General features: G+C 40.9%; 31 protein-coding genes and 2 pseudogenes. 27 read left to right on the top strand and 6 right to left on the bottom strand.

Annotation, left to right across the window (positions count from 1 at the left end; all coding sequences use genetic code 11):
• Nucleotides 1-119: pseudogene (locus RM347_RS29765) on the bottom strand (IS630 family transposase); the annotation flags it as partial.
• Nucleotides 120-540: 421 nt separating this feature from the next.
• Between RM347_RS29765 and RM347_RS29760 the strand changes: the two are divergent.
• The 4 genes from RM347_RS29760 to RM347_RS29745 all read left to right on the top strand — a co-directional run bounded on the left by RM347_RS29760 (nt 541) and on the right by RM347_RS29745 (nt 6,906).
• Nucleotides 541-1,860, top strand: coding sequence for an MFS transporter (locus tag RM347_RS29760; protein WP_322715997.1), 1,320 nt, complete (start codon nt 541-543; stop codon nt 1,858-1,860).
• A 617-nt stretch (nt 1,861-2,477) separates the two neighbouring features.
• The gene (locus RM347_RS29755; protein WP_322715996.1) at nt 2,478-4,319 is read left to right on the top strand and encodes a vanadium-dependent haloperoxidase; all 1,842 of its coding nucleotides are present in this window, start codon (nt 2,478-2,480) and stop codon (nt 4,317-4,319) included.
• Nucleotides 4,320-4,519: 200 nt separating this feature from the next.
• Nucleotides 4,520-5,917 (top strand): tetratricopeptide repeat protein, encoded by a 1,398-nt coding sequence (locus tag RM347_RS29750; RefSeq protein WP_322715995.1) that lies wholly within the window; start codon nt 4,520-4,522, stop codon nt 5,915-5,917.
• A complete protein-coding gene (locus RM347_RS29745) occupies nt 5,914-6,906 on the top strand; it encodes an aldo/keto reductase (RefSeq protein ID WP_322715994.1) in 993 nt (330 codons plus the stop codon). Before RM347_RS29750 ends, RM347_RS29745 begins: the two co-directional genes overlap by 4 nt.
• Nucleotides 6,907-7,063: 157 nt before the next feature.
• Here the strand turns inward: RM347_RS29745 and RM347_RS29740 are convergent, their stop codons facing one another.
• Nucleotides 7,064-8,434: a hypothetical protein gene (locus tag RM347_RS29740; protein WP_322715993.1), complete on the bottom strand. Its 1,371-nt coding sequence runs from the start codon at nt 8,432-8,434 to the stop codon at nt 7,064-7,066.
• 508 nt (nt 8,435-8,942) lie between these two features.
• Between RM347_RS29740 and RM347_RS29735 the strand changes: the two genes are divergently transcribed.
• Nucleotides 8,943-9,536 (top strand): HD domain-containing protein, encoded by a 594-nt coding sequence (locus tag RM347_RS29735; protein ID WP_322715992.1) that lies wholly within the window; start codon nt 8,943-8,945, stop codon nt 9,534-9,536.
• 307 nt (nt 9,537-9,843) lie between these two features.
• Here the strand turns inward: RM347_RS29735 and RM347_RS29730 are convergent, their stop codons facing one another.
• Nucleotides 9,844-11,298, bottom strand: coding sequence for a carotenoid oxygenase family protein (locus RM347_RS29730; protein WP_322715991.1), 1,455 nt, complete (start codon nt 11,296-11,298; stop codon nt 9,844-9,846).
• A 638-nt stretch (nt 11,299-11,936) separates the two neighbouring features.
• Here RM347_RS29730 and RM347_RS29725 point away from each other — a divergent pair.
• The 17 genes and pseudogenes from RM347_RS29725 (at nt 11,937) to RM347_RS29645 (ending at nt 35,288) form a co-directional block, all read left to right on the top strand.
• The gene (locus RM347_RS29725) at nt 11,937-12,125 is read left to right on the top strand and encodes a bacteriocin (protein ID WP_322715990.1); all 189 of its coding nucleotides are present in this window, start codon (nt 11,937-11,939) and stop codon (nt 12,123-12,125) included.
• 679 nt (nt 12,126-12,804) lie between these two features.
• Entirely contained in the window at nt 12,805-13,092 is a 288-nt protein-coding gene (locus RM347_RS29720) for a hypothetical protein (RefSeq protein ID WP_322715989.1), read from the top strand.
• Nucleotides 13,093-13,672: 580 nt separating this feature from the next.
• Nucleotides 13,673-13,942, top strand: coding sequence for a hypothetical protein (locus RM347_RS29715; protein ID WP_428850633.1), 270 nt, complete (start codon nt 13,673-13,675; stop codon nt 13,940-13,942).
• A gap of 58 nt (nt 13,943-14,000) precedes the next feature.
• A complete protein-coding gene (locus tag RM347_RS29710) occupies nt 14,001-14,270 on the top strand; it encodes a hypothetical protein (protein ID WP_322715987.1) in 270 nt (89 codons plus the stop codon).
• A gap of 58 nt (nt 14,271-14,328) precedes the next feature.
• Nucleotides 14,329-14,601 (top strand): hypothetical protein, encoded by a 273-nt coding sequence (locus RM347_RS29705; protein ID WP_322715986.1) that lies wholly within the window; start codon nt 14,329-14,331, stop codon nt 14,599-14,601.
• 510 nt (nt 14,602-15,111) lie between these two features.
• The gene (locus RM347_RS29700; RefSeq protein ID WP_322715985.1) at nt 15,112-15,360 is read left to right on the top strand and encodes a hypothetical protein; all 249 of its coding nucleotides are present in this window, start codon (nt 15,112-15,114) and stop codon (nt 15,358-15,360) included.
• 527 nt (nt 15,361-15,887) lie between these two features.
• Complete coding sequence (locus tag RM347_RS29695) at nt 15,888-17,327, top strand: NHLP bacteriocin system secretion protein (protein ID WP_322715984.1); 1,440 nt, start codon at nt 15,888-15,890, stop codon at nt 17,325-17,327.
• A gap of 238 nt (nt 17,328-17,565) precedes the next feature.
• Nucleotides 17,566-19,848, top strand: a pseudogene (locus tag RM347_RS29690) (NHLP family bacteriocin export ABC transporter peptidase/permease/ATPase subunit); the annotation flags it as partial.
• Nucleotides 19,849-19,938: 90 nt separating this feature from the next.
• Nucleotides 19,939-22,890 (top strand): NHLP bacteriocin export ABC transporter permease/ATPase subunit, encoded by a 2,952-nt coding sequence (locus tag RM347_RS29685; protein ID WP_322715999.1) that lies wholly within the window; start codon nt 19,939-19,941, stop codon nt 22,888-22,890.
• A gap of 343 nt (nt 22,891-23,233) precedes the next feature.
• On the top strand, nt 23,234-24,787 hold the full coding sequence (locus tag RM347_RS29680) for a YcjF family protein (protein WP_322715983.1): 1,554 nt from the start codon (nt 23,234-23,236) through the stop codon (nt 24,785-24,787).
• 665 nt (nt 24,788-25,452) lie between these two features.
• Nucleotides 25,453-28,557 carry a thioester reductase domain-containing protein gene (locus RM347_RS29675; protein WP_322715982.1) on the top strand — a complete coding sequence of 1,035 codons (3,105 nt, stop codon included), beginning with the start codon at nt 25,453-25,455 and terminating at the stop codon, nt 28,555-28,557.
• An 87-nt stretch (nt 28,558-28,644) separates the two neighbouring features.
• On the top strand, nt 28,645-29,127 hold the full coding sequence (locus RM347_RS29670) for a TerB family tellurite resistance protein (protein ID WP_322715981.1): 483 nt from the start codon (nt 28,645-28,647) through the stop codon (nt 29,125-29,127).
• A gap of 172 nt (nt 29,128-29,299) precedes the next feature.
• Complete coding sequence (locus RM347_RS29665) at nt 29,300-29,737, top strand: hypothetical protein (protein ID WP_322715980.1); 438 nt, start codon at nt 29,300-29,302, stop codon at nt 29,735-29,737.
• Between the two features lie 97 nt (nt 29,738-29,834).
• A complete protein-coding gene (locus RM347_RS29660) occupies nt 29,835-30,860 on the top strand; it encodes a methyltransferase (protein WP_322715979.1) in 1,026 nt (341 codons plus the stop codon).
• Between the two features lie 114 nt (nt 30,861-30,974).
• Nucleotides 30,975-32,168 carry a biotin synthase BioB gene (locus tag RM347_RS29655; RefSeq protein ID WP_322715978.1) on the top strand — a complete coding sequence of 398 codons (1,194 nt, stop codon included), beginning with the start codon at nt 30,975-30,977 and terminating at the stop codon, nt 32,166-32,168.
• A gap of 415 nt (nt 32,169-32,583) precedes the next feature.
• Entirely contained in the window at nt 32,584-33,078 is a 495-nt protein-coding gene (locus RM347_RS29650) for a hypothetical protein (protein ID WP_322715977.1), read from the top strand.
• Nucleotides 33,079-33,494: 416 nt separating this feature from the next.
• The gene (locus tag RM347_RS29645; protein ID WP_322715976.1) at nt 33,495-35,288 is read left to right on the top strand and encodes a serine/threonine-protein kinase; all 1,794 of its coding nucleotides are present in this window, start codon (nt 33,495-33,497) and stop codon (nt 35,286-35,288) included.
• A 247-nt stretch (nt 35,289-35,535) separates the two neighbouring features.
• Here the strand turns inward: RM347_RS29645 and RM347_RS29640 are convergent, their stop codons facing one another.
• The 3 genes from RM347_RS29640 to RM347_RS29630 form a co-directional block, all read right to left on the bottom strand.
• Nucleotides 35,536-36,831, bottom strand: coding sequence for a hybrid sensor histidine kinase/response regulator (locus RM347_RS29640; protein WP_322715975.1), 1,296 nt, complete (start codon nt 36,829-36,831; stop codon nt 35,536-35,538).
• Entirely contained in the window at nt 36,828-39,254 is a 2,427-nt protein-coding gene (locus RM347_RS29635) for a hybrid sensor histidine kinase/response regulator (protein ID WP_322715974.1), read from the bottom strand. The genes RM347_RS29640 and RM347_RS29635 overlap by 4 nt, the downstream gene beginning before the upstream one ends.
• Before the next feature lie 236 nt (nt 39,255-39,490).
• Nucleotides 39,491-41,620 carry a tetratricopeptide repeat protein gene (locus tag RM347_RS29630; protein ID WP_322715973.1) on the bottom strand — a complete coding sequence of 710 codons (2,130 nt, stop codon included), beginning with the start codon at nt 41,618-41,620 and terminating at the stop codon, nt 39,491-39,493.
• Between the two features lie 193 nt (nt 41,621-41,813).
• On the opposite strand from RM347_RS29630, the gene RM347_RS29625 reads away from it, so the two are divergent.
• The 5 genes from RM347_RS29625 (at nt 41,814) to RM347_RS29605 (ending at nt 47,594) form a co-directional block, all read left to right on the top strand.
• Complete coding sequence (locus RM347_RS29625) at nt 41,814-42,512, top strand: rhomboid family intramembrane serine protease (protein WP_322715972.1); 699 nt, start codon at nt 41,814-41,816, stop codon at nt 42,510-42,512.
• A 189-nt stretch (nt 42,513-42,701) separates the two neighbouring features.
• Nucleotides 42,702-45,350: a hybrid sensor histidine kinase/response regulator gene (locus RM347_RS29620; protein WP_322715971.1), complete on the top strand. Its 2,649-nt coding sequence runs from the start codon at nt 42,702-42,704 to the stop codon at nt 45,348-45,350.
• A 118-nt stretch (nt 45,351-45,468) separates the two neighbouring features.
• Nucleotides 45,469-45,663 (top strand): hypothetical protein, encoded by a 195-nt coding sequence (locus RM347_RS29615; protein WP_322715970.1) that lies wholly within the window; start codon nt 45,469-45,471, stop codon nt 45,661-45,663.
• Nucleotides 45,664-45,692: 29 nt separating this feature from the next.
• On the top strand, nt 45,693-47,027 hold the full coding sequence (locus tag RM347_RS29610; protein WP_322715998.1) for a GTPase family protein: 1,335 nt from the start codon (nt 45,693-45,695) through the stop codon (nt 47,025-47,027).
• 147 nt (nt 47,028-47,174) lie between these two features.
• Nucleotides 47,175-47,594, top strand: a complete 420-nt coding sequence (locus RM347_RS29605; RefSeq protein ID WP_322715969.1) for a GNAT family N-acetyltransferase — start codon at nt 47,175-47,177, stop codon at nt 47,592-47,594.
• Nucleotides 47,595-48,061 lie beyond the last annotated feature (467 nt).

The following is a 48,061-nucleotide window of genomic DNA, read 5'->3' as shown; positions in this document are numbered from 1 at the left end:
TGCGCTAGTAACCATATAATCTGATACTGGCGACTTTCTATTCCATCTTTAGCTTGTTTGTAAAGCTGCTCTAATTCCGAAATATTTGAATGCTCGACTATACTGATCCGTTTCGGCATAAATCATATTTTTACTCCCTGCTTTTATCGTAAGCGATTATGCGGACATGATATTACCTGAAGTTAATTGAGCATCAATCACCTCAAACCCTTGCTGCTTGGCGGTAGGGGTTGTGGGTATTCAACCAGACATGGTATGATACTTGCTCTAATCATAGTGTCGCTATTTTTTTGTTGCAATAGTAAGTATACAAACTTTCTGTCTAGCTAACATTAAGCGTTTCTAACACTGTCTCAGAGATGGTGATATGCAAGTCTGCTAAAAGTCATCAAAAAAATTAGTAGAGACGTTTGTAGTAAGCGGCTCTAGCCCTTGAAGTTGAGCGATAAATCGCTCACTACGAACCACTAGTTCATATTTTCAAGTTAAGTCTATTTTGATAAAACAGGGCAGCAAAAAATTTTAAACAGGGAAAAACTCATGATACCAAGTAATAGAGAAAACTTTCAAAAAAACAAACTAAAATTTGTTTCTTTTGAACTTCCGCCTGCGCTTAAATCAGTGAATTTTTCTTGTTTCGTTATCGGACAAAGCTTATCTTTTTTTGGGTCTTGGATGACTCAAATCGCTTTGGTATGGCTAGTTTATCAATTAACTAATTCGGCTGTATTAGTGGGTGTAGCTGGATTTACAAATCAAGCTATGGGCTTGATTATTACTCCTTTGGTAGGAGTATGGCTGGATCGCTGGAATCTACGATATGTCCTCTTAACTACTCAGCTAGTATCTATCCTGCTATCTTCTATACTAACTTTTCTAACTATTAGTGGTAACATTAACGTTGCATGGATTATTGCCATCGGTACGCTTCAAGGAACGGTAAAAGCTTTCGATTTACCAGCACGTCAGGTAATTATTCCCAGGCTTTTGGATAAGAAATCAGATACTTATAGTGCGATGGCTTCCCATTCATTCTTGATTAATACAGCGAAGTTTGTTAGTCCTATGATTGGGGGTTTACTAATTGCTCGATCTGGTGCAGCTTCCTGTTTTTTAGTAGATAGTATTAGTTATCTACCCTTTGTCTCTGCAATCTTAACTATCAAAGTCAACCCAGTTATCAATAATTCATCGAATCAGAAAGCTCAAGTTTGGCAAAATCTCAAAGAAGGGTTTGTTTACGCATACGAATTCTTGCCAATTAAATATTTATTGATATTACAAATTATTATTTGCTTTATGGGAATGACACATGTCAATTTAATACCTATTTTTGCCAAAGAGATTTTAAAAGGTAATGCGGAAACTATGGGTTTTATGATGACAGCCTCGGCGCTTGGTTCTATAGTTTCAGGGATTTATCTAATCTCTAGAAAAAATGTTATGGGATTGGGAAAGATTATAGCAAGTTCTGCTGCAATTCTCGGTTTAGGTTTAATAGTTTTTTCTCGGTCAACCAGTTTAGAGATTTGTCTAGTATTCATGTTTATCATAGGCATGAATAATACTCTAGCTCTCGCTTCAATTAGTAACTTTATGCAATCAATTCTTCTTGAGGAAGATAAAAGAGGTAGAGTAACTAGTATATTTACAACGGGTTTTTTAGGAATACTGCCTTTTGGTAATTTATTTTTCGGAGCATTAGCAGGTTACTTTGGTGTCACCAATGCTTTATTATTTGGTGGTATTTTTTGCATTATAGGAGCATATTTTTTTAGTAGACAACTGCCCCAAATAAAAAAGATAGTGCATCCAATTTATGCAGAGTTGGGCTTACTTCCACAGTTAAATAAAGGCTAAATCTGCTTTTATTGGATGTTGTCTAGAAGCGATGTCTACGATGGGCTACGCCAACGCCTAATTTTTTCAACTCGACTTTTCAACAACAACCGCCTTTGATACTTCATCAAAATCCGCCGTGTCGTTTCAAGCACGGAATACGGCGCTGTGCGCCTGTTTCTTCAGGGCTTTCACCCTCTTGCTAAGTTTATTGTAAAAACCTCTTGATTTTCATCACCGTTTGTGAGAAAGTCTGATTTAACATCTAAAAATACGGTAAATCGATAGACTTGCAGGTGTTTAACAGATGGCTGGAAGAAAGTGCAGCTAATATAGCGACCCTTGAATCCTGGCAACAAGCTATCGGACTGATTAAAACTACGGAAGTGTAATAGCCATGTGATGAAAGCTTGAATATTAGCATTAAATACCTACATAACTGTCAGGAGAACAATCTCCAGTGCAAGTTCCCTTCTAGTAGAACAACCCAGATTTCATATCAAATCTAGTGAGATTGCCCTCTTTCTCTAGAGGTGGGTATTCCATGTGTGGCTCAAAGTCATTCTAGCTTTTAGTCTCTTATGTGTTTACTCATGGCTGGATTTTTAAATTTTTTTTGCCAGTGGAGAACAACTTAGATGCAAGCAGATCCCAATTCTCATCAAGATTTTGAAAAAAATGCTCAGGTTGGTAGTGAAATAACAAAAACCAAGCAACCTCAAACTAGCGCAGGTAGTAGAAAATTATTCCTCGGTCGCGCCAGCAGACGTTTATTTCTCGGTCGCGCCGGTTTGTTTAGTGCGGCTAGTGTTGTGGCTGGAGTTTTCAGTTCATCCCTTTCTTCCAAAAAAGGCGGAGATGTTGTCCAGGCCAAGGAACCTGCTGGAAAGCCCGACTATGGCGACTTACGTGAAAAAGCTTTTCAAGTACGTACAACAGCAGCCAAGGTAAATCGGGAAATTTCCATTCCTCCCCATCCCACCAACGGAGATGAAGCGAAGTACGCCAACAAAATTGCCACAGATACACGAGGATTACCCCATAATCAGCTGGGTGAAGTTGATCTGAAGGCTTATCAATCTTTTATTAATGCGCTGAACTCCGGCGATCCCAACGAGTATGAAAAGATCATCTTGGGCGGCAAACGGAAGTTGGTACAACCGCTCACTCCATTAGCAATTAGCTTGAGTGGGGTGAATACTTGCCAATTGGCGATTCCAGTGCCACCTACCCTTGATAGTGCCGAGCAGGGGGCTGAATTCCTCGAAATTGCTTGGCAACAACTCTTGCAGGATGTACCTTTTAGCGAGTTTCGCAATGATACAACTAACCCGCTGATTCTGGCAGCTGTTAAGGATCTGAATCGGTTGTCAGCATTTAAAGGGCCTAAACAAAACGGACGGGTTACACCCGAACTCCTATTTCGAGGCACCGCGATTTACGTTGATGCCTCTGGTCGAACGGCTTACCACACTTTACCAGGGGTAGATGTGGGGCCATACGTCTCCCAGTTTTTACTGCGTCCAGTGCCCGCAGGAACACATAGTTATGCTCAACTTAACCGTGTTCCCCTAGCTATTCCCGAAAACAGTTTCCAAATCAATTATGACGAGTGGTTGCTAGTGCAAAATGGTGGCGATTCTGGTCGAAAGATTAAGTTTGACTCGACCCATCGCTACTTTATCAACGGGCGCGACCAGTCAGAGATTGCCCATACGCCACCACCCGTTTATGGAAATGCTGCTTTAATTCTACTGGCCAAGCCAGTCAGCGATGACCCTCTAGCTGGTGGTGTTGGCTCACCTTACAATTCCACTAATCCCTATAACAAGTCGAAGACCCAATCAGGTGGTTCTGGGACATTTGGGCCAGGGTATTCACAATCTTTGATCGGTTGGGTTAGTCCACATGCAATTAGAGCAGCTTATTGGCAGAAGTACTATGTTCACCGTCGTCTGCGAGCGGAGGCTTATGGTGGATTGGTTCACAACAACAAGGTGAATAAAACGAACTATCCGATTCACCCCGAAGTTTTCAAGTCAGAAGCACTCGATCGCTTCTTTAGCAAAAACAAATCCTATTTGCTACCACAAGCTTTTCCTGAAGGAGCACCGTTGCACTCTTCTTATCCAGGGGGCGCTTCGGTGTCCGCAGGTGCTAGCGTCACAATCTTGAAGGCGCTATTTGATGAAAGTTATGTGATTCCAAATCCGGTGGTGCCCGATCCCAACGATCCCACCAAGTTGATTCCATATCAAGGGCCACCCCTGACGGTGGGTGGTGAATTGAACAAACTGGCGGCGAATATTGGCTTGGGTCGCGATAGCGCGGGGATTCACTGGCGCACAGATGCAGCAGCCTCGTTGGCCCTTGGCGAAGCGATCGCCATTGGTATTCTTAGAGATGAGAAGCTAACGTTCCGCGAAAACTTTGAAGGTTTCACATTCACGAAATTTGATGGCACAAAAATCACCATCTAAAACTCTGTGTCATGGCGATCGCAACTCCTAAACTACTGAATTTTGAGAAAAGCGATCGCCATCACACTATGATTTGTCCAAAATTTTTCATTGAAATACTAAAGAATTGCTATCTACATTAACCCGATTAAGCTACAGTAGTTTAAAACCTAGCTTTTGCAAAGTAATGCTTGTAGCTGTGCAATGCTCTGGGAAAATCAATGGTAAAAGATTTATCTGGACTCGAAATTACTACCGATTCATCAGCTGCGGTAGATGCCATCAATAGCTTTGTCGATCAATTACTGTGTGTTGGTAACGATGCCCAAGTTATTCTCAAAGCAGTTGAGGCAGATCCGGCTTGTATCATCGCCAACGCTCAAGCTGCCGCCTTTCATCTGTTTGTTGGTGGCTCTGTTGCCTTAACCCAGGCAAAATTTTATCTTAATGTGGCGAAAGCAAACTTGAAAAGAGCTAATGATCGCGAAAAACTTTATCTTGCGGCAATTGAAGCTTGGGCAAACCGAGATATTGCCCAAGCGATCGCTCACCATGAAGCGATCGCTGATAGCTATCCTCGCGATTTAGCCTCGGTACATTTAGTCCAATACCACTATAGAAATTCTGGTAACAGTCAAGAAATGCTGCGGATTGCCGAAAAAGTTTTCGCCGCCAATCAAGATAACCCTTATATGTACGGGATGCTAGCTTTCGGGCTGGAAGAGTGTCATCGTTTAGCAGAAGCAGAAGAATATGGGCGACAAGCGATCGCGCTGAAACGAGATAACCGTTGGGCACACCACGCCGTTGCTCATGTATTAGAAACTCAAGGACGCTTAGAAGAGGGAATTATTTTAATGGAGAATCTTAGCGACACTTGGGAATATGGTAGCTCGGCTTTTCATGGACATCTTTGGTGGCATACATCTCTTTATTACTTGGATATTGAAAATTTTGCCAAAGTACTAGAAATATATGACACGCGCATCTGGGGACGTGCCAAAAAAGATAATGGACGCGAGCAGATCAATGCGATCGCATTGTTGCTGCGGCTGGAGTTACGCGGTGTAGATGTCGGTTCGCGCTGGCAGGAGCTTGCTGCTTACCTGCAACCACGGCTGCACGAGCACGTCCTCGCCTTCCTCGATTTGCAATATATCTATGCGCTGGTGCGGGGCGGTAAAGATGACTGGGCTACTGAGATGCTAGAGAGTATGCAAACTCATGCAGAGAACGTATTACCCTATGCTCGACGCACTTGGGCAGAGGTTGGAGTACCAGCTGCTAAGGGGATGATTGCTCATGCTCGTAGGGATTGGGAGAGGGCGATCGCTCAACTAGAGCCAGTGTTACCCGATTTATACTCCACAGGTGGATCTCATGCTCAACGAGATTTATTTGAGCAAATTTATCTTGATGCACTGATTCGCGATCGGCAGTATCACAAAACCTTGAATGTTCTGGAAAAGCGCAATGCTGCCCGTGGCAATATTCCAGTGATTCAACGGGAATTAGCTAATACCTACAGTCAGCTAGGACGCATCGATGAAGCACATCAAGCTTCTCAACTTGCTTTAGAACTTTCACAACGTTATCAAAAAGTAGAGCAAACAGTATGACAACATACGTAAATCTCGGAAAAAGTGGACTGAAAGTATCACGCCTAGCTCTGGGTACTATGACCTATGGTTCTCGGAAATGGCGAGAATGGGTACTGGAAGAAGAAGAGAGTCGCCCGTTTATTAAACTAGCTTTGGAATTGGGGATAAACTTCTTTGACACCGCCGATGTTTACTCTTTAGGTGTCAGTGAAGAAATTCTGGGACGAGCACTCAAGGACTTTGCTAAAAGAGAGCAAGTTGTCATTGCTACCAAAGTCTTCAATAAAATCGGTGATGGCCCTAACGATCGCGGGCTGTCTCGTAAGCATATTTTTGATGGCATTGATGCCTCATTACGCCGTCTACAAACAGATTACGTCGATTTGTACCAAATTCACCGCTGGGACTACGAAACGCCCATTGAGGAAACCCTAGAGGCGCTGCATGATGTAGTTAAATCAGGTAAAGTTCGTTACTTAGGAATCTCAAGTGTTTACGCATGGCAGTTTGCCAAAGCCCTTTACACCGCTGACAAACACGGCTGGACTCGCTTTGTATCTATCCAAAATCACTACAACTTGGTTTATCGAGAAGAAGAGAGAGAAGTGATACCTTTATCTCTAGATCAAGGAATTGGGATCATTCCCTGGAGTCCCTTAGCGCGTGGTTTCCTCGCTGGGAATCGCAGTAAACAAGACTATGGTCAAACTGTGCGGGCGAAAACCGATGAATTTTCCCATAGTCTCTATTATCAAGATTCAGATTTTAAAATAGTCGATCGCGTCGTAGAATTAGCTCAAAAACGCGGTGTTAAACCAACGCAAATCGCCCTAGCTTGGCTATTGCATCAACCGGGTGTAACGGCTCCAATTGTTGGTGCAAGCAAGATAGAACATCTCAAAGAAGCAGTTGAGGCTGTGGATTTGAAGCTTTCCGATGAAGAGCGCAAATTCCTTGAAGAACCTTACACACCTCATCCCATCTTAGGACATCAGTACCCAGCGTAGCAGGTACTGGGGATTGGGAAAATATTCTTGCCTAATCCCTAATCCCCGCCATCCATAAGAGGTTAAGGTAATTGCACATTAGGCTTTCTAATTCATAACCGCCCTCTAAAGCAAAAAGGATTCGCGGTGTAAACTCTAGGCATCATAACCTGAATATTTACCAAAAAGCTTTGGCTGTAGAACCTTGTAAGATATCAGGGTTATTGGAGCTTTTCCGTCTGATTTGACGGGAAGTAATTAGAGCGATCGCCAGAAATTTCACGTTTTTAATAATAGTGGGTAAATTAATTTTATTATGTTCTATCAATGCTCGTAAAAAATCTAACGATCTTGTGATAGTAAACCAAGGAAATCCATCATCTACTATTGGACTAATATTGTGTTTCCCGTAACGTAACTCTAAAGCTTTACAGCCAGAATTCCATCTGTAAATTTGCTCCATCCAAGCACTTTTAAGGGAACTATTCATAGTTATCTCACCTATTTTGGGGGATCTATTTATAGAGATAGCTTTCAATAATATATCAGAGTTAAAACCAGCATGATGAGCTAATATGCTAAGATGCACATCTTCAACTCGTATTCCTGGATATCTTTCACTAATTACCACTAACAAGCTAATCATTACATCTGTTCTAGCAACAATACCACCTCCAGGGTTCCACTTGTAACCAGAAAATCTCCCATGTACGACATTAAGAAATAACTGGATAGGAGGTAGTTCTTGACTAAAGTCAGGTAAGAGGATTTCCATGTTATCCAGCATAGCTTTTTGATAAACCACAAATTTATTGCGTGTGCTGACAATATCGATTTGTGGACTGTTTTTTAACTCATTAACTATTAACATCAAGCTATTAGTATCTAACTTAGAATCGATTGCTTGATGTTTAGTTTCCAGTAAAAACTGAGTTTCAGCATCGAAAGTTACTACGAACTCAGGAGGCGTCCATCCCTTTTCTATACTGTTTAACAGTAAGGAGCCATAAATATCACCTAAAACTCTGATTTTACCTGATGAATGTAAACTAACTTTCTGATGAATAAAAAATATTCTATGCTGAGAATATTCAGGAGAAATTTTATCTAAAAAATAAGGTTCACCTATGCATTCTACATTGTCAAATATCTTAGCTGGAATATTATTTTCTGGCTTTGCTTCGGTATATAAGTGAGTAATTTGGATATTTGGCAATAAGTCAAAATATTCGATTACTTTTGGACATTCAAAACCATGATTTAGTCCAATAATGATATCCGCTTTCATTCCCATATCAGCAATTTGCTGAATGATTTTGGGAATGGTGTAAGGTAAAAAGCTGTCGGCTTTATTAGCAGCAGCTACTACTCCTAAGATTCTTGTATTATCAAAAGTATTTTTGGTTTTAGAGATGATCCATTCCCGACAATATTTGACAGCTTTAATGTCTGAATTTAATACGCTATCTTGTGTACTCTTGAATAGTTGTTTCTTTTTTAAGGATGGAATTTGACAAACAGAGATTCTCCGAAATGTATCTATAAACATATCTTGAAAAAGCTCTATAAAATTTTTTAGACTTCGTTATTTTTAGCTGCTTTTTTAATCCAGAACAGTAGTTGTTCTAACATTTTATGAATAGATAACCCAACTTGTTAGCATTCTTGATAGATTAATGTAATAAACAGTTTGTCAATAAGTAACAATGCTTAAATTTATGCCAAAAACTGGGATGAAAAACACAATTTTTGGGCTAGCGATGCCTACGCCTCATCTTAAAATGCATCACTCATTCTTACCTGATAAAGCCCGTAAAATATTTAATTTGATACCTAATTATCGCTCTCAGTCCTCGCCTAACTACTATTGACAAAACTAATTTTGTCTTAACCTGTCAGGAATGGAACATCTCAAAGAAGTAGTTGATACCAATTAAAAAAAATAATGTGATAGATACAAGCCTAGAAACCCAGATAAAATTTAGCTAACTGAGTTGCAAAAAATAACTCACATTGGATAAACAGAGAATTTTGAGGTTTACATCAGGAGTAATATAATGTCAGACTCATCTACAAAAAGAAGTATTGCCACTTATACACGAATGGCAGACGGAACAAAAGAAGATTATCTTTTGTTGCAGGAACATTCTAAGCCTTTGTTGAATCAGGTTGCCGATCGCGCCCTAACACTTTTAGTTGGCTTACAAGAGAGTTATCCAGGAAATCTGATCGATCGCTATCAGCATTCGCTACAAACGGCAACACGGGCTTTTCGGGATGAGGCAGAAGAAGAGGTCGTGGTAGCTGCGTTGCTACACGATATTGGGGATTTACTAGCACCCGTAAATCACGCAGAGCTAGCGGCAGCCATCCTCAAACCTTATGTGAGTCCAGCTACCCATTGGATAATTGAACATCATGGGATTTTCCAAGGCTATTATTTCTGGCATCATACAGGACGCGATCGCTATGCTAGAGAAAAGTTTCGAGGTCATCCTTACTTTGACTGCACTGTGGAGTTCTGCCATAAGTGGGATCAAGAATCATTTGATCCAAACTATGATACTTTGCCGCTGAATTTCTTTGAGCCGATGGTACGCCGGATCTTCGCTCGTCAACCTTGGGGGGAGCATACAAAACAGGAATCTTAGGGAGGTAGGAGGCAGGGGGCAGGGGGCAGGGGGAGAGAAAAAATAATTTGTATGAAGCTTTTAGTGAAATGGTATCAGTCCTGCATTTTGTACCTCACTTAAAAAGCAAACTGCTGTATTTGTTTTGGTTTTTAGCCAAAGTATTATTTTCAAGTCAGAAGGCATGACGTGAAAAGTTAGATTTTGAACTACACGTAGCTCGGAGGCGGAGTGACTCCGACTCCGTTCAGTTCCACTGCGGGAAGTAAGCTACAGTCGGGTTTTATATAAGAGTCTGAAACTCTCTTCAATTTTGAATTTTGAATTGTTAAGCTGGGTTCCAAGTGCCGTGGAAGCTGTGGGGAATGACGCTAGGTAATCCTAGTTTGCAAACTGGTTCTGCATCTAAGCGATCGCTATCAAATATCCAAACTTCACTACTATGAGAATTACCATCGTATACAACGGTTAGCACCCAGCCTTGCTCAGGGTTTTGGGCATCTTGGGCGTAGATGGGTTCTGAAGGATAGCGGTTTTCTCCTAAGTCTGCTTCGGTTAGGGTTTCGGTTTTGTAGTCGAAGCGAGCGATCGCACTGAACGATTCTTTGTCTGTATTCGTTCTTTGGGGCATTAATAATATATAAGTATAGCGCCAAGGTTGCCCAACTTGCGTAGCTTGCCGCCGTAGGCATCGCTGCACTACGGGAAATTCACACTTGCGGTTCACAACTTCCTGTGTTGCTGTCACTTTACCAGTTTGGGGATTGAGGCGCACTTGCCACAATGTTCCTCTAGGAACTGTGTGCGTCTCACCAGTTGCGAATTCTCTGAGATACTCATTAGTTTGGTGAAAATCTGCATATCGCACCATGTCCAGAATCACGGAACCGTCTTGATCTTCATAGCCATTGCCAAAATGCCAATTAAACCAGGGATCAGTTTCGCCACGACTAACTAAGGATAAGTTTTCCCGGTCAAAGATTAACACCTGGGTTCCTAACTGAGGTTCCCACAGCAGAGATTCACTAAATGTAGTCAGACCTAGCATAAGTGACAGCATTTTCATCCGCATTGGTGGCATGAAAAACACCAGATGCCTTTGAGTTAAAACAAAATCATGCATGATAGAGTAGCGATCTAGCTTAAAAGCAGTTTTTTGAATAATTTTGCCAGTAGCATCGCTTTTGTAGAGATTCAGTTGTACAGAACTTCCGATACTGATTCCAAAGTTAAAAATCTCGCCTGTTTGTAAATCGCGCTTGTAATGAGCAGAATAAGGTAATCCGTTATCCAAAGCACCTAAATCATCCAATCCCTTCGTTTCTAAAGTTTGCAAATCAAGGGCATAAGGATTGGTTGCTTCCCATAGAGCCAACAATTTATCAGGTAAAGCCAACACTGAGGTATTCGCTGCATTCTTAATCTGTTGACCCCACCGCTTCCAGATGGGCCCTGGCGGATGCATACCATAGACACCATACAGGAACCTATCCGCTTGAGTTTCAGCTTGATATTCTGCTGTTTGCACATAGCGATAAACTCCGGTGGCTCCTGCATCCGTGAAATGGACGCCGAGAATTGCCCCATCTCCATCAAACCAGTGTCCTACGCGATTGCCACCGCGTTCTAGCCGTGCGGGGCCATTGCGGTAAAGTGTGCCGCGCAAGCCATCTGGGATTTTGCCAGAAAGAATTGATAGTTGCGTAAGGGGAAATTCTTTTGCTGGTTCTGCGATCGCATTCGCCCAAGCTTTTTTTGTTGACTTTTTAGTAATAGTCTGCATATTAAAATCTTGCCTGATACATTATGGATTTACACAGATGTATTCTGACATTGTTGCAATATTTTGCTTTGCAGAGAAAGCGGGATGATTTAGCAACTTACATAATTCCTCCACTGGTTATATATGAGGGTGTTGTCATCAGCGAATTTTTCAAGGATTTCGCCTGGCCTGTCCAAACAGATAACGTGATCGTCTGAGCGATCGGCAAAAGTTACATATTGTAGTGCTTTGTAGCTGCCAAACAATACTAAATTGCTGATCAAAAATTTAGAAATCAGCCTTTTGGTATAAGCTATATTTATTTTTATATGCTTTATGCAAGTGACTTGTACAGAATTTTGTCTATAGATTTACTGTCTTACACAAAAGCTCAAAATCTATCAAATATACAAGCAGGATTTGATATAAAACATCCCCCTTAGGGAGGAAATTTGTACGTTTTCCTCAGGGATTAGACATAGTTAAAACGTTAGAAAAAAAGTAAAAAAAGTGGGATTTAAAAAGTAGGAAAAGTAGGAAAAGTGCGTTAAGTAGGAAAAGTAGGATCTTTTGTATAAACTGTTGACAAGCTTTTAGATAAATTGCTATTTATGAGTACATCAAAGGCACAAACGCCTACGTACTTTCTGGAGAAAATTATGGCTAACGTTAATGGTTTGACACAACTCACCAATCAAGAAGCTATTTTTGAGGAAATTAATGAGGAAGAATTAGAAGCAGTAGTGGGAGGAGGAGTAGTCGGATCACTACTTTCAGGAATAGTACCACCACCAGCGCTCGAAGCTATCAAATTCGGTCTATTCACGATTTTAGATTTTCTCCTATAGCCTTTCTAGCGTAATTGGTTTGCTGAACTCAACAAATTGAAGTGTAGCAAGTATGGTTACTAACATATGAAGTGAACTTCAACCAGAGCTAGCATAAAAATATTAGCCTGAAGAGGTTGTAATTTTTATGAAAGTTTGTTGATCGAAGAGAATGCTACAAATTCATCTTCGTTGTCGCTCAACCAATACCTAGTATAACCCCAATTATACACTCCTCATTACTTGGTACTGTAGCCAGAAGTCAGAATGTTCTGACTTCTGAATTTTTTCATGTCACTTCTGCGTTCACAAAGAACCTATTTGTGCCAGAAGTCTAAGGTTTGAATTGAGATTGAAGATTTGAGATTTAAGTGGTTCAGTGCCGTACCAAAGAGCAGTAGTTTGGCAAGCAACGAACGAATATCTTTACAGCTTTTATTGATAATTTACTTTTATCCAATGGTAAAGACTAGGCGACAATGCTCTTTTATAAAAAATCGTAGTTTTAAACTTTTACATCATAAAAACGTTAGTAATACAAGTAGAAAAAGTTATAAAGCTGGAAACTAAAAAAGTGGTAAAAGTGGGTTAATTGATAAAGGTAATATCTTTTGTATTAACTGTTGACAAGCTATTAAACAACCTGTTATTGGTAAATACATCACAGATACAAATTGTCTGCATATTTTTGGAGAAAATTATGGCTAATGTCAATCAAGTGAGTTTCAAATCCATCTGTAATCAAAAAGTTACTATCGAGGAACTGATAGATGGTGAATTAAAGGGAATAGTGGGAGGAGTTGTTTCTTCGTCAAATATTTCAGAGATAACTGCGATTTCAACTGATGGAACTAAGTCTAGCGTTGTAGACTCTACTCAAGAAATTGTGGATGTGAAGAATAAAATAAGAAAACGCAGAACACAAAAAACTACAATTTTAAATGGAGTAACGACAACAATAGAATCACAAGAGACTTCACCTATTTAGCATTCACGCCAACTCAAGTTTAACTCACGGTTGTGTATCTAATTGAAAATACGTATCCCCAACTTTCCAAGAAGTTGGGGATATTATTTTTTATGGAAAACTTAGCATGTTGACGTTGCCTGAAATGTAGAGCCTGTAATACTTATAGTAACTTTTAAAAAACTTTATTTGTAGATATACCATCTACTTTACACACCTATTTTTAATATCTAAAGAGTTTACATAACCATTTTGCTATTCCTAAACTTCCTACTTTTCCTACCTTTCTTGATTTGAAATATGCCAATATTTTATACTCATTTAAAATCTAAGCTTTACAAAAACTTTTTCTAACTTTATGATTTCTTTATAAACCATTTTTTCAAAAAGCTGTATGATTTAAACATAGTGAAATTACAAAGCAACAACCAATAAAAAACGTCGTTAAATACATTGTATTAGTACGTTTTAACGATAAAGCTAATAATAAAAATCGGTAGATACGCATGAATCTAATGATTTTTGTTATTTGCAATTATTTGGTTGAGCAAAAGAAAGATTTCACTATTCCAAAACCATTTTTTACAAGGAAGGAAATTTTATGTCAGTTGTAACACTTGAACAACAAACACTCGTAGTTATGACCGAATTAGCTGATGAAGAAATCAGTGGAATTGTTGGAGGAGGATACAAATCAGTTTTCAAGCCCGAGACTAAGATCAAGTCTGAAGCCGAAGGTAAAAACGTAATATCAACCATTCAAGCTGGTAACGCATATGCAACTGGTGGTGGAGATGCTGTTGTTGATCAAAGCTCATATAGCGAGATTAATAACAGCAAAAACAAAGTGAGAATTTATAACTATTACTAAGTTATCTCTCTAGTACGCTCTGCCTTGACTTATCACATTAACAAAGGAAGGAAATTTTATGTCAGTTGTAACACTTGAACAACAAACACTCGCAGTTATGACCGAATTAGCTGATGAAGAAATCAGTGGAATTGTTGGAGGAGGATACAAATCAATTTTCAAGCCCGAGACTAACATCAAGTCTGAAGCCGAAGGTAAAAACGTAATATCAACCATTCAAGTTGGTAACGCATATGCAACTGGTGGTGGAGATGCTGTTGTTAAGCAAAGCTCATATAGCGAGATTAATAATAGCAAAAATAATGTGAAAACTTGGGGTGGTTACTAGGTTATCTCTCCAGTACGCTCTACCTTGAGTTATAACCTCAGCAAAGGAAGGAAATTTTATGTCAGTTGTAACACTTGAACAACAAACACTCGTAGTTATGACCGAATTAGCTGATGAAGAAATCAGTGAAATTGTTGGAGGAACCTACGAAAGTCTAGCTTTCAAGAGCAGGACTAACGTTGATGTCAAAGTCAAAGGTGGAAACGTAATAACAACCGTTCAAGTTGGTAACGCACTTGCAACTGGTGGCGGAAAGGCTGTTGTTTCTCAAAGTTCATATAACGAGATTAATAACAGCAAAAACAATGTGAAAACTTGGGGTGGTTACTAGGTTATCTCTCTAGTACACTCTGCCTTGAGTTATCACCTCAACAAAAGTCACTTTAACAGTTTGTATTGCCAAAAATTTCTCCATCATGATTTGTATCACCACTACAAATCAAAACAACACTAAGGTAGTAAGTATGCAAGTTACATATTATTTCGTTAAGTCATTTATAAAGCAGTAGTCCTTTGCCAATTGCTACGAACAACTGACAAAGGACTACAGATGACCCTTACGAATAAGTGTACAGACATCTTATAACATAGTGGTCTGACTATTTCTGGCATCACAACTTACAACAACGTTACACGAACATTGGCGGGTGTAAGCCAGATAACATGAAAGGTCAAAGGTAAGCGACCAGCCATTATTATCCCTTACTTCTTACCTACCCGTCAATGTTTTCGTATGAAAATTACAGAATCGTTACTTTAACGGAAGTTACTGTAATTTTTGGTTAAGTGACTGAAAGAATTTCGCTAGACCATACTCGTTTTGTAGACGGAAGGATTTATTATGTCTAACATCACTCTTGAACAAGAAGAGCTTGCAGTTATTACAGAGTTGGATGACGAAAAAATGGTTGCCCTCGTAGGAGGAGGTTCTTCGAAACCACCAATAAAATGGCCGAAACCACCAAAACCTGAGCAACCAGAATATCACCCATCAAAAGGCTATGGTGCTTTGATAAAGCTAAATATTGATTTTGATCTTGATCTTGGTCTTGGTCTTAGTCTTAGCAACCTTCTTGGTGATCTGTTATAAATTACACATTTTTCGTTAAGACTATCATTAATTCAGTGTTTAGATGTCAGTTAACATCTGACATCTGAACAAAGGACAAATGATAGAAAGCGACGCTGAGGCTAAGTAGACTTTTCACGAGTTCTGTAAGCTCTGTTTTATACTAGGGTGTAAAGGTGTACAAGGGATTGATTATTTACGTTTAAGTAAAAGTATTTTCCCTAAACCTTTACACCCTTTTTTAAATGCTCTAAAAAGTTGCCTGGATTTCTCCTGAAGTTATAAGCAAAAGTTTCTTCGTTGAGAATTAAAATCATGTCTAAAAAAATCAAAATTTTAAAAATCTTTAATTTATAATTTCCCGACTTATTATAAGATGATATGATAGATTAACTTCTATTTTTGAGCATTAATACTGTCAAATAAGCAAGCAATTGTCTTGCCTATTTTATATTTAGGCTGCAACTCCCAGTGATTGCAGCAGAAGTATTGTGCTCACTCAAAACTGTTTTTTGTTTTCATTCCCATAGAGATTGGGACGGTGTTTGGTGATTAATCAAAAAAGCGACCTGTTCCGCAAAGAAGCTTTAGAGCGTGCTTCTTCGCCGGAAGAACTAGATCAAATTATGCAGGTAGTCAGCCCGAAAAAGTGGCTACCTCTAGTTGCTGTTGGTTCGTTGGTGGCAACGGGGCTGACTTGGAGTTTTTTAGGTCGAATCCCAATTACGGTGACGGGTACTGGAATAATAGTCTATCCCAGTACAATTACCTCATTCCAGTCACCGATCGCAGGTAAATTACGAACAATCAACGTCCGGGTTGGCGACTATGTAAATAGAGGAGATGTGCTGGCGACGCTAGACCAAAGCGAACTGATGAAACAGCTACAACTAGTCCGCTCTAAGTTAGGGCAACTACAAACAGAAGATAGCGCTGCTAGCTTAGTGCAAGGACAACGGCAAAACGCAGACAAAGAAGCGATTAAACAGCAACGCCAATCTTTGCAGCAAAACCTCCAAGCAATACAGAAACTCACCCCGATTTTAAGAGAAAAAGGGCTAAATTCGATTCAACGCGATCGCGCCAACCAAACCCAAAGCTTACAAGCACTGCGGGATCTCTTACCTACCTTCAAACAGAGATTGACCAACCGCCAGCAGCTATTGCAGGAGGGAGCAATTTCTGGCGATACAGTCCTACAGTCACAGCAAGACTACTTAAATGCTGTGACCCAAATTAATGAAGCCGAATCGCAACTCAAGCAACTGGATGTCAAGGAAGCAGATGCCCAACGACAATACCTAGAAAATTTGAACTCAATTAAAGATTTACAAGCGCAATTAAAACAACTAGATAGCAAAGAAGCGACCGCGGCGCAACAAGACTTAGAAACTGTAACTACCCGCAAAAAAGAAATTCAGGAAGTCCAGCGGAATATTGTTCAATTAGCACTACAAGTATCGAGCAACAGCTTAGTCAAGAGCAGTTACTCTGGACGAATTTTAGAAATCTCGGCAAGTCCGGGACAGGTTGTTTTACAGGGTACACCCATAGGAGCGATCGCCGCACAACAGCGATCGGCTCAACCTGTGAGTGTGGCATTTTTTCCCGTTGGCGATGGCAAGCAAATTCAACCAGGGATGAAGTTACAAGTTACACCTAGTACAGTCCAACGCGAACGCTTTGGTGGCATCATCGGTGCTGTCACAGATGTCTCAGCCTTTCCCGTGACTAAAGAAGGTGCATTAAGTATAGTAGGCAATTCCGAATTCGTAGAAGCTTTGATGTCACAAGGGCCACAGATCCTAATTACTGCGCGACTGCAACCAGACAATTCGACCTTCAGCGATTACAAATGGTCTTCTTCCCAAGGGCCACAGACGAAAGTCACTTCTGGAACTACCACCTCAGTACAAGTTACTGTGGAAGAACGCGCCCCGATTACTTTTGTTCTGCCGATTCTGAGATCCTGGAGTGGCATTTCGTGATATTGGGGATGAGGGAGACAAATCAATTAAAAATTAAAAATGAAGAATCTATACTTATGCCTCCTACCTCTTGTACAGACGCGATGAATCGCGTCTCTCAGATAACGCCTATTTGAAAGCAAAAAGATTTAGACTTCATTCAACGCGATGCCTACGGCGGGCTACGCCTACGCGCCAACCAAAAGTAACTTTCATATCAATAAATTAAGCCAAAGTCCAAGTTTTAAAAAATATTTTTATGTTCTGGCGAAATCTGCAAAATATATTAGGGCGCTTGCGTAAAAACAAGCGGTGTCATACTCCTACCCTGCTGCAAATGGAGGTAGTAGAATGCGGCGCTGCTGCTTTGGGAATTATTCTCGGTTATTACAATCGCATTGTCCCACTGACAGAACTGAGGCAAGCGTGCGGTGTCTCGCGGGATGGAGTTAGTGCCTTAAATATCTTGAAGGCTGCCAGAAATTATCGACTCACCGCTAAAAGCTTTAAAACCAACTTATCTGGCTTGTTGCAGTTAAAATTTCCCTACATTGTATTTTGGAACTTTAACCATTTTTTAGTAGTAGAGGGAATCGGCAAACAGCGAGTTTATCTCAACGATCCTGCTACTGGACGGCGCATCGTCTCCTTAGAAGAATTTAGCGGCGCTTACACGGGTGTGGTGCTAGTTCTAGAGCCTGGTTCAGAATTTCAACGCGGAGGACGCAAGCCTAGCACAATCTTAGCTTTGTGGTCACGGTTGCGAGGCTCCATTGGCGCATTACTTTACTGCGTGCTGGCAGGATTTTTGTTAGTAATTCCTGGACTGGCGCTACCTGCATTCTCCCAGGTATTTGTAGACAACGTATTGATTGAGCATCGGTATGAGTGGTTACGTCCGCTAATTTTAGGCATGATCTTCACAGCCGGACTCAGTGGATTTTTGACGCTGCTACAGTTGCAGTTTTTGCGTCAAATGAAAATTAAGTTGTCCGTGGGTATGAAGAGTCGGTATCTGTGGCACATTTTACGCCTACCCATCAGTTTTTATGATCAGCGGTATGCTGGGGAAATCAGTAGCCGGATGCAACTCAACGACAGCATCGCCGACATGCTTTCGGGTGAATTAGCGACTACAGTAATTGCAGTAGCATCAGTATTTCTATATGTAGTAGTGATGTTGCAATATGATGTTGTACTAACTTTAATTGCGATCGCTTTTGTCATTATCAACCTTGCCGCTTTGCAGTGGGTGAGAGGACGGCGCGTAGATGCCAATATCAAACTCATCCAAGAAGAGGGAAAAGTTCGCGGCGTAGAAATTTCTGGTCTTCAGAGTATGGAGACGCTAAAAGCATCTGGATTAGAGTCAGATTTCTTCTCCCGCTGGGCGGGTCACTATGCCAAAGCCATCAACACCCAGCAGGAATTAGAGGAAACAAACCAGACTATAGGTGTTTTACCATCTTTTCTGTCAGCGATCGCTTCCATGCTGCTTTTAGCTGTAGGCGGTTTGCGAGTCATGGATGGAGCCTTGAGCATCGGCATGTTAATAGCCTTTCTCGGCATGATGCAAAGGTTTTTCGCCCCAGTAAGTAATCTCATCAGCCTGGGAAGCGAACTCCAAGAGATGGAAGGTAATCTGACTCGCCTTGATGATGTCTTACGTAATCCCATTGATCGGCAGTTGGAGCAGGGGGGCAGGGAGGCAGAGGAGCAGGGGGGCAGGGGAGCAAGGGAGCAGAGGAGCAGAGGAGCAGGGGAGAAAGAGGACAATTGCAATCTTTCCCCTCTGCCCCTCTGTCCCTCTGCCCCCTTGCCTAAATTACAGGGGTATGTTGAATTACGCAATGTGACATTTGGCTATAGCCAAATTGCCCCGCCGTTGATTCAAAATTTTAGTCTTTTGCTCAAGCCAGGGCAGCGAGTTGCCTTGGTGGGTGGGAGTGGTTCTGGTAAGTCTACCATTGCCAAACTTTTATGTGGACTTTACGAACCGTGGCAGGGAGAAATTCGATTTGACGGCAAACCCAGAGAGCAAATTTCTCGCCAGGTATTAGCCAATTCTATTTCTGTCGTAGAGCAAGAGATTTTGTTATTTGCTGGCAGCGTCAGAGACAACTTGACGCTTTGGGATACTACTATACCTGACAGTCATCTTGTCCGAGCTTGTCAAGACGCAGCGCTTCACGATGTAATCCTTTCACTACCTGGAGGCTATCATGCTGATCTTTTGGAAGGTGCTACCAATTTAAGTGGTGGTCAGCGACAACGGTTAGAAATTGCCCGTGCTTTGGTGAATAATCCCAGTATCCTGATCATGGATGAAGCCACCAGCGCTTTGGATGCCGAAACAGAAAAGAACGTCAGTCGTAATCTGCGGTTGCGCGGTTGCACTTGCATCATAGTGGCGCATCGACTCTCGACTATCCGAGATTGTGATGAAATTATTGTCCTCGATCGCGGCAAGATAGTCCAACGGGGAAGCCATGCAGAATTGCAGCAATTTGAAGGGACGTATTTACAATTAATTCGCAGTGAGGAAACAGAAGAGGCAGGGGAGCAGGGAGCAGGGGAGCAGGGGAGCAGAGGAGCAGGGGAGGCAGGGGAAGAAATTACTTCCTTGTCCCCCGTGTCTCCCTCATCCCTCTTATCCTTTGCAAATCTCAAAGGACAACACTATCGTTTTCAATGCAATGAATCGCTACTGTTAGACGATCCGGAGACAATTTGGCTAGTGAAATCTGGTTACTTGGCGCTATTTGCGATCGCAGTTAATGATGGCATTCCCGAAGGCACTCGTCGCTATTTATTTAGTAGCACAGCCGGACAGGCGATGTTTGCGATCGCACCAAGTTTAGAGGGCAAGCAGCAAGAGGTTTTAGCAGTGTCACTTGAGGAGACAGAAATTCTCAAAGTATCCAGAGCAGACTTTAACCAGTTGTTTGCTGACGCTAATAAAGAAGTAGTAACTCTGATAGAACGCTGGATTTACCAATTAGGTTCGGTACTTGCTGGTATCACTACGCCAACGACACCAACATCGCTGCCAAAAACCCGCCAGTTCTCCTTAGTCAAAGACCAAATCTTCCAGCCGCATCAAATATCATGGGTGCAAATTCTCCAAGGGCGCGCTAGATGGATGGGGTTTGAGGAACTGCCGTTAACTTCTGCCTCTAGAATGTTGCCTTTGGCTGACAATATGTGGTTACAAGCAGATAACACTGTGGAGTTGAAAAGTGTTAACACCGCAGACATAGAAGATATCGATTCCTTGTTAGGTGGTTTGTCCCAACTACAAACGTACTTTCTGCACTGCATTAATCTGCTGCAACGCCAGGAGATGGATGCAGAATTACTGAGATTTCAAGCCAGAGAACGTCTTGAGAGCCAAGTAATGCAAGAGACGTTAGCAGAATTAGCATCTGTATTGCCACAGCCAAAGTCAGACAGGCTAAATAATAGTTTAGGATTCAGTAGTAATCTTGATGCAACTGACCCAAACCAAGCCTTACTAATTGCTGCTGGTGCTGTAGGACGAGCATTAGGAATTAAGATTAGTCCGCCAGCTGCCTCAGAAGATTCTAATCGAGTGCAAGATCCTGTAGAAGCGATCGCTCGTGCTTCGCGTATCCGCTTGCGACGAATTCAGTTGCGGGACAACTGGTGGCAAAAGGATTGCGGGCCGATGTTGGCATTTACGCTTGCCGATAAACTGCCAGTGGCACTATTACCAGTGTCTGATACACGTTACAAACTCTACGTTCCTGGGGAACGAACGCCTATCTCTGTCGATGCCAACATAGCAGCAGCCTTAGCTAAGACTGCCTACGCATTCTATCGACCTTTACCTGATAAAAAGCTGAAAACTTTTGATTTACTTCAGTTTGCTCTCCAAGGACATTACAAAGAACTAATTATAGTTTTAGTAATGGGAATTACCATCAGTTTGTTAGGAATGCTGACACCTCAAGCTACGGCTATCCTAATCGACAAAGCGATCCCAGATGCTAATCGAGGCTTGTTGAGCCAAATTGCTGTTGGTTTGGTGGCTGCTGCCTTTGGCGGAACGCTGTTTCAACTAGCCCTTGGGTTTGCCACGATTAGGCTGGAAACTTTTGCCGATTCTTCCACCCAAGCCGCAGTGTGGGATCGATTGCTAAACTTGAAGGTTTCCTTTTTTCGCTCTTTCTCAGTTGGTGACTTGGATTCTAGAGTCACGGCTATTACTCAAATTCGCCAGCGACTGGGTAACACAGTCTTAAAAACAATCTTCTCCAGTTTGTTCTCCCTCCTGAATCTGGGACTATTGTTTTACTACAATGTTTCCTTAGCTCTCATAGCTTGTGCAGTAGCACTGGTAAATATTGCCATCACTATCATCTCTGGTACTCTTATTGTCCGTAAAGTTCGCCCATTACTAGAGCTACAAGGACAAATCTTTGGCGTGATGGTGCAGTTAATTAATGGAGTTACCAAACTTCGAGTCGCCAAAGCTGAAACCCGCGCCTTTGCTTACTGGGGTAAACAGTATACGCATCAACTGAAATTAATGCTGAGTACCCAAGGCATTGAAGACAGCCTCGCCGTAATCAATCAAGTATTACCAGTGTTAACCACTGCTGCCCTCTTCTGGTTTGCTACTAGTTTAATTGGGCAGTCCCAAACTCCTGGAGGAGGTGGTTTATCCACTGGCACTTTCTTAGCATTCAACGTTGCTTTTGGCACCTTTATTAACGGAGCCACTAGTTTAAGCAGTACAGTTGTGGAAGTTTTGCAAGTTTTACCCTTGTGGCAACGGGCCCAACCTATTTTGGAAGCTGAACCGGAAACTAGTTCTGCTCAAGCAGATCCGGGTAGGTTATCGGGCAAATTAGTTGTAGACCGGATAACTTTCCGCTATCGCGATGATGGCCCCTTGACGTTAGATGATGTCAACATTCGTGCTGAACCAGGAGAATTTATTGCTATTGTCGGCCCTTCTGGGAGCGGTAAATCAACTTTATTGAGGTTACTTTTGGGGTTTGAATTCCCGAAATCTGGCACGATTTACTATGACGGGCAAGACTTAACTTCTTTGGATATCCATGCTGTACGCCGTCAATTGGGTGTGGTATTGCAAAATAGTCGGTTGATGTCGGCCTCTATTTTCGAGAATATTGCCAGTGGTGCCTTGGTGACGATGGACGAAGCTTGGGAAGCAGCCCAGATGGCAGGTTTTGCAGATGATGTTGCAGCAATGCCGATGCAGATGCATACAATCGTCAGTGAGGGAGGTAGTAATCTTTCTGGTGGACAACGACAACGGCTGTTGATTGCTAGGGCGTTGGTGTTGAAACCCCGGATTTTGCTATTCGATGAGGCGACTAGCGCTTTAGATAACAGAACCCAGGCAATTGTCAGTGAAAGTTTACAACAGCTTAAGGTAACTAGGGTTGCGATCGCTCATCGCCTCAGTACTATTCAAAATGCTGACCGAATTTACGTACTTGCAAATGGCAAAGTAGTGCAGCAGGGTAGTTTTGTTGAACTAGGAAATCAATCAGGGCTATTTGCACAACTCATGATGCAACAGTTGCTTTAACTATGTATTGGGAAGACAATACGCTTGGGTTAAGGCTAAAAACTAAAACTGGCGTAGGTTGGGTTGAGGAACGTAGACCCAAAGGGGCTTCCCGCAGGGTAACCCAACATTATCAAGGCTTTGTTGGGTTTCGCTGTTGCTCAACCCAACCTACTATTTTTCTTAACCCAAGCGTATTGATTGGGAAGATAGTAACTAAATTAACTTCGCTACTATTTAAGCTTGTTCTCGTAATTTTTTTCAGTAATTTATTCTTTGCAAGTCCCCTACTCTGGTAAAAAATGCTGAAACTATTAAGATTAGAAGCATCTGCCTACTGAATACTCACTAATTTTTCCCAGCCATGCCTCTGTCACGCATAGTAACGCTGATTGTTGGTCTGATCGTCATTTTGGGGCTAGCCCTATGGCTAATTGATTCCCTGTCACGCCTCTACTGGCAATTGTCCTATTCGCCGTTGCTAGGCAATTTGCTGCTGTTGCTGCTGATTGTCCTCATTGGAGCCTTGGTTGCCGCTTTCGTTTATTATGTACTGGTGATTCAATCTGGGGAAAAGCGATCGCGTCGCAATCCGAAGCGAGTGACTGCGGCACAAATTCCGGCTGGCAAATCTGACGCTGCTTCTACAACTCTCCAGGCTGTGCGGCAACAGGTAGCGCAAATTCAAGATGAAGTCACACGCCAAGCTTTATTAAGTCGATCGCGGGAGATTGAAGCGAACTTAGCACGGGGTGAAATTCAAGTAGTGGTATTTGGTACGGGGAGTGCTGGTAAAACTTCCCTAGTTAATGCGATTATGGGACGCATGGTCGGTCAAGTAGATGCACCGATGGGTACAACCCAGGTTGGAGAAACCTATTGTCTGCGGTTGAAGGGATTAGAACGCAAGATTTTAATTACAGATACGCCAGGGATCTTAGAAGCAGGTGTGGCGGGAACAGAACGCGAACAAATGGCGCGAGAACTGGCAACAGAAGCAGATTTACTGTTGTTTGTAGTAGATAATGATTTACGGCGTTCAGAATATGAGCCGTTGCGGGGGTTGGCAGAAATTGGGAAGCGATCGCTCCTAGTTCTCAACAAAACTGATTTATATACAGATGAAGATAAAGAATCCATCCTCGCTCGGTTGCGTCAACGGGTACGGGGATTTATTGCTACTAATGATGTGGTGGCGATCGCTGCTAATCCCCAATCTGCACAACTAGAAACTGGCGAAACTTACCAGCCGGAACCCGATATCGTCCCTTTACTGCGGCGCACGGCTGCTGTTTTACGCGCCGAAGGTGAAGATTTGGTGGCGGATAACATTCTTTTGCAATCTCTGCGATTGGGAGATGAAGCGCGAAAACTCATCGATGGCCAGCGTCGCCGTCAAGCTGACAAAATCGTAGAACGGTTTCAGTGGATTGGTGCTGGTGTGGTATCAGTCACGCCTATACCAGTCGTAGATTTATTGGCGACAGCTGCTGTCAACGCTCAAATGGTTGTGGAAATTGGCAGAGTCTACGGCTGTGAATTGAACATGGAACGGGGACGAGAGTTAGCCCTTTCTTTAGCCAAAACCATCGCCAGTTTAGGCATTGTTAAAGGAGCAATTCAATTATTATCTACAGCTTTGCAACTCAATGTTGCCACCTTTATTATTGGTAGAGCAATTCAAGGCGTGACAGCAGCTTATTTAACGCGAATTGCTGGTAAAAGTTTTATTGAATATTTTCGTCATGACCAAGATTGGGGTGATGGTGGAATGACGGAAGTTGTACAGCGACAGTTTCAAATTAATCGCAGAGATGAATTTATCAAGGCTTTTATTCAAGAAGCGATCGCGCGAGTGGTGAAGCCGTTACAAGATAAAACTGAAGTAATTGAACATGATGAAGAAATCAATAGTTAAACAATTCAAAATTCAAAAACAAATGTGCTTCCTGTGATTAGGCAGGCAAAAGTCAAGGTAAAAGAATAATCGATCAAACAGCAACTCTTTAAAACAGATGTTTAAAGTGTATTAGGGTCATTTTTTGGCTGTTGTAATTTAGCCAAAAGATGGAGATATAGCGTTTCCTAATCATACAAGGTATATCATATTCCCCTCATCGCTTGCGGGGAGGGGGTTGGGGGAGGGGTTCTTGTATCTCACTCAAGCGAGAACCGCCATAGCACATAACACATCATCAGATTTTTCTTTTCCCAAGTTGTTTAGGTAAGATTATTTTTCACAAATTATTGAGGGTTTGTTAAGTAAAACTTATAAAAGTTTATAACTTTATTTGAATTTCTTATTAAACTTGTTAACTGTCTTAACTGTCTTAACTGTCTTAACTGTCCATTGCATTCTTATTAAAAGTGTGAGACGTTAAGAAAAATAAATTGTGGTGTTATGCATTCCAATCAATTTGGAGAGCTTAAACAATGACAACCACAACAACTAGCAAACTAAAGTCTACTTACAAGTCGCAGCAAGCATCTGGAAGGCTTAAGCAAGTCTTTGTTAGTTCCGCTTGCTGCAATTAGGTATGAAAAGTTTTGTCCTATAAATATCTGCTCAAAAAATAAATTCTAATGATTTTTGGTAGTCCATACCCTGACATTCCTATCCCTAAACAGCCACTGACAGAATTTGTATTGCAACGAGCAATAGAGTTAGCGGATAAACCAGCCCTCATTGAAGGGATAAGTAACACCATAATAACATATAAACAACTAACGGAGTCAATCCATAAAGTAGCTTTTGGTTTGGCGGTACGTGGCTTCTCCAAGAGTGATGTTTTGGCTATTTACAGCCCTAACCTTCCCGAATATGCGATCGCTTTTCATGCCGTGGCAACTTTAGGTGGGATCATCACTACAGTCAACCCATCCTATACGGCAGAAGAACTGGCATATCAACTTAATGATGCTGGTGCAAAATACCTTATCACCATCCCAGACCTTGTAGCACAAGCACTAGAAGCCGTTGGTCGCTCAAAGGTAGAAGAAATATTTGTGTTTGGCGAAGCATCTGGGGCTACCTCATTTTCTGTGCTTTTAGAAGGTGAAGGAGAAATACCAAAAGTACAGATAAATCTACAAGAAGATTTAGTAGCCTTGCTCTACTCTAGCGGCACTACTGGTATGCCTAAAGGTGTGATGCACACCCACCATACATTTGTGTCTAACTTTCACCAGTTCCAAAGCTGCGAACCAGTCAGCGAGGCTGATGCAGTCATCGGAGTTTTACCTTTTTTTCACGCCTACGGCATGGTCATGCTGAATTACAGCTTGGCTTGCGGTGCTACTGTTGTGACGATGCCACGCTTCGATTTAGAGGTCTTTCTGAGCCTGATTGAAAAGCACAAAATTACCCGTATCCACATCGTTCCGCCAATTTTGCTGGCATTAGCAAAGCAGCCACTAGTAGATAAATACGATCTTTCGAGCTTGCGGGTGCTGACTTCTGGGGCAGCACCACTCAGCCATCAATTGATCGAAGAGTGCGAACAGCGTCTTGCTAATTGCGTTGTCAAGCAAGCCTATGGAACTTCAGAGACCTTTGTGACTACTTACACTCCAGATGAACGTCACAAAATCAAGCCTGGTTCAGTCGGTCAATGTCTCCCTCATGTGGAATGTCAAATTATAGATGTCGATACCCAACAACCATTAGGTGTTAATCAACCAGGAGAGTTGTGGGTACGCGGGCCGCAGATCATGAAAGGCTATTTGAATAATCCCGACGCAACTGCCAACACAATCGATCGAGATGGTTGGTATCACACCGGCGATATTGTCTATATTGACGAAGACGGCTACTTTTACATAGTCAATCGCATCAAAGAATTGATTAAGTGTAATGGCTACTCCATAGCACCAGCCGAACTAGAAGCAGTCTTGTTGAGCCATCCTGCTGTTGCTGATGCTTGTGTAGTCAAGAGTCCTCATCCCAGTAGTGGGGAAGTTCCTAAAGCTTTTGTCGTACTAAAAGCCGCAGCTACCCCAGAGCAAATTATGGAGTTTGTCGCTGGACAAGTTGCACCGCATAAAACGATCCGCAGACTTGAATTTGTGGACAAAATTCCTAAATCACCTTCTGGGAAAATTTTGCGCCGTATATTGGCACAACAAGAATTGACAAATATCAAAGAAGCATCCTCTGATGAGCAGCCATTGCAGCAAAGATTGGAGTTTCTACAACAGTTAGATGATGGTTCTTTAGGTCAGCGTCAAGAACTATTAATTACTTACATTCGAGAGCAATTTGTCAAAGTTTTAGGCATCAATACTTATCCAAATCTGGATATAGAGAAGCCTTTGCATGAACTGAGGCTTGATTCTCTCATGAATATCGATTTGAAGAATCGTATTGATACTGAATTAGGGGTAGACATACCCATAGAAATGTTTCTGGGTAACTCCAATATCAACCAATTGGTAAATTTGTTGCTTCAGCAACTAACAGCGAAAAACACAATTTTCGCCAAAAATTTATCGTCTGAGTTAGCAACAGATTTAAATTCAGAGGTGGTTTTGGACTCTACTATCTTTCCTGAATATCCATCTGAGTCATTTGTAACTGAACCTGCTGCTATTTTATTAACTGGAGCTACGGGCTTTCTAGGAGCTTTTTTACTGCAAGAACTGCTGTTAAAAACCCAGGCAAATGTTTATTGCTTAGTACGTTCTATTGATGCTGAATCAGGGAAGATAAGGCTTCAAAATAACTTAGAATTATACGGGATTTGGCATGATGATTTTGCTGATAGAATTATTCCTGTGTTGGGTTATTTATCTCAACCACTGTTAGGTTTATCATCACAAAATTTTCAAAAAATGAGCAGCATCATCGATGTAATTTATCACAATGCTGCTTGGATTAATTATGTTTATCCCTATTCAGCATTAAAGCCAACCAATGTTTTAGGAACTCAAGAAATCTTGAGATTAGCGAGTTGTATAAAAACCAAATCGGTACATTACATTTCTACGATCGCGGTTTTTGAGTCATCAGCTTATGCAGGAAAAGTCGTAACTGAATCCGATCGACTCGCTCATAGTGAGGGAATGAAACTTGCTTACTCCCAAAGTAAATGGGTGGCAGAAAAGTTAGTGATGTTAGCGAGTGCCAGAGGAATTCCAGTTTCAATTTATAGACCACCATTTATTTCTGGGCATAGTCAAACAGGCGCTTGGTATAAAGATGATGTGATTTGCCGCACCATCAAAGGCTGTATACAAATGGGGAGCATGACAGACATCACTGACACCTTGGATTTAGCCCCTGTGGATTACCTCAGCCAAAGTATTGTGTATTTATCAAAACAAAAAGATTCTCTTGGTAAAGCTTTTAACTTAAATAATCCTCAACCTATTTCTTGGCGAGAACTAACTGATTTTATCCGTTCTCTTGGCTATCAGATTGAGTATATTGCTTATAAAGATTGGCAAATAAAACTAAATAATTCTGTCCGCTCTCAGGAAAATCCTTTGTATCATCTGTTGCCTTTTTATCACAAGCAGTATCAGCAATCAACTGAGCCAAAAATTAGTTGTTTAGTAACACAAGATGCTCTTGCAGGAAGTTCAATTATGTGTCCTCCAGTGAATACTCAATTACTCAATACCTATTTTTACTATTTTCTTCGTAGTGGTTGGCTTGGCGTGTCCCCACCCTCTAATAAATTGGCTTGACTGTTATCAATCAAGCAATTTTAAATAGGATTCAAAAATCACGCTCAAACAAGCTCATTGCAAATAAGTATACAAAGAGTAAAATTCATGTCTGACATTAAAAAACTTGGTGCATCCTGGATTATGAATTGGTTTTTTGGTTTTAACCAGACTCCTACAAACGAAGATAGCAGCATTTATATGAAATCTGTTTTAACTTGCGCTAAAGCAGATGGAGTTCTCTCACCAGAAGAAAAGGATTGGGCGCTTGGATTCTGTGCATCTTGGGGAGTAGCAGACTGGGTGATTGAAGAGCTAAAAACTTATGAAGCAGATGAAGTTCTAGAAGAAGTAATTGCTCGCTCTCCTCAAGTATCTATGGCGCAAAGAGATATACTTCTGTCTGCAATTTGGGTTTCTGCTGCCGATGGAGAATATCATGAAAAGGAAAAGGCAAAAATTCGGAAAATGGCTACTATTTTAGGGATAAAAGAAGAAATAGTAGACCAGTTAGAACAGCTACATAAAGAAGAATCCGCACTACGTCAAAAGCGCCTTAACCTCTTATATCCTGAGAAAAGCCCCTACTAATAATCTGGCGTTGCTGATTAGGGTATGAATATTGGTGCAGACACGCTTTCAACAGCGTGTCTGCATAAAGGTTTTAAAACTACACAAAATGGCTTTCATACCTGAATTTAGCAATGCCCTTTTTCTTTGATGATTAACAACAGTTTTTTTGTAGGTTGAATTAGGAGTAAAATTGCTAGCTTTGAAGATATACCCAAAACTCCATGAGAGTTTAAGAAAAGGTTGGGAAGATTTTAATGACAGCGAAGAATACAAGTTATTCGATAATTTTTTTGAATTTCTTTTACAAGCGGGATTTGACGAAAGTCGCTATAGAAAATCTATTCCCAATCCAGCTTATGATAATGCTGCTAAAACAATCGGCAAGCATTTTTTGGCAACAGCAAGACAGTTTGAAATTTACTTTGACGAGATTTTTCCTGGCAATTTTTCTATATCAGAAGAAGGTGAAGAAGAAAATTTTGAGATTCGAGTGTTTTATTTAACCGCTTTTTATCGAAATAAACCTTTATGCCTTTTCTCAATTAAATTTTCCCATTATCATCAAAAATTTTGCTTTCCACTACCACCAGAATTAGAGATAGTGAAACTATACGAAAAGTGTGAGTAGCAAACAACCAAAATTCTTGATTCTATGAAAAACTACTTCTTTACATAACGTTTTTATGTTTCAAACTCAATTACAACATTCGACAAAAAAAGACGAGATGCAAACTACACAAACATTAAAGCAAATGATCGCTGGTGCTTGGATTACGCAAGGTATTTATGTAGTTGCTCAACTTGGTATTGCCGATTTACTCAAGGATGGTTCTAAAAGTTACGATGAATTAGCAACAACAACTGGTGTAGATGCGCGATCGCTCTACAGACTACTACGCGCCCTTGCCAGTGTTGGTATATTTGCTGAAGGTAATTCAGGCTACTTTGAGTTGACACCTGTTGCCGAAAGTTTGCGAAGCGATGGCTGCGCCAACGCCAAAGGCGAACGCACCGATTCCCTACGTGGTTATGCTATCAAGTCTGGTCAAGCCTGGGAATGGCAACCTTGGGGACATCTACTTGAAAGTATCAAAACTGGAAAACCTGTATTCAAAAATATCTTCGGGATGGAGAGATTTGATTACTTAGCTACTGACCCTTCTGCTTCTAAAATATACACTCAAGCTATAAGTAGTATTTCTGGCGAACAAGATGCAGCGATCGCATCTGGTTATGATTTCTCATCCATCCACAACTTAGTTGAGGTTGGAGGTGGAAATGGTACTTTGATGGCCTCGATTCTCAAAGCGAATTTGACAATGCAGGGGATTTTATTTGATTTACCCCATGTAGTTGCAGACGCCAAACCTGTGATTGAAAACCTGGGACTACAAGATCGTTGTCAACTAGTCGGTGGGAACTTCTTTGAATCAGTACCCACAGGTGGAGATGCTTACTTGCTACGGTATATTGTTCACGATTGGGATGATGAAAGAGCGATCGCAATCCTGAAAAATTGCTCCCAAGCAATGCAGCCTAACGGCAGATTGCTGCTAGTCGAAATGGTTATACCTCAAGGCAACGAACCATTCTTTGGCAAACTCCTCGACTTGCAGATGCTCGTGAATTATGGCGGCCGTGAACGGACTGAAGCTGAGTATCAAGTCCTATTAGAAACAGCAGGTTTCTCATTGACAAAAATTTATCCAGTAGCACCTCCAATCAGCATGATTGAGGCTATTCGCCTATGAAACGGAACACGTAACGGGCAAGAGACAACAGGAAAACTAAGTCTCCGTTCCCGCCACCAAGAGGCTTGATAAATCATTTTTTAGCACAACACTCATAGCTTTAAGGTAAATAAGATGAAGCAAAATTTGATTGAAACTTTACTAGACATTTCAGAACAGGAAAAAGAGCGGCTTTTAGCAGCCATCAAAATTGATGCTATTACTGAAAGTCCATATCTAGAAAAGGAATCAACAGAATCACAGGAGTACAGACAATTTTTGCAATCACTCTTCCAAGAGATACTTCATTTTGAAGACAACGAGCAGCAATTACTTTTTGAAATAGCAAGATATGTGCGTCATAAGTATTTGGCAAATAAAGGAAATTTAAGAGGTGTGATTGAGATTACTAATGCTTGCGAAAGGAGTTGTAATTATTGTCCAATGAGAATTGAAAATGAAGAATTAGGAGATCGTTACAATTTTTCTAGCGAAAAAATATTAGAAACCGCCATAGAAATCAAAGAAGCAAAAATTCCCATTGTATTCATTCAAGCAGGTGAAATTAAAGCAACGACTAAAACCGTATCTAGAGCCATACCTAAAATTAGACAACTTTTTGAGAATAACGTCATCATCCTTCTAAATCTTGGCGATAAACCTAAAGAAGATTACACAATACTCAAAGAAGCTGGCGCAAATCAATACATTATTAAATTTGAAACGAGCAATTGGAATTTACACAAACAAGCTAGAGGATACCTCTTATCCGATCGCCTAGATAGAATCGATGATTTGTTAAGTTTAGGGTATGAGGTGGGAAGCGGAACAATTGTCGGTTTAAAAGCAGTAAATGCCAATGGGAAAATCGAAATTGAACAAACTCCAAAGATGCTGGCGAATGACCTTCTACTTGCCATGAAGAAGAAAATTCATATGTGTAGTGCATCTCCTTTTGTACCTGGTAAAGGTACTCCACTAGCTCAAATGAGTCCGGGCAACGCTAGTATGACTTTAAATTGGATAGCTTTAGCCAGAATTATGATGCCAAAAGTTATGATACCTAGTGTAAGTGCTCTTAATGTTTTATTAGGACAAGATGGTCAGTTAAAAGGACTGCAAGCAGGGGCAAATACGATCACCGTGAATTTTACCCCTCCCAACTATCAAGACCAGTATGCTATTTACAGTAAACAAAAACGGTACAAAGTCAAATACGAATATGCTTTAGATATCATGGAAAAAGCTGGTATCGAGCCAACTTTATTACCTAATGTGCCTAGCCAAAGTTTTTTGCTCTCTCAAAAATTAGAGCTTCCCACTGCTTAAACAGGACTTACGCAACTGAGGGAAAATTCAATGCGGTGGTTCAAGTCTCCCGATCAAGCGCAGCAATTCTTAGCAGCAAAATTAGCCCTGTTCTGTCACTTTTTGGATTAAGCCAGTAGTAAATAAAACCTTTCACCCAGAAGAATAAAAGTTTTTAAATTGATTCATTGCACTAATTAGGTGATTGAATCTAAGCAATAAATTGAAACAGTGAATTAAATTGTATCTCTCTCAAGAAATTAGCATTTATTTATCGTCAAAAGTAGCTTTTTAACTTTAAAGGCTATTATATTTGAATGCATTTTTGAATATTGAAATAATACGATAAATAATAATTTTTCATATTTAACTATTAGTTTTTTATGTGATAATTAAATTTGGAAATTACAAAATTAAGTAATTTTAGGAAACAGCAATGACGACAAATATCAAAAAGCAAGAAGATTTAGGCATTTCGTGGTTGTTCCAAGAACAGTTTGGTTTTTCACAGATTCCATTAAACCAATCTTATGAAGCTTACTTTAAATCGTTGCTTGTTTGTGCTAATGGCGATGGCACATTAGCAGATGCAGAAAGAGATTGGGTGATTGGATATGCCTCTGCCTACAACCGCGACCCTGCAATTATCGAAAAACTCAAAGTTTACAAGGCTGATGAAGATTTAGAGACACTATTTAGTGGAGATCCTTTAATTATTGAAACACGCCGTTCCCTACTTCTTGATGCAATACAAGCTTGTGCTGCTGACGGCGAATATAGCGAAAAAGAACGGGCGGTAGTACTCAAAGGAGCAAAGGCACTCAATATTTCTGAAGACGAGTTGAAAAAGATTGAAGAAATCTATTTTGAGACAGTTAAACTCCGTGAAAAACGTCTAGCAGTCCTGTATCCCAAAGGTTTACCTTACTAAATCAACACTTATCTTACAAGAGATAAATTCAGTAAGTTGATTGTATTTTTCTCGGTTAGTAGTCCGTTTTATTAATTCTTTCGGGCTACCATATCCTCGACTTCTTCAATAATTCGAGGATATAACCGCCTTTTTTTTGATACTTCTACCCAAAACGATGGATATACTAATTATACTGGGTGAAATCATATTTTTAATAGTCATTTTCTCGCTATTTAACTGGCTCATTGGCATAATCTTCAAGCAGGTTACTAAATGGCTTTAATAAAAAATTATCTTTTTTTACGCAAAAATACTTAAAAAAATAAACTTGCATTTAAGGTATCAAAACTCTATTGATTTATTTCTAAAGCATTCCGGAAGCAGGAGAAAACGTCAGAAAAACTAAATAAAAGGACTTACTGAGTAACCAGGTCATGACCCACCACATAATCGGTAAATTACTACAAGGGCGTTACCAAATTGTCCAAAGCCTGGGTGCAGGTGTGTTTGGACAAACATACATAGCTGTAGACGTAGATTATCCAGAGAATCCCAAATGCGTTATTAAGCAGATTAAGGTTAACAGTTCCGAATCCGGCTACTTGGAGATGCTAAGGTTACTGTTTCTGACTGAAACTGAAACCCTGAAACTTCTAGGAAGCCATGACCAAATTCCTGAATTTATCGCCTGCTTTGAAGAAAACGACCAGTTTTATTTAGTCCAAGAGTGGATTGAAGGACATACGCTGACTGCGGAATTGCCTATTGATCGACAATGGGGGTGTCTGTGGAGTGAAAGGGAAGTTGTAGAATTCTTGATAGATGTATTAGGCATTTTGGAATTTGTTCACTCTCAAGGCGTGATCCATTGCGATATCAAACCGGAAAACTTGATTAGACGTAGTAGCGATGCCTCTGGCAAGGGCAAAGCCCTACGCAAATTAGTTCTGATTGATTTTGGCTCAATCCAGTCTATCGATTTTGGCATAGGTGCGGAATTTCCCATTTATAGAATTCCTGTCACTTCATTGGGGTACATACCGCCAGAACAATTTATTGGACAAACACAGCCCAATAGTGATATTTATGCTTTGGGTATGATTGCTATCCAGGCTTTAACTGGGTTAGAACCACTACAATTAAAAGCCGATCCTTCTACTAATGAAATTTTTTGGCGTTCTCAAAATACGCCAGTTAACGATTATCTAGCTGCTATTCTCAGCCAAATGATCCGCTACAATTACCAAGACCGCTTTCAGTCTGTGGGTGAGGTACTGCGGATACTCAAACAAATGGTCTGGGAAACTCAACCATCACAAATATTAGAAGCAGATGATCAATTTCCTCTAGAAACAGCGATTGAAGATGAGAATTCTCAAAATCCTGCATCTGGAAAATCATCACCGTTATTCACAGGGATGAAAGTAGGACTAGCAGCTAACTCTTTGTTGATGGGATTTGGTGTATATTCTTTAGTTAATACTGCACCTGCATACTCAGAGACAGATACTTTATATCAAGCAAAAAAAGAATATCAAGCTGGGGATTTACAAGAAGCGATCGCACTCGTTAAATCAATTCCCTCCCACAGCAATGTTTATCCAGAAGCGCAAGCAACAATCGAAGAATGGCAACAGCAATGGCAAGTAGCTGCACAGCAATACCAAATAGCACAAGTAGCTTTTTATGAGAGCAGATGGTCAGATGTTCTTCATGCTGCTGCTGAAGTTCCAAATATTTTATATTGGCAATCTAAAACAGATATACTAGTTCAGCAAGCATCCGTAAATATTGAAGCACAGACACAAGATTTATTAGCAAAAGCTTACGAAAGTGCCGAGATAAAAGATTTTTCTGGTGCATTAAAATATCTGCGTCAAATTCCTCCAGAAAGTCATGCAGGTGCTTTAGTTCAAGAAAAGTTAGCTGAGTACAATCGAAAGCGCCAAATTAGAGCAGCCTATTTTTTACAGAAAGCCTATAAGAAAGCATCTATTGGTGATTTTGAGCGGGCTGTAAAATTTCTCAGAAATATTCCTGAAGATACTCTAGTTTATGCTCAAGCTCAAGTCAAATTGAATGAGTATACTCAAAAGCAACGTCTGCTGGCTGACAATCAAAGGGTAGCTTCTGCAAAAAGAACAAATTCATTTGTCTCTAAAAACTCAGCGACTAGGATTGAATATCTTCAGGGAGTAAATTACCTGCAAGAGGTGAATATTCGATAGTCACAGCAATTTTTAGATGCATAAACTTGTTACATACAGCAATTTTAAAATCCGAGTAGGGGCACAATATATTGTGCCTCTATATGTGTGAGATATTCAATTAAAAATGTCTGTCAGTTCGTAGCTAGGACTTTATTCCTTGGCTTGAGTGCTTGAGCACTCACTACGAAACCCGCAAAATTAATGAGATAGAACACTAGTACATAAAAAATTAATATTTTATTTTATTAACTTTGTAAATTAAAATTTATTGCACGGGTAGTTCAATGATAAACTCTATCCCTTCAACTGCCTTGGAATGGTATGTGAGCTTGCCATGATGATTATTAACCACAATTTGGTAAGCAATAGATAGACCAAGTCCTGTTCCTTTACCGACAGGTTTTGTTGTGTAAAAAGCATCAAATATTTTTGTTTGGTTTGCTTTGTCTATACCTGAGCCATTGTCGGCAATTCTTAAAATAACTTTCTCTCCACTTGCCTCAGTTTTAATTTTAATCACACCAGGATGTTCATAAATTGCATCAAGTTCTTTATTCTTATACGTTTCTTCAATCGCATCAATTGCATTACAAATTAAATTCATAAAAACTTGATTTATTTCGCCAGGGAAACACTCAACAAGTGGCAAATTTCCATATTCTTTGATTAGTTTGATAGCTGGGTGATGAGCATTCCGTTTAAACCGATGTCCGAGAATGAGTAATGTACTTTCTAACCCTTGATGCAAGTTAGCTAGTTTCTTACCAGCTTCTCTGTGCCGCGAGAAGTTGTTTAAATATGACACAATTTCTGTAACGCGATCTGTACCAACTTGCATGGATTGAATAATTTTAGACAAATCATCTAACAAAAAGTTGAGATCGCTTTTTTGAATTGCGGTTTGAATTTCGTCTGGTGGATCGGGCAGATATTTTTGATAGAGAGAGAGTAAACTAACTACCTCCTGTACATACTGTTCAACAAAATTTAAGTTGCCAGCTATAAAATTGATGGGATTATTAACTTCATGAGCAATTCCTGCTGTCAGTTGACCTAAAGCTGCTACCTTTTCTGCTTGAATCAGTTGAGTTTGAGTCTGTTGTAATTCGGTATTTTTAGCGCTCAAGGCTTTCGTCAAATTTCTCAGCTTGAGGTGATTTTCGATTCGTACTAAGACTTCTTCATGCTGAAAAGGTTTGGTAATGTAGTCTACGGCTCCCAATTGCAAACCTTTGACTTTATCAGCAGTTTCTGAGAGGGCTGTCATAAAAATGACCGGAATATCTTGGACACGAGGATTGCTTTTTAGCTGTTTACAAGTTTCAAAACCATCTATACCGGGCATCATTACATCCAGCAAGATTAAATCCGGTAAATCATCATTTTCTAATCGCTGAAGGGCTTTTTCACCGCTGCGTGCTGCCCAAACTTCAAAGCTAGATTGATCTAGAAAGCTGGATAAAACTTGTAAATTGGCAGGGTTATCGTCAACGACTAAAATAATTCCCCTGGAAGGAGTGTAATTGATAGAATTTTTTTGGTCTCCAATAGTAGTTTTCATACTGTTTCCATTGCATATTGAGTCAAGAAATTGAGGATTAAATCTTCATCAAATTCCCTTGCTAATTGCCGTAGTTCATTAGAAAATGGCACGAAGGTTGTGTCTGTTTCCTCCAGTTGATCGGCCCACTTGAGAATGGCATTGAAGTTACCTTTACTAGCTAAGGTGACTAGTTCTTGCAACACCTGGGGGGAAGGAGGAGTTAATTGAACACTTGCTATCGTTGCTTCTTTGGCTTTTTCTGCATCAGGCTGAGACTGCTTGTAAATCCATACCAAATTTAAGTAACGTTTTAATTGATCCAATAATTCATCTACCTGTATAGGTTTGCTGAGGAAGGCGTTACCTCCAGCTTGCAGACTGCGATGTTGGTCGGCTTCAAAGACACTAGCGGAAGAGACGATAATCTTGACATTCTGAATTTCTGGAGTGTGACGCAGGTGTTTAATTAATTCAAACCCATCCATTTCTGGCATCAGCAAATCTGTAACGATCAAGTCTGGCTTGAGGGCGATCGCTATTTCTAAACCTTCTTTACCGTTGCTGGCTTCAACTACATTAAAACCCAGTGGTTGTAGTAAGTTTGTAATCACTGTGCGATTCTCCCAGCGATCGTCAACCATCAGGATGGTGTAGGGGCTACCCTCAAAGCCAATGATTTGTTTCTCTGATACAGCGATCGCAGATTGTACCCAGTCAGTTGCTTCGGGAATCTCCAATTCAAACCAAAAGCTACTCCCTTGACCGATCTGACTCTTAACATAGATATCGCTACCCATCATCTGTACTAACTGCCGAGTAATAGCTAAACCCAGTCCAGTGCCTTCAGCTTGGCGCTTTTTCTCACCTACTTGTTCAAATGGCAAGAAAATTGTGCTCAATTCTGCGGGAGTTATGCCAATTCCGGTGTCTTCTACGGTAAAGCGAAGGCGGTGTTTCACTGTTTGCCCATCACTGGGAGGTTGATCGATTACTTCAATATTGAAAGTAACCTGACCTTCATCTGTAAATTTGATCGCATTTCCCAACAAATTTAATAGCACCTGACGTAATCTTTTGACATCAACATGAACCGCCGTCGGCAAGTTGATCCCGGGTTTATAGACAAACAAAATGCCCTTTTGTTTTGTCCGAATGTGGCAGATTTCGACAATTCCTTGCAGAAAGGAGGGGAAATGCAGATCATCTGGATGCAGTTCTAGCTTTTTCGCTTCAATTTTGGATAGATCCAAAATGTCATTAATTAAAGTCAGTAGATGAGAGCCGCATTGTTCAATAATATTGACGTGATATTGCTCTTGATTCGGTAAAGCTGGGGAACGCAGCAAAATTTGGGCACAACCGAGAATGCCATTTAAGGGCGTTCGCAGTTCATGACTCATGTTGGCTAAAAATTCGCTTTTAGCATGGTTGGCTGTATCAGCTGCAGCTTTAGATTTTTTCAGTTCAGCTTGTTCAAATGCTTGCACTTGCCACAACACAGTAATCATGGTGAATGCCAGTCCACCGACAATTAAGGCGGTCAAATCGAGGAATTGCAATCGAGATTCGATATTTTGGCGAGGAATCACCAAAGCCACAGACCAATTAGCGGCTTGCAACGGCAGATAAGCTACATACTTTTTAGTGCCGTCAATTTCCATTAACTCAATTCCCTGTTGTTTGTTTACCATCCGCTGCGCGATCGCATTTAAATTGCGATCGCCAATTTTCAGCAGGCTGGGTGCAGGTTTTTCTAAGGTTGACATTAACCCCGAGTTAGGATGGACGATCGCTTGTCCTTGGGAATTGAGAGCAAAAGCATAGCTGTTCGTACCGTAGTGCAAGGAGTTGACAACCTCTGCAATGCGATCAACTCTCACATTGCCCTGAAAGGCCCCTATCGGTGAACTACTGCTAGCAGAATTTGACCAAATCGGGGTGGAGATCGCAATTAAAGGAATTCCTGTAGAACGGCTAATGAAGGGATCGGAAATGTTGCTTTTTCCCGTAATTGCTTTTTGAAAGTAATCTCGATCCTGAATATTTTTATTTGATCGACCAACTTTTGTATTGGAATATGAACCATCTGGGGTAGCTATTTGGAAAAAGAAAAATTCATTAATCCGCTTGACTTCTGCTTTTAAATAGGGTTTTGCCACAGACCAGTTTAAGGAGCTTACAGTTGAAGTATTAGCTAGGGTTTGTACCTCCACTTGGCGAAGGTGTAACCACTCCTCAATTTCAGCACCTCCTCTCTGTACCTCTAAAAAAGCGCTCTGTCTCAAATCTTTGAGCATCATATTTCTAGCGGCTTGATAGCTGAAATAGGCAGAAATACTGACTACAAGAGTAGTGCCGCCAAGAATAAATCGAATTAGTAAATTTCGTGAGGGATGATTTTTTCTGTCAGATGCCGATAGGCTGGAGTTTTGTTGTATCAAGGGTTAGCTCCTTAATCACATAGTTCGGTAAGAAGAAATTCTAGGTTATCTTTAGACTTCCCCAGAAATTACCGATGCTCACAGCTTTTGGTAAAATAAATAAGAAATTTATAGTAATGCCACTAATTAGAAGTTTTGATTTCAAAATATTCTTGAAAATCAACAAAAATTCCAATTATTGGCTATAAGTAATGTTCTTAACAATTCGTAATTACGAATTACGAATTGTTAATGTACTAGGGCCTCGTCTGCGGTGAATTAGTAGGATTAGGAACTGGGATAGTTGGCACGATTATAGGCTTTGGTTGCTCGGATTGCAGTTGAATCTGGGCTTGATTGCGGCCGTCTATTGCTTGTTGGTAATTAGGCTTGTATTTTATTGCTCGATCGTAAGAGGCGATCGCATCTTGAAACCGTTTCAAATTTAGTAGAGCATTGCCTCTGCTATACCAGCTTTCAGAATGGTCTGGTTTATAACGAACTGCCTTATTATAAGATGCGATCGCATCTTCGTATTTCTGTAAAATGTATTGTGAATTCCCCAAATTATACCAGAGTTGATAGTCATTTTGCTTAAGCGTTGCTGCTTTATTATAAGATTTTATTGCTTCTTCATAGCGTTGGTTTTGATGCAGCGACCAGCCCAAATTATACCATGCTTTATAATTTCTGGGATTGGATTTAATTACTTGATTAAAAGATTCAATTGCTTCTGGATAACGTGCTAAATTTAGCAGTACATTACCTCTCGATAACCAAGCTTGATAATAATTTGGCTGGTATTGAACAGCTTTATCATAAGCTGTAAATGCGTCTTTGTAGCGTCGCAAATTGACTAGAGCGTTTCCAAAATTATACCAAGCTTGCTCGTAGTCTGGTTTTAAATCAACGACTTTTTGGTAGGCTGCGATCGCGTCTTCATATCGCTTGGAATTCTGCAAAGCTAATCCTTTTTTGTACCAAGCTTCGTAGTTATCTGGTTTGAGTTCAATCGCTTTTTCATAAGATATAATTGCTTGGTCATATTGGTTTAAATTACTGAAAGCTTCACCCTTAGCATTCCAGACTTCTGAGTTATCATTATTTAACTGTAAAGCTTTGTCAAAAGAGGCGATCGCTTCTTGATATCGCTGTAAACTTCCCAATACAAAGCCTCGTCCGCTCCAGGCTTCAAAATAATCTGGTTTAATTTGAATTGCTCTATCATACGCCGCTAGTGCTTCTTTGTATTTTTTTAATTTATAAAGTGTTTTACCTTGACCATTCCAGCCTTGAGCATAATCTGGTCGAACATTAACGGCTTTTTCATATACTGCTAATGCGTCTTGATAGCGTTGCAAATCAAAAAGCGTATTTCCTTGTTTAGATAATTCTATGGCATTATTCGAATTAATGTGATTCAAAATAAATATTGATGCTACTCCGCTAACACCAATTACAAATATTGCTAGTAAAATTTTACCCAATATACCTTTTTTGGGTTGCGGTTTGTTTATATTCTTCGGTGGAGAAATAGGAGTTAACGCTATTGTTTCAGCAGGTGATTGTGTTAACTCTTTCAGCGCTTGTAACGCTAATGTTGCCGAAGGATAGCGTTGCCGAAAGTCGTAGCACACCATTTTATCTAATAATTGAGCGAATTCTGGCGTTACCGTGGCTTGATGATGCCAGATAATTTCATTAGTATCAGCATCTTTTGCTATTTCCTCTGGTGATAATCCAGTCAGAGCTTGAATAGCAATTATTCCCACAGCATAGATATCACTGCTTAATTTTGGCGTACCATGAGCTTGTTCTCCAGGAATATATCCAGGCGTACCTATAGCCACAGTAGCGATGGTTTGACCTTGGGGAACAATAACTTGAGTAGCAATTTGTTTAACTGCACCAAAATCAATTAAAATCAATTTGCCATCTGGTTGGCGTCTGAGAATATTTCGGGGATTGACATCACGGTGAATTACATTCTGTTGATGGACAAATTCTAAGATTGTCAAAAGTTCTTGTAAAAGTGAAATTACTTGCTCTTGACTCCAGGTTTTACCTGAAATTAATTCTTGACTCAAATCATGGCCTTCGATCAATTCCTGTACAAGATAGAACTCGGCATTCTCCTCAAAATAAGCTAAAAGTTGGGGAATGCGATCGTGAGTTCCTAATTTATAGAGAACTTGTGCTTCTGTATCAAATAAACGCCTAGCTGTCTCCAAAGTTACGGGATCGCTTGCCTGGGGTTTGAGTTTCTTAACGACACATGGAGGTGAACCGGGTAATTGAGTATCACAAGCCACAAAGGTTTCACCAAAACCCCCACCTCCCAAGTTACTAATAATTTGGTATCTTCCTACAAGTGTGTTTCCCAGCATCTTGTTTGCCTAATTAAGTGCGATGCGATCTGATTTCAATCTTGCCACACGTTAAGGGAGAGTAGGGAAGGCAGGGGGCAGGGGGCAGGGGGAGCAGGGGAGGCAGAGGAGGCAGGGGAGGCAGGGGGAAAATAAGTAATAACTAATGACAAATGACCAATGACTAATGACAAATGACAAATGACAAATCTATATGATTCCTATTAGTGATAACATTCGTTGTCGGAGTAAGCCGATTATTAATTACTGGCTAATTGGCATTAATTTGGCTGTATTTTTATGGGAACTTAAACTAGAATTTAGTGGGGAATTAGGCTATTTTATCAGTAGTTGGGGTGTGATTCCTGCTCAGATTAGTGGAGCAGTTACAAATGCTCTCTTTTTTAACTCTGCTGCTTTGATAATTGTAATTTTGCGAGTATTTTCACTAATTTCTGGAATATTTATGCACGGCAGTTTTAGCCAAATATTGGGAAATCTGCTATTTTTGTGGGTTTTTGGGAAGACTGTAGAAAATATTCTGGGGCATAGACGCTATCTCGGATTGTATCTGGCTGCTGGCGCGATCGCATCTTTTGTACAAATTTTGGCTGAACCAAGTTTGGCAGTACCATTGATTGGAGCTAATGGTGCGATCGCAGCTATTTTAGGAGCATATATTATTAAGTTTCCTAAAGCTAAAATTTACACAATTTTACCGCTTATAATCTTGTATATTCCCATCGAACTTCCAGCCTTTTTCTATATATTTTGGTGGTTTGTGCAACAATTATTTTATGGTATCGGCAGTTTAAATATCCCCCCCCTTGGCGTAAATCAATCGGGTGTTGTCTTTGTGGGGCAGGTTGTGGGATCATTAATTGGTGCGGTTTTCATGCGTCTGAAGAAATGATTGATTCACCGCTGGATACAAAGCGTTTTGTCGTTAGACATTGCTCTTAAACTCAGAGGATGTCTTTCGGCTAAAACTCCTATGTGCCTTTTGATGGATTGCATTTTTTCACTTAAAAATCCATACTCATAAAATTAGGCGATGCCTACTCTTCAAATCGGTATTGTTGAGTTATAAGTGATGTGCAAGATGCCAAATGTTGATCGAATTAACTTTAAACTCACTGATGAATTAGCAGTTCTACGGCAGCGTGTATCTGAGTTAGAGCAATCAGAACTATATTATCAACAAAGGCAAGCAGCGCTTGAAGGACAAGTAATAGAGCTAGAAAAAAAATTAGCACTTGCACTAGAATATCCCCATATTCAACAACTTGAATATGAGATCAAGTCGCATCTTGAACAAGGGGCATCCACAGGCTTCAATGTACCAACAGATATAGCAGTCACTTTAGAGCAGCTCCAACAAGAAATTGCAGAGCGGCAGCAGATAGAAGCCTCTCTGAAGAAAAGTGAAGAACGGCTCAGGTTAGCGCTAGAGGTTTCCCAGATGGGCTTATGGGATTGGAATATTGTTACCAATCAAGTCATCTGGTCGGAAAACTATGAATTGCTTTTTGGTGTGCTACCAGGTAGTTTTGACGGCCCTTACGAAACGTTTCAGAAGTGCGTTTATCCTGAAGACAAGCAATCTGTGATGCAAGGGATCGCCCACGCTTTAGAACAAAAGACTGACTACAACGATGAATTTCGCATAGTTCGAGCAGACCAAAGTGTTCATTGGATTTCTGCCAAGGGAAAATTTATCTATGACGATCGTGGACAAGCGGTGCGAATGATCGGAGTTTGTATGGAAACTACTGTGTGCAAACAGGCAGAAGAAAGTACTCGCGAACTCGCAACCCAAGTGCAAGAACAGGCAAATATTTTAAATGCGATCCTCACAGCCTCAGTCGATCATATTTACATCTTTAATCGCAGAGGTTGCTATCAGTATGTTAGTCATGATGCAGCTACTGTATTAGGCTTCAAGCCCCAGGATCTTGTCGGGAAAACTTTGCAAGACCTGGATTTTCCCGCAGACCTTGTAGAACAGGTAGATAATCAAAGACAAGCTGTCATGAAAACTGGGCAGCCAATTAAGGATGAGTGTAAATATATTACCGCTGATGGGGTGCATTATTATGAATACATCCTCACACCATTACGGAATTCTAACCAAAGCATTGAAGGCGTAATTACTGTTTCTCGCGATATTACAGAACACAAACGGGCAGAAAAGTCATTACGTGAAAGTGAAGCGCGATTTCGGCGTTTGTTTGAATCTAACCTGATTGGAGTCGCTTTTTGGAATGTGGATGGCTTTATTATTGATGCCAATGATGCCTTTCTCCAGCTAGCTGGCTACACTCATGATGAGTTTGCCATCTTAGGTAAAATTAATTGGAGAGAAATTACTCCTGTTGAGTATAAGGATTTAGACGATCGCGCCCTTTTTGAGGTGCAAACCACTGGAGTTTCCAAAATTTATGAGAAGGAGTACATCCACCGCAACGAGAAGCGAGTCCCAATTGTTTTGGGGGTAGCTTTGCTGAATGACTCTAAGGATAATGGTGTGGCTTTTGTACTGGATATTACAGATCGCAAATCAGCCGAGCAAGAATGCGATCGCCTCCTCGAACGAGAACGGAAAGCACGCCAACAAGCAGAAATCGCCAACAAAATCAAAGATGAATTTCTGGCGGTTCTTTCCCATGAACTGCGAACCCCACTCAACTCCGTTCTGGGGTGGTCAAAAATGCTGCGGACTCGTAATTTTGATGAAAAAACCACTCACCACGCCTTGGAAACCATTGAACGCAACGCCAAGTTACAGACTCAGCTAATTGAAGATTTATTGGATGTGTCTAGCATTCTCCAAGGAAAATTAAACTTGAATATCTGTCCAGTCAGTTTGGTAATGGTAGTTGAAACAGCACTAGAGACAGTACAACTAGCAGCACAAGCTAAGTCAATTCAAATTCAGACTATATTTGATCCTACTTTTGGACAAGTGATGGGCGACCCAAATCGGCTTGGGCAAGTTGTGTGGAATCTACTTTCCAATGCGGTAAAATTTACACCAATAGGCGGACGGGTAGAAATTCGATTACTGGAAGTTGGTAACCAAGCTCAAATTCAGGTCAGCGATACAGGTAAGGGAATTTTGCCAGACTTTTTGCCTTATGTATTCGATTACTTTCGCCAAGCTGATGGCACAACTACGCGGACATTTGGGGGATTAGGTTTAGGATTAGCGATCGTGCGTAAGGTTGTAGAGATGCATGGGGGAAAAGTTCAAGCCGAAAGTCCTGGAGAAGGATCGGGTGCAACCTTCACTGTTGAGCTACCACTTTTAGTCAAAAGTGAACAGATTACACCTGAAGAGAATGACTGTTTAGATTGTCAGCCTGAATCCTCGCTCTTTTCAGACACTCAAGTTTTGGTGGTGGACGATGAACCAGATATCCGCGACTTAGTTACCTTCATTTTGCAAGACTACGGTATAGAAGTAACCAGCGTATCCTCAGCACAGGAAGCATTACAAGCACTATCTGAGTCGATACCCGATGTTTTAATTAGCGATATTGGAATGCCAAAAACAGACGGTTATATGCTGATGCGTGAAGTGCGATCGCGATCGCCTCAACAAGGAGGACAAGTACCAGCGATCGCTCTGACAGCTTATGCAGGAGAAATGAATCAGCAGCAAGCACTAGCAGCAGGATTTCAAATGCATATTTCCAAACCAGTAGATCCAGATGCATTGGTGAAAGCGATCGCTGATTTGATAAAGTAGTCATTGGTCATTGGTACATACCGACTGTTTCGTGGGCGAAAAAACTTTTTTATTAAGGACTAATTCAAACCACGTTCCTTGTGGGCGTTGTATATCTTTCTATAACTTTAGTTTTGTATTGCAAGCCGAAACAATAGCATTGTTAGCCGGAACAATGGCATTGTCAGTCGATACAATAATTTCCCTTGCTAGCTTTTTCTACGGCGACGATTCCTCTAGGAGGGTGAGACACCGCTACCTCCAGAACGCGATCGCCCAAGTTTATACACTACTAACGGTACTGGTTATCCCTTTGAGAATCGCTATAAGATGAGTAAAAGGGTCTTCTACGTTTGGATGGAAATGACTGAGCAACGTGATGCTGACTCACCGTCAACTAATTCTCAGCAATTGAGTGAACCGACCGATGCAGCAACTACCAAATCGGTCGATAATTCCTGGACAAACCGCATGGGTGGTGTCTGGAACAAAGCAACAACACATCTAACGCAACTTCTACCCGTAGAACAAGTGGCACAGACAGTTGTTGAATGGTTTAGTGTGAGTGAAACTCAGGTTGCAGAGATTTTAGAGAAAGTTCGAGCCGAACTGCCAACTACTGAAGCACTGCTAATTGGTAAACCCCAAGCCGGAAAAAGTTCAATTGTCCGAGGGTTGACAGGAGTTTCTGCTGAAATTGTCGGTCAGGGATTTCGTCCTCACACACAACACACCCAACGCTATGCCTATCCTTCCAATGACCTGCCGTTACTGGTTTTTACTGATACGGTGGGACTGGGTGATGTTAAACAAGATACTCAAACAATCATTCAGGAATTAGTTGGCGATTTAAAAAAGGAAACTCGTTCCGCCAGAATCCTGCTTCTAACGGTCAAAATCAATGATTTTGCAACTGACACGCTACGACAAATTGCTAAACAGCTGCGCCAGCAGTATCCAGACATTCCCTGTCTGTTGGTAGTTACCTGCTTGCACGAGGTTTATCCTCTTGATACCGTCGATCATCCCGCCTATCCGCCAGATTATCAGGAAGTTAACCGCGCATTTGCCGCAATGCAGCAAGCCTTCGCAGGAATAACTGACCGTTCTGTACTCATTGACTTTACCTTAGAAGAAGATGGCTACACTCCGGTATTTTATGGCTTAGAAGCACTGCGAGATTCCTTGGCAGAACTACTCCCACAAGCAGAAGCCCAGGCGATTTATCAGTTATTGGATCGAGAAGAAGCTGGAAAGCAACTTGGTAATCTTTACCGAGATACTGCACGCCGTTATATTTTGCCATTTTCGATTATGTCTGCCACCCTCGCCGCTGTACCTCTGCCATTTGCCACAATGCCCGTACTAACTGCCTTGCAAGTATCAATGGTGGGTCTGTTGGGTAAATTATATGGGCAGACAGTTACTCCATCTCAGGCGGGAGGCGTTGTGAGTGCGATCGCAGGTGGTTTTTTAGCACAGGCAATTGCACGAGAGTTAATTAAATTTATACCAGGTTTTGGTAGTGCGATCGCAGCCTCTTGGGCAGCCGCCTATACCTGGGCACTAGGGGAAGCAGCCTGTGTTTACTTTGGTGATTTAATGGGAGGTAAGAAACCCGATCCCCAAAGAATTCAGTTGGTGATGCAAGAAGCATTTAAAGCCGCGCAAGAACGGTTTAAGGGAATCAAACGTTAAAACTCGAGAATCCATTTCAGCAAACACTCACTGGATTTCCCACATACCGCCCATAGGTTGCTATAGGTTGATAACCCGCAGATTCATATAATCGAATCGCAGGTGGTTTCGATATGAGATTATCTGTGTGTGGGAAACAATAAAATCATGCAAAACCGAACTTGGCAACCACCGGAATTTCTTCAACTCAACGGTGAATTTGTAACACTCAAGCCCTTAATTCCCGAAAGGGATGTGGTTAACTTGTATGCAGCTTCACACGGCACTCCTGAAAAAGAAGCCGTCTGGAATTATCTATTTTACGGCCCATTTAATCATCCTTCCACGATGAAAAACTGGATAAAAATAAACCTAGTAAGTGAATCTGACCCTCTTGCTTGGACAGTCTTTGAAAACTCAGCAAATATTCAAGTGGGAATTGTAGCATTACTTGCGATCGCAGCAAATCATGGTCGTGCTGAAATTGGTCATGTATGGTTTACTCCCGCAGTCCACAAAACTAAAGTCAATACAGAATCACAGTTTTTGCTACTTCAGCATCTTTTTGATCATCATTCCCAGGTTTGAGACTAGCCATCAAAGCCTGAAGCGGGGTGAAAAAGTGTTATTACTAACAGCCTAAGTTGGTAAGCATCGAGCAAAGTACCCATGAGTAAAGCAAGAGCTTGAAGATGCGTCTGAATCGTCGTTACATGAAACCAGCGAAATAAGGCTTAATGCGCTGGAGCCAAAAAAAGGCACAGGATAAAGAGTTGGCAAATACTGTATTGACCAATATGCACTTCCTATAAACCCGGCGAATAGTATCACTTCTATTGGTACATAGTGTGGTCATTCGGAACGATATAACCTCTCGTATGCTCTCAGGTGGTCGAATTCCTGAGTAGGTGCTAACCGTATGCAGCGAGCAGGAAAGATTAAGTCAGAAGCGAATGTCTGGGGTAATACCCAGAATATGGGGTAGATATAGCGAGCGTGTCATGAGGGGCAAGATAGCCTGAAAGTTTTGCTGTATATGCTTTTCAATTATTAGT

It is taken from the genome of Nostoc sp. ChiQUE02 (genome assembly GCF_034531305.2).
GTDB lineage: Bacteria > Cyanobacteriota > Cyanobacteriia > Cyanobacteriales > Nostocaceae > Nostoc.
The sequence above is the reverse complement of the archived record's forward strand: the minus strand, read 5'-3'. Positions and strand labels throughout refer to the sequence as shown.

What these genes read in the sequence shown, in the direction of transcription:
- RM347_RS29760 (WP_322715997.1), top strand. Translation starts at nt 541, where the DNA reads ATGATACCAAGTAATAGAGAAAACTTTCAAAAAAACAAACTAAAATTT.
- RM347_RS29755 (WP_322715996.1), top strand. Translation starts at nt 2,478, where the DNA reads ATGCAAGCAGATCCCAATTCTCATCAAGATTTTGAAAAAAATGCTCAG.
- RM347_RS29750 (WP_322715995.1), top strand. Translation starts at nt 4,520, where the DNA reads ATGGTAAAAGATTTATCTGGACTCGAAATTACTACCGATTCATCAGCT.
- RM347_RS29745 (WP_322715994.1), top strand. Translation starts at nt 5,914, where the DNA reads ATGACAACATACGTAAATCTCGGAAAAAGTGGACTGAAAGTATCACGC.
- RM347_RS29740 (WP_322715993.1), bottom strand. Translation starts at nt 8,434, where the DNA reads ATGTTTATAGATACATTTCGGAGAATCTCTGTTTGTCAAATTCCATCC.
- RM347_RS29735 (WP_322715992.1), top strand. Translation starts at nt 8,943, where the DNA reads ATGTCAGACTCATCTACAAAAAGAAGTATTGCCACTTATACACGAATG.
- RM347_RS29730 (WP_322715991.1), bottom strand. Translation starts at nt 11,298, where the DNA reads ATGCAGACTATTACTAAAAAGTCAACAAAAAAAGCTTGGGCGAATGCG.
- RM347_RS29725 (WP_322715990.1), top strand. Translation starts at nt 11,937, where the DNA reads ATGGCTAACGTTAATGGTTTGACACAACTCACCAATCAAGAAGCTATT.
- RM347_RS29720 (WP_322715989.1), top strand. Translation starts at nt 12,805, where the DNA reads ATGGCTAATGTCAATCAAGTGAGTTTCAAATCCATCTGTAATCAAAAA.
- RM347_RS29715 (WP_428850633.1), top strand. Translation starts at nt 13,673, where the DNA reads ATGTCAGTTGTAACACTTGAACAACAAACACTCGTAGTTATGACCGAA.
- RM347_RS29710 (WP_322715987.1), top strand. Translation starts at nt 14,001, where the DNA reads ATGTCAGTTGTAACACTTGAACAACAAACACTCGCAGTTATGACCGAA.
- RM347_RS29705 (WP_322715986.1), top strand. Translation starts at nt 14,329, where the DNA reads ATGTCAGTTGTAACACTTGAACAACAAACACTCGTAGTTATGACCGAA.
- RM347_RS29700 (WP_322715985.1), top strand. Translation starts at nt 15,112, where the DNA reads ATGTCTAACATCACTCTTGAACAAGAAGAGCTTGCAGTTATTACAGAG.
- RM347_RS29680 (WP_322715983.1), top strand. Translation starts at nt 23,234, where the DNA reads ATGCCTCTGTCACGCATAGTAACGCTGATTGTTGGTCTGATCGTCATT.
- RM347_RS29675 (WP_322715982.1), top strand. Translation starts at nt 25,453, where the DNA reads ATGATTTTTGGTAGTCCATACCCTGACATTCCTATCCCTAAACAGCCA.
- RM347_RS29670 (WP_322715981.1), top strand. Translation starts at nt 28,645, where the DNA reads ATGTCTGACATTAAAAAACTTGGTGCATCCTGGATTATGAATTGGTTT.
- RM347_RS29660 (WP_322715979.1), top strand. Translation starts at nt 29,835, where the DNA reads ATGCAAACTACACAAACATTAAAGCAAATGATCGCTGGTGCTTGGATT.
- RM347_RS29655 (WP_322715978.1), top strand. Translation starts at nt 30,975, where the DNA reads ATGAAGCAAAATTTGATTGAAACTTTACTAGACATTTCAGAACAGGAA.
- RM347_RS29650 (WP_322715977.1), top strand. Translation starts at nt 32,584, where the DNA reads ATGACGACAAATATCAAAAAGCAAGAAGATTTAGGCATTTCGTGGTTG.
- RM347_RS29645 (WP_322715976.1), top strand. Translation starts at nt 33,495, where the DNA reads ATGACCCACCACATAATCGGTAAATTACTACAAGGGCGTTACCAAATT.
- RM347_RS29640 (WP_322715975.1), bottom strand. Translation starts at nt 36,831, where the DNA reads ATGAAAACTACTATTGGAGACCAAAAAAATTCTATCAATTACACTCCT.
- RM347_RS29630 (WP_322715973.1), bottom strand. Translation starts at nt 41,620, where the DNA reads ATGCTGGGAAACACACTTGTAGGAAGATACCAAATTATTAGTAACTTG.
- RM347_RS29625 (WP_322715972.1), top strand. Translation starts at nt 41,814, where the DNA reads ATGATTCCTATTAGTGATAACATTCGTTGTCGGAGTAAGCCGATTATT.
- RM347_RS29620 (WP_322715971.1), top strand. Translation starts at nt 42,702, where the DNA reads ATGCCAAATGTTGATCGAATTAACTTTAAACTCACTGATGAATTAGCA.
- RM347_RS29610 (WP_322715998.1), top strand. Translation starts at nt 45,693, where the DNA reads ATGACTGAGCAACGTGATGCTGACTCACCGTCAACTAATTCTCAGCAA.
- RM347_RS29605 (WP_322715969.1), top strand. Translation starts at nt 47,175, where the DNA reads ATGCAAAACCGAACTTGGCAACCACCGGAATTTCTTCAACTCAACGGT.